Below are 42,932 nucleotides of genomic sequence, written 5' to 3'. Positions count from 1 at the left end.
CCGGAGTCCCTCCCGTCACGATCCGCGGCCGGACAGGGGCCGCAGGGTCGGGCGGGACTCGGCGTGGAGCCGCACCCGGCGGGACAGGTGCCGGTGCGGCTTCGACTCGGCCAAAGCTGCCAGAGCGCCCGCCCGCCGCCAAGGCCCCCCTGCTACGACCCGCCGTCGTAGTGGAGCCGGGCGTCCCGGGCCGGGAATACACCCCCCGGCGGTAACCCGGTGCGGTCGCGGCACCGTCCCCGCGGGCCCGCCGCACCGCCCCGCCGCACCGCCCGGCGGCCGGTCCGGCCGCCGCCCACAGGCACCCCCGCCACCCCGGACGGCCGGCGCGGTGAACACCTACGACGCGCCGTCGTAGCCGCCCCTGCCGTGTGAGCACCCTCACCGGCCCGAAGGCCCCAGTGCGGCAGTGCGTCGACGGCACACCACGGTGCGTTCCGTGACCACGGTCTCAAAACGCCCGGCAACCACCTCGCACGACCCCGCCGCCGCGTTCCAGCGGAGCCGCGTCGCCGTGCGCCCGTGGCCGTGTACGAAGGCGGGGCGCGGCGAACGCGGCCCGGGACGAGCGTGCATGGAGCGGGCGCCGATGTCAGAGCGCTGCTTCTCCCGGGCGCCGTGAGGCTCGTAGCTCGGCGTACACCGACCAGCCCTCCGCGCCCCCACCACCACGCCCACGCCGATTACCCGCCCGCGGGCGGCCAGCGCCACCAGCGAGGCGACCAGCACCGTGAGGAAGGCCGCCGGCGTGATCAGGTGGAACTTCCCCAGGACGATCAGCACCAGATAGGCCGCCCCCGCGACGGCGAGCAGCCGCCATGCGTAGTCGGAGAGGCATCGCAGCCCCGCCGACGCGACGGTGCCGCGGCTCTCCTCAAGGCCGGCCACTGCTCCCCGGAGTCCCTCGACGTGGTCCTGCGGCTGGTCGGTCACCGCATCTGCCCGGAGTGCCAGGGCTGGGGCCGGACCACGCACAACGACGACGACGGCGGGAGCACGGTGCGGCGTTGCCGGACCCGCGGCCGGTCCGGAACCATCCCCCGCCTGCCCAGCCAGTGACCCCGCCCGGAGCACAGGATCCCCGCCCGCACCCCCACCCGCTCCGGCCGCGCCCCTGCATCCGCTCACCGCGCAGGAGGCCACCCGTGGCAACCCGCCCGCCCGTGCTGACCCTTCCGCAGCCGTGCGCCTGTGTCACGCCACAGCGGCAGACTACGGCGACATCTCCGGGCAGTCGGTGTCCACCCAGGTGGCCGTCAGGTCGCGGCAGGTCACGGTGAGCGTGCCCGGACGGAACGCGATCTCGTGGGTGCATCCGTGTTCGTGCGGCAGGATCTCGTCCAGGACCACGGTTTCGAGGTTCGTCCACTCGGGACCGTCGGGAGCGTCGACGTCGAAGGCGGAGACACCCGTGTAACGGATGACCAGGTCTTCCTCGTGCTTCCAGCAGTTGTGCCGGAAGCGGAGTTCGATCTCGTTGCTCTCGTGGTTGCCCGGGCCGCCGAACCGGACGAGTTCGAGGTTCAGGTCTTTCACGCATCGTTTGCCGTGGAAGTCGTAGTGGTCCGTGTCGGCCGCGAACGAACGGGCCCCGACCGGCAGGGTCTCGACGAACGAGGGAAGCCGTTCCAGGTAGTTGATCGGGCTGATGACCCCTGTCAGCTCGCCCAGCCTCGCGTTGAGGTTGACGTACCGCATCTGCCGTTCCTTCGTCCCCCACTCACCTCGGCGGGCTGCGGTTATCGTCACACGGCATGACGTCGTGCCGCCGTTCGATTTCGCCGTGAGGCGGTCGAGATGACCGCTGCAGGATCCGTTCGTGCTCCCGCGGGCTGGGGGGAGCAGGGAGGTGTGCCCTGCGGCCGGCCGAGGACGGCGAGGTACCGCCAGGCTGTCCGCAGCGTTGACCGGTTTGCCTCCCCGGCCGCCGCCGGCATACCGCCTGGCACACCGCCAACGCGTACTACTCCTGTCTGACCCCCGCTCCGGCCCCGTCGGTGCAGCCCCGTCACCGGCGTACTCCACACCCGACTGAACGCCCGCCCCGGCTGAACAGACTCAGGACGGTGCCACCCAGGGTGCCTGGGCCCTGGGCGGTCGCTGGTTCTGCTGAGCGCCACCGGCAGGCAGGATGCTCTCGGCAGGCGCCGTGACTTCTTCCGAACCGCGGGTTGTCGGAGGTCTGGGCGATGATCGCGGGATGCTTGTGATGAGAAAAGGCGCAGTCGAGCTGGCCGTACGCCCGTCGCAGTCGGTGATCAGCGCGACGGTGGCCGACCTTCACCGGGGCGGCACCTTGATCCTGGAGCGCGTCGAGGAGGGGCCTGGCGACTGGTACGTCCAGGTCTGGATACGTGAGGACAACACGTTCCAGCTTGAACACCGGGACGGAGTGCCGGCCGAGCACTACCAGACGCGGACCGTCTCCCGTGACAGGGTGGTTGCCGCCATGCTCGGCTGGGCGAAGGGCGATCCCAGCTGGAGAGATCCCTTCATGTGGAACAACATCGGCTCGTGGTTCGAGAGCAACGGTGAGAGCGACGACTGACGCGCTCGGCCCTGCCGGCAGAAATGTTGGTGCGGACTGGTACCACTTCACGGGTGCCCCTGCGTCGGTCATGTCCGTTGGAGTGGTGGATCGACGGCCACTCGGTGATCCAGTTTCAGGTTGGGCAGTGAGCGCGGTCGGGATGGTCTCGTCGGGGGTTTCTCCCTCGATCACGTGGAGGCGGCAGCGGCCGAGGCTCTCGGCGCCGATGCAGCGGCGCTGTTCGGCCCGTTCGTCGCCCTGCTCGGCCAGGACGGCGCCGATCAGGCGGATGGCCGAGCTGCGGTCGGGGAAGATCCCGACGACGTCGGTGCGGCGACGGATCTCCTTGTTCAGCCGCTCCTGCGGGTTGTTCGACCAGATCGACTTCCGGACCGTTCCGGGGAAGGCGGCGAAGGCGAGCAGGTCCTCGCGGACCTTCCGGGTCAGCGGGTCGACCCGCACGAACGTGTAAGGGCCCTGGTCGAGGGGACGGTCACGGAACTCGGCGACCCGCTCGTCCAGGTGTTTGGCCATCTCGGACACCTGGGACTTCGAGAGCTGGGTGACGCCCAGGCTCTCGGCGAGCTTCTCCACCCGCCTGGTCGAGACGCCGAGCAGGTAACAGGTGGCGACGACGCTGACGAGGGCCTGCTCGGCCCGGCGGCGGCGCTCCAGCAGCCGGCTGTGGAAGTACGAGCCGGAGCGGACCCGCGGGATTGCCAGGTCGATCGTGCCAGCGCCGGGGGTACCCCCGGCCGAAGGCTGGGGGAGTGTCCCAGTCCCGATGACGGTATCCGTTGGGGGAGTTGACGCGGTCCTCGCCCGGGCGGCCGTACTCGCCGCCGCAGGCCCGGTCGACATCGGCGGACATCATCGCCTCCGCGAAGGTCTTCACCATCGCCCGCAACAGATCGGGACTCGCCGAGGCAGGGTTCTCCTCCAGCAGGGCGGCGAACGGCGCACTGTCAGGTGCGGTCATCGTGTCGGTCTCCTCTTCGTGACGTCAGACATCTCGAAGGATCAACCGGTGGCCGTCTCACGTTTCCAGACGACATCCGCTACCGGGACGAAACCCCTGGAACGGGTGGAACCCGTACACCACTTCCCTGGAGGCAACCACTGAGTATCCGGCGGCTGAACCTCAGACTGTCCGAGCGGTGGTGCGGATGCCCCGAGTGCCGACTCCCTCCGGACGACCCACAGATCCCTCGATGTGGGTGGCCGAGGAAATGCCATGCTCGCAGTCTCATCGGGCCACTACGCTGCCGGAATGATCCATCCGTCGCCCCGACCGCTGACCCTCGAAGCCGCCAAGGACCTCCAGGGTCTCCTCCGTGCCGAGATCGGGCCGGGTCTCAGCGAGCAGGAACTCGATGAGGTCGAGGGCCGGTTCGGCTTCCGCTTCTCGGCGGACCACCGGGTCTTCCTGTCCGCCGGACTCCCGCACGGATCGCCGAGCTGGCCGGACTGGCGCCATGGTGACCCCGAGGATCTGCGGGAGCGCCTCTCCTGGCCGGTCGAGGGTGTGCTGTTCGATGTCAAGCACAGCGGATTCTGGTACCCGGCCTGGGGCGCGAGGCCCGCCGAGACGTCGGACGCGCTACGGATCGCACGAACCGAACTGGCGACCGTCCCGCAGCTGGTCCCGGTCTACAGCCACCGCTACTTGCCCGGAACGGCAGGTGAGTGGGGTCATCCGGTGCTCTCGGTCCACCAGACCGACATCATCTATTACGGGGACGATCTCTCCGGCTACATCCAGCGTGAGTTCACCAGTCGGTCGAGTGGGCATTCCCGGGTTCGTGCGACGGTCGGCTTCTGGTCGTACATCGTCGAGGGCTGCCCCGAGACCGCGTTCGCCACGCCGCACGATCCCTACGCCACGACCCCGGCGGAGGCGATCGAGCACCTGCGGATGCTGGCGCTGGAGCGTCTGATCGGGCGCCAGGTCCACGACGACCAGTTGGTCCAGGCCGGGCTGGTGGCGCTGGTGCTCGATGTGGAGGCGCCGTCTCTACCACTGCTCGCCGGCCTGCCGCACGACGAATACGGGCAGGCCTGCGTGCTCTTCGAGCAGGTGCTCACCGAACTGGGTCTCGTCTCGGGTCTTCCCGCCGACGACACGGACCTTCCGTGGGAGTCCGCCCGCTGGGAGCTTGTCCGCTGGTGGCTCAGGCTGATCGTGAACGGAAGCATGGCACCCGCAGCCGGTGGTGGCGTGATCGCGTACGACGGTTGGGGTGTGCTGGCCCGGCCCAAGGCACTGAAGCCACTGGTCGGCCTGGTCAACGGCTGGGAGGCGAACGAGCGCAGCCCACGCAAGGAGATCGCCGACGCAATCGTCACGGAGGCCGAGCGGCTGATCGCCGGCCCATGGCCCCCGCGCACGGACTGATCCCCGATCCTGGACACGCGGTCATGTTCGAAAGGGACCGTTGCCCTCCTCCGGCACGAGCGGTTCGGGAAGGACCGGGGGCCGTTCCGCCGACGGATGCACCTCCCCTGCCCCACGCTCGCCGGAACGGGCGGTCAGCCTACCTGGCCCGGCGTCCGTGCAGTCACAGTCACAGCCTTGGGTCGGTCGTGCCCGGAGACGGTACCGACGGAGCCGGGCCGCACCTGGCACCCGGCTACGGCATCGTGGCGGCGACGCGCGGCGGTGCCGCACGGAGACCGCCAGGCCGACCGCGCACTGCACACGATCGTGCTGGTCCGCATGCGTCACGACCCGCGCACCCGCGACTACGTCGCACGACGCACCCGCGAAGGACTCAAGACGAAGGACATCTTCAGATGCCTCAAGCGCTTCGTCGCGCGAGAGGTCTACCACCACCTCACCAGCGCATTCAGTGGCACACCCGGGTCGTCTCCTACAGCTTGACGATCTATGGAAGCTTCGGAGTCAAGCTGAGACTCCCGCGGCCGGCCGGCCGGCCGGGCCGGGCCTGCCCTGGCCGGGTGATGGGCAAGTCGGGTGGGCGGTGATTCCTTGGTGAGCTGCTGACCTCGAAGGCGTACGAGGAGCCGGCCAAGCTGCTCATGGCGCTGCGCTCGCACGACGCGGCCGGCGGGGAAGGTGTCGCACGCGGAGAAGGAGCTGCGGAACGTGGCTGCGGCCGCGCAGTTCCCGGGCTTGGGAAAGACACCTGAACGTGCCGCGCAAGCACAAGGAGCCGTTGGTGCTGGACGACGGGAGCACGGTGGAGGTCGGCCTCGGGCTGTTCGTGGCCAACAGCCGCAGCAGACGCGCCGACATCCCCACCGACCGTGCCGCACAGCTCACCGAGCTCGGGATGCGCTGGAAGTAGCGGCACGGGGTGGAGCAGGCGAGGGGGTGCAGCGCGGAGTCGGCGCCGCGCCCCCTTCCGCACGGCGTGGGCCCCTGTCTGGAAGCGACTTTCGGCGCCCAGACGATTGATCATGTCCTGCATCGTTCGACGCACTGTCCGCAAGGACAGGCCCGGCTTGCGGCCGGCGGACCGGCCCGTGCGGCCATGGTCCAGCAGTGGAATGCCATCGGGGCGCTGTTGCGCCTGGATGCCCGGCCGGGCACCGAGCACGCCGCGCGCTTCACGGTGTCCGGGGGCCTGCGGGATCAGGGCTCCTGATGCTGTCCAGTCCTTTGCGGCTGTCTTGTGCGATCTTGTCGATGTTGTGTTCGCGGGCAATGGTGAGGGCTTGTTCCCAGCAGTTTCGAGCCTGGTCCAGGTTGCCGAAGTGGGCGTGGGCGCGTGCGGTGGTCTCCAGAGCGTCTGCGGCTGTGTCATGGTCTCCGATCCGTCTTGCGACCGCCAGCCCTTCGTCGAGTGCCGGGAATGCCTCCTCCGGGCGCTGGAGGGCCCTCAGGGTGTCACCCAGGTTGACGAGAGTGATCGCGATGTAGGCGAGCTGTCCTTGATCACGGAATCTGGCCAGCAGCTGCCGGTACATGGTTTCGGCTGCCGCCGCGTCCCCGGACTCCAGTCGCAGCCCGGCCATCGCGGAGAGGATCGGGGCATCGGCCTCGTCACCGTTCTCCTGCGACAGTTGGAGGGATCTTTCGAGAACGGCGAGGGCCTGTCCCGGTCGGCCCGCCTGCTGATGGGCCAACGCCAGATTGCCGAGGACTTTGGCGAGCATACGGGTGTCCCCGAGGGCTTCGAGCAGGCTCTCTGCGGCTTGGAGGTGTTCCAGGCACCCGTCGGTTCGGAAGGCCATTCCGTGGGCGGCACCCAGGTGGTTGTGCATCACGGCCTGGCCTCGCAGGTCCTGGTGCATGCGCGCGACATCGAGGGCCTCGGTCAGACATTCCACCCACTGTCCGTCCCACCAGCAGCTGTGGCCGTAGTCGAGCATCGCGCCGGCCGTCCGCCATGCAAGATCCGGCTGTGGGCACTTCGCGGCCTGTCGGATGACCGCCTTGAGGGTGGGCAGCTCGCGTGTGTACCAGGCGAGGGCCTCACCCGCATCGGCGAAGTCCGGCAGGGGGGTTCCGGTGTTCGGCTGGGGCAGGCGGGCATCCTTGAGGGCGGTGACGGCGCTGGCGTGGTGGGTGGCGGCGCAGTACCAGGTGAGCAGACGCAGGAGTGCGGCGTCGCGTTCGCCCTCGGGTTCTTCGGCGGCTGCCGTATGGGCTGCGAATTCGCCGAGCAGGTCGTGGAAGCGGTACTGGTCGTCGCCGCAGTCCTGCAGGAGATGTGCGTCGACCAGGACATCCAGGAGGTTGAGTGTCTGCTCCGGCGACACGTCGAGGAGAGCGGCGGTGGCCCCGGACGAGAGAGGATGCGCCGACCAGAGCCCCATGAGGCGGAACGCGCGGGCGGCTTCGCGTTCCAGCGGCTTGTCGCTGTTGCTGAGGGCTTGGTAGCTCATCAGGAAGACGTCGTGGACGGCCAGGTGGTCGGCGGTCAGCACCTGCAGGCGGCCGCCGGCCCGGGCGAGGCGCTCGGCGAGGGCGTTCGGCGTCATGGTGGCCCGGGTGGTCAGGCGTGCGCCGACGATTCGCAGGGCGAGGGGCAGTCCTGCGCAGGCATCGAGGATCTGTTTGGTCGCCGCAGGGTCGGAGGTCAGCCGCTCGGGACCGCAGACGGCGGCCAGGACCTGGTGCTGCTCGATCGCGTTCAGGGGCTTGAGAGCGATTCGGGCAGGGCCGGGGAGCCCTGCCAGGGTGTTCCTGGTGGTGACGACGACGGTGCAGGAGCCGTTGCCGGGCAGCAGGGGGATGATCTGCTCGGTGTCGCGGACGTTGTCGAGGATGATCAGGATGCGGCGGTCGGTGAGGGTGGTCCGGTAGAGGGCGGCCCGGTCGTCAGTGTCCTGGGGCAGGGCCTGGCCGCCGGCCCCGAGGTCGGTGAGGAAGCGGGCCAGCAGATCGTGTGCGCTTCGCGCGGCGCCCGTCCCGAAGCCCCGCAGGTCCGCGTAGAGCTGCCCGTCCGGGAAGGCGTCCCGGAGCTGGTGGGCGGCGCGGATGGCCAGGGTCGTCTTCCCGATACCGCCCATGCCGGAGATCACCACCACGCGCGGGGCCCGGTCCGTGACGGCCGGCCGCAGCAGCGCGACCAGCGTGTCCAGCTCCGTCGTGCGGGACGTGAAGTCGGCGATGTCCGCCGGGGTCTGCGCCGGAACGTTCCGGGACGGTGCCGTGGTGGTCACGGGGGGCGCGGTCGGTGGTGAGGTGTCGCCGGGTGGCTCGCTGGACACCTGGGCGGGGTCGGCGCCCTCACGCAGAAGTGCGGGGTCGGCGGTGAGGATCTGCTGGTGCAGTGCGTGCAGGGCAGGCCCGGGGTTGATGCCGAGCTCCTCGGCGAGGCGGGCGCGGAGCCGGTCGAACAGCTGGAGGGCTTCGGCCTGGCGGCCGCCCCGGTAGAGGGCGGTCATCAGCTGGGCGTGGAAGGCCTCGTGCAGGGGGTACTCGATGATCCATCGGCCGAGTTGGGTCGCCGCCTCGTAGTGGTGACCAAGGTGCAGCTGGGCGTCGAAATGCCACTCCAGTGTCTGGAGGCGGGTCTGCAGCAGGTGCTCCACCTCCGGCTCCAGGGCGCGAGGGAGCGGTAGACCGGCGAGGGGACGGCCGCGCCAGAGCGCCAACGCGGCGGCCGTTTCGGCGCTGACGGTGGGCCAGTTGTCCTGGATGTGGGCGATGCGCGCGCGGCGGACGTGGGTGGTGAAGACGTCACTGTCCAGTTCCCCGTCACCGACCTCCAGCAGGTACCCGTACGCCGTGGACCGGAGCCTGGAGCCGTCCGGTCCCAGCACCCGACGCAGGCGGGCCGCATGGTTGTGCAGCGCCGCGCTCGCGGTCCGGGGCGGGCTGTCATCCCACAGGACGGCGCTGAGCTGGTCGGTGGTCACCGCACGGTTGGGCCGTGTGAGGAGCACGGCCAGCAGCAGTCCGACCTTCGGGCCGGTGACGACCCGTCGGGTGTCGCCCGCCTCCACGGTCAGAGGTCCCAGCAGCCCGAACCGCATCCCATGCCCCCACCCCGGCCTGTCGGCCTGTCACCTACAGGTGATCCACCTGACAGTCGAATGTTAGCCAGCCGTTAGGCCGCAGGGAAAAGATCAGCACGTCAGCCCGGTCGAGGCGGCTGCGGCAGCGGGCCGCGCCCGTGGGTACCGGGCGTGGTGGCTCAAGGTCTACAGGTAGGGTGACGATGGGTAGGAAGCGCCTGTCCGCAGAGGTGCCGGCCAGGGCCACAGTTCCGGTCCTGATGCCGCGACACACGACGTTCCTGGGTTGATCTCCGGACACAGGGCCCAGGACTGTTCCAAAGTCACGGGTTGATGGCATTGATGCCGGTCAGCGCCCTGCGGCCGTCCAGCGCGATGACAGAGCCGTCAGCATTGCGGTCGTCGCAGAGGCGGGTTGACCATCAGGGCGGAGCTGCTTCATCCACCACCCCGGTCAGCGCCATCGCTGCCCGCCGGGGCTTCCCCCCGGTGCCTCCGCCTTCAACCGGGTGCTCCGCCAGGCCTGCCGGATGACTCCCCCCGAACTGCGCCACCAGGCCGGTGTTCCGACCGTGAGGTCTCTTCGTTCAGGGGATTGTGCGAGATGGTACTGATGATGTCCTCGGCCGGTATACCGGCAAAAGACAGATTCGAGTGGTTCACGGATATTGTCGCCAGCGCGCTGGCGCCCACGCAGATCAGCTGCGAGGAGCCCCGCGAGTTCAGGGCGGAAGCCTCGGCGGTGGACCTCGGCCCTGTGCAGCTTTCGGAATTCTCGTACGGGCCGCTGCGGTCACGACGCACGCCTGCGCTCATCAGGAAATCAGACCCGGAGCAGTACCAGTTGGCGCTCGTGACGGGAAGCCCCATGTGGATATCGCAGCGCCGTAACGATTCCGGACTGATCTCCGGCGACATGGTCCTCTGGGACACCTCCCATCCCTACGAGGCCGGTGCCCCTGACAGTGGCGATCCGGTCCGGGCCGTGATCCTGCAGATCCCCAAGAGTGTCATGCCGATCCGGGCCGAAAAGATCGACCGGCTACTTGCCCACCGGATACCCGGCGACACCGGTGTCGGAGCGATACTGGCACAGCTCATCTCTACCCTGAGATCCAACCTGACCGGCTGTTCCGAACACGAGCGCACCCGCCTGGGAAGAATAGCCGTCGACCTCACCTCCACATGCCTGGCCCGGAACCTGGACTCCTACGACGACCTCCCCGTCGAGTCGCGATCCGCATCCCTGATGGCCGAGATCAACGACTTCATCGACGCCAATCTGAGCGATACGGAGCTGACACCGAAAGCCATCGCGGACCACCACAACATTTCACTGAGCCGCCTGCACCTGCTGTTCCAGGGCGAAGAGGAAAGCGTCGCGGCCTCCATCCGCCGCCGCCGGCTCGAGCGCTGCCGCACCGACCTCACCAAGGCGGAGCTGCTCCACCACCCCGTCCACGCCATCGCTGCCCGCTGGGGCTTCCGCAGTGCCCCCGCCTTCAACCGGGTGTTCCGCAAGGCCTACCAGATGACCCCCACCGAACTGCGCCACCGGAAGCAATGAGCAATTTCAGAACGGCCACCGATCGGGTGACGGCTGGGCGGTCGTGGGTCGGGGAAGAACGGACAGGGCTCCCGGGCAGTTGAGTGAGACATCTGACGTCTCAAGTCTTGTGCCGGGTAGCCCTGGTGGTCACCTGTCCTGCCGCACCGGACCTGCCGAGGCCGATCCGCCGGCGCACCCGCCGGCGCGCGCCTGTCCGACGCGAATTGTCGTACAGGGCTTGGCAGTACCCGTCAGGGCGCGGAGCCCGCCGCCCCGGCCGGGCCGGAACCCCGGACCCAACGCGGAGGCCAGGTCATGTTCCGGGACACGGCGACGCCCGGGATCCCGAGCGTGGCCCGGGCGCACCGGTGGAACTCGTTGCGCGCCCGCCGGTAGGTGGCGAAGGCCGCGGCCCACTCGTCCGGATCTCCCGGCGCCCGGCCACTGCTCATCGAACTCAGGTGCCACACGGAGTGGTTGAGTGCCGTGACGGCCGTCATCGTGTCGGTGTCGGTGAGCAGCCGGACGGTCTCCACCATGGCGATCCGCCGGTCCTCCGCGTCGTCGAGCAGGGCCAGGTTCTGCGCGGTGGGCTCCAGCGGCGTGCCGTGCGGCGTCAAACCACGGTGGCCGGCCAACCGGTTGGCGATGGCCACGATGTTCTTGATGGAACCGGCGTAATCGGAGTACGCGGCCAGCCGCCGTTCGTCCCAGCGCACGTCGAGCTGCCGACGCCAACGAGCCCGCTCCGACAGGGCGGTGATCATGTACGAGGCACCCGCGCCGACCACCACTCCGACCAGCGCGACGATTTCGGCCGCCATGTCCCCAGCTCCCTCCGCTCCCCCGCGCGGCGGATCGACCGCACCCACCGAGGGTGCCACGACGGAGCTCGGCCGGACAGCTCCTGGGTTCTGTCCGGCGGATCATGTGATCGCCTCGCGCGGACCGTTGTGCCGGTCGTGGGACGGGGTGATCTTACGAACGACGAGCGGGTGCAACCGGCACCACATCTGCCGGAGGCCGGGCGCCGGGGCGGACGTGGGGCTGATCACCGGACGGTGATCAACGGGATCCTGTTCCGGGTCCGTACGGGCATCCCGTGGCGGGACCTGCCGGAGCGGTTCGGTAGATGATGGAAAACTCCACCCCGTGCCGGGCCCACCAGCACGCTGCCGGTGCACCGTGCAGAACGCCCCGGATCCCAGAGCGTAGATCAACGCCCCGGCAGCACCGCTCCGACGAAGGACTCGATCGGTCCCGGGGCGTCTGACCTCCAAGACCCGCTTTGCCGGGGAAGGCGGCCGCCGTCCGCTGGCCATGCTGATCACGCCCGGCCCGTCACCGGACCGTCCCGCTGTGTCAGTCGCGGATCTGGTGCTCCACCCGGTGCCGCAGGTAGTCGTCCGGATGCGACCGGGCGATGGCCACCGCCTCTCCCACCAGGTGCTGCAGTTCCGGAGGATAGGCGGACAGCCGGAGCGGCAGGACGGGGAGGATGCAGCGGCGGACCTCCAGGTGCTCGTTGCCCACGAACTCCTGCAGCGCCGCCTCGCGCCACTCGCGTACGGCCACGGAACCGTCGTCCACTTCCGCCCCGGCCCCGCCCGGCCCCGCCGGTCCACGGCGGGGGTGGTCGAGCGGCAGAGCCGTCCAGTACCAGGCCCTCGCTGCGCCCGCCCGCTCCGTGTCCGTGCCCGTCCGCAGGTGGTCGATCAGCCGAAAGCGCACCCGCCGGCGTCCGAACGCGTTCAGGGCTGCCTCGACGAACCACCGGTTGAAACTCGGGTTCGGGTCGTGCACGGCCGCGCGTATCAGCACCTCGAAGGACGCCTCGGGGAAGGCCGTTGCGTCCTGCTCGCAGGCCTCGCGCAGGGCCGCCCGGACGCGGTGGCCCCACCTGCGGTCGTCGGAGCCCGGCACACGTACGACATCAAGGCCCAGTACCCGGACCACATCCGTCAGGCACCGGTGGAAGGGGTCGCTGTCTGCCGTCTCCGGCACCGGCAGCGCCATGAAGACGGGCGTGCCACCCGTCTCCTTCCCGTCCATTCCGTTCTCGTCCACGGCCACTCGTTCCTTCCCCTGACTCCCCGGCCCGCCAGCGTAGTCCGGGAGAATGCGGACGGTCCGGCGCACCCACCGACTGCCGCCGGCCGCCGTGCGGCCCGCAGCTGCCGGGGCGGGCCCGAAAACGGGTTGTCCCTGCTGTCGGGAGTCGGCACGATGAACCCATCGCGCCACACAGACCCAGGAAGGAGCGCGACGTGAACGCCAACGCCTGTGTCCGGTCGTATCAGCGCTCCTCAAGTTCCCCCAGCAGCGGGACGTCCTCGTAGTGCGCTGACCGGCCTTGTTGCCGGGCCGCCCGGGGAACGTGTCCCCGCCCGGGCGGCCCTTCTGTTGTTGCCGTCCTCTCGTGCCGGATGGTGCAACGGCAGCACACCTGATTCTGGATCAGGTGATCGGGGTTCGAATCCTCGTCCGGCAGCGCAGTACGCCTGGAGAGTTGGCCGAGTGGTAAGGCAGCGGCTTGCTAAGCCGTCGTCGGGGTCGCACCCGCGCGCGTTCGATCCGCGCACTCTCCGCGTAGCACGGCACAGTCATGGAGGAGCCAGCCGACAGGCGGCGCCGGCCTCGGTCCTGAAAACCGTTGGGGTGCGATGAGCACCCGTGTGGGTTCGACCCCCACCTCCTCCGCCAAGGGCGAGCTGGGCATGGGAGAGCCCAGGGGCCTGTAAAGCCCCCGCTTCGGCTGTGGCGGTTCGACTCCGTCCTCGCCCACCACCATCAGCCCCGACGGGCCGGCCGCCGGGGTCTTCGCGGGGTTGTCCGTACAGGCCGGTGCCCTTGCGGGAGGCGCCCGCGCCCGCCGTGGGAGACGCCTCCCGGGCGATTTCCGGCCTCGGTCGGCCGCTTCGTCGGAGGGCCGCGTGGGGTGGTCGGCAAGATCACCGGCAGGCGGTGCCGGGGCCGTCGGGAGTGAGCGCGGGGATGCGCCGGTGAGTTGATGGACGAGGAAGCCGGAAGAGGAACGGGCACGGTGGGTGCTCGACCCGCTGGTGGGGGTGGGGCCGTTGCGATTCGGGATGAGCACGCATCAGGTGGCTGCCGCGCTGGACGGTGAGGCGCCGGCCGCCCACTACTGGTACCCGGAAGGCCTCCCCGCCCTGGCGGCCGTGACCGTTCACGGGCGCACCGGCCCCCAGGCCGACCTGGGCGGTGTCCGGCTGACCGGTAGGCCGGTCTCCGAGGTCGACACGGAGGTGATCCGGTACACCGAGGACCACGGCCTCGGCTGGATGGTCTCCGGCGACGGTGGTCCGGGGCCGGAGGAGTACAACATGTACGTGCGGGCTACCAGGGCGGGGGACACCGTCGTCAGCGGGGCCCGCTTCTCCGCACCGGACCGGGAGGACCGCGGCTGACGCCACAGGACGGCTCGATCTCCTCGACGTGAGCATCTTTCGGTCAACAACCGTGCTGACACTGCTGCTCGTTCGCCCGACGGATGCCGCGGGCCGGAGGACGTCGCCGTGGCTGGCGATGAGGCCGAACGCCCCGGGGCACGGGGCGCGGGGGCACGACCGCATCCCGGGACCGCCTGACCGTCCGTCCGCCGGTGGAGGAGGAGTTGGCCTGTTCACGACCCGGGACACTGTGCGATGCGGCATGATCCCAGCGTGAGCGAGTGGTGGATGAGGCGCAGGGACGGTCTGCTGGCACAACTGGCATCCCTGCTGACGTACTTCGGCGCGGACCCCGTGGACGACCCCGGCATCGGCGAACTCGCCCGCACCGCGGTCACCCTCGCGGGGGAGTACCGGGACAGCGACCGGGGCCCGACGATCCGCCGTGCCGGCGTCCTCCTCCAGGAAGCCGCCACCGAACTGCACACGGCCGACCGCTTCCGCGGCACCCTCCTGCCCCTGGTCAGCCGCCACCTGCGCCACGCCGCGGCCCTCCTGCGGCAGGCCCGCTCCTGCCTGGAAGCGGCAGCCGACCCGGCCGCCGGGGAGCGCCCGCACACCGGGGCGGTCCGGTAGAAGGCGTACGGGGTACCCGCGCCTGCGCCGTCCCACCGGCAACGTCCTCCCGCGTCGGCCGCCGGTGCCCAAGAACCTCGTTCGCCCTGCACCGGACCCGTTCCCAGCACTGCCGGACGCTCCACCGCCGGATCTTCTCCGCGGCCAGCCGGAGCGTGCTCTGCCCTGGAATCGGCACCGTAGGGCTTCCCGGCCGGCGCCGCCGGGCCCGGGCGGTGCCCCGTACCGTCCGCCTGGCGGGCCGTCAGGGTGTCAGGGTGTCAGGCGGTGGTGTCGCCTGTGATCCCTGCCAGTTCGTCGGCGGATTCGGGGGTGAGGCGGTAGAAGCCCTGGAGGCTGATCGAGTGTTCGAGGCGGCCGTCCGTCACGTGCTTGAGCTGGCGGGTGCGGCCCCGGCGGTTGCGCCAGGTGAGCTGGGCGAGGAGGTCGCCGGGGATGGGCTGGTCGAAGCGTACGGGTGTGGCCTCGACGTGTACGGCCTGCGCGCCGCAGCCGCCGGCGCCGAGCATCGACCAGTCGCCGTGCCCGGGGAAGGCGGGCTGGTCCCAGTTCGTGGGGGCGGTGCCGCAGCACGCGCCCCGCTCCAGGTCGGTGATCCGCATCCGGCTCACCACGTGGACGACGCCCCGGTCGACGTGCACCGCGTACACGTCGTCCCCGGCCCGGGCGCCGGACCAGGTGGGCAGGGAGGTGTGCACGCCGCTGAAGGCGACCGGCGGCCGCCGGTCGGTGCGGCCGGCGCGGCGCAGGGCGCGGCATACGTCATGGGTCCACAGGACGGTGAAGGCATCAGGCACACCGTGATCGTAGGAACGGGCACCGACAATCCCGGCGCGTAGCTGTCCGGGCCGCTCGGGGGCGTGGCCTGCTCGCGCTGGCAGCGGAGCAGGATCGGGTTCTTGGGCCGGTCCGGCGCCGGTGTTCGTGGTGTGGCTGCTGTGGTCGTTGCCGGTGGCCTGGTCCTGGGCTGTACCGCCTGTGCGGGGGCGGGCGGAGACCGGGCCGCGATCAGTGAGCAGGACCTGGTGGGTGACTGGGCGAACGCCCGGGGCGCCACCGTGCACCTGGCGGCGGACCGCACGCTCACGGCCGGGCACTTCGACCGTGGGCTGCACCATCATCTGCTGGCGGCGCCTCAAGAAGGCCACGACGCGATCGGGTCCGGATCTCTAGGGAAGATCTTCCGGCCCTGTACGAGGGGCAGTTGCGCTGATCCAGGTGCGTGCCTTCTCCATGGCATGGTCGAGGGGGGCGAGGAGGGCGGGTTCGGTGGGGACGATGCCGTCGTCGCCGAGGACCGAGGCGAGGCCGGTGCGGTGGAGGAGGGCGGCGAGGGGTGGTTGGACGCCGGCGAGGACGAGGCGTCCGCCGTGGGCGTGCAGGGTGGTGGCGTAGCGGCGCAGGAGTTTGAGCATGGCGGAGGAGGGGACGTCGGGGGCGGTGCGCATGACCAGGACGAGGACCGCGTTGCGGGCTCCTTCGACGCGGGGGAGGCGGGTCTCCAGGCGGGGCAGTTCGGCGAAGAGGTTGGTGCCCTCGTAGGCGAGGACGGTGACCTGGCCCGGGGGCAGTACGGGGGGCGGGGGCGCGCCGGTGGTGGCCCAGACGCCGTCGGGGCGGCGTTCCAGGGCGACCAGTTCGGCCTGGCGGGCGGCCTGGACGCAGTAGAGCAGCAGGGACAGCACCGCGCCGATGACGATGGCCTGCTGGAGCGGGAGTTGGGTGGTGGCGGCGAAGGTGATCGCCATGGCGGCGGTGGAGAGCTTCGAGGTGTGCCGGACCAGGGCGATGTCGGCGCGCTTGCCCCAGATGAGCTCGCCGCCGATGATCAGGATCAGGCCGCCGATGACCGGAATCGGGATGCGTTCGGCCAGCTTGCCGGCGACCAGGACGACCAGGGCCAGGAACACCCCGGAGATCACCCCGGCCCAGCGGGTCTTCGCGCCGGCGCTGGCGGCGACGCCGGTGCGGGAGAGCGAGCCGCCGGCGGGCAGGGCCTGGAAGAGGCCGCCGCCGAGGTTGGCCAGGCCCTGGGCGGCGAAGTCGCCGTTGACGCTGGAGCGGCTTCCGTCCGGGTTGGGCATGGACGGCGCCACCCCGGCGGCCTGGGCCAGGGCGACCAGGGCGACCGAGAGTGCGCCGCCGACCAGGTGGGGCATCGCGCCCCAGTCCGGCAAGGACAGGCCTGGCAGCGCGGCGGGGATGCGGGCGATGCCGCGCACCAGTTCCACGTCCGTGCCCAGGACCGCGACCGCGGCGCTGACCAGCACCATGGCCACCAGCAGCGCCACCGGCTCCAGTCGGCGCATGGTGCGGGCCAGGGCCCACACGGCGATGGTCGCGGTGGCGACCAGGGTGGGGGCGAGCTGCCAGTGGCCGACGCCGGCGAGCCAGTTCCCCAGCTGCAGCAGCTTGTTGTGGCCGGGCGGCTTGTAGCCGGTGGCGTCGCCGAGCACCCCGGTGACGATCTGCAGGGCGATGCCGGTGGAGAAGCCGGTCATCACCGCGTTGGAGACGAAGCTCAGCACCACGCCGAGGCGCAGCGCGCCCATGAGCAGCATGACCGTGCCCACCAGGACGGTGAGCGCGGCGACCGTGCCGTCCGTGTGCGGATCCAGGCCCGCGTCGGCGATGACGCTCTGCCCGGTCAGCGCGATGGCGCTGGTCAGGGTGGTCACCATGAGTACCGTCGGCGCGGTCAGCGACCCCAGGACCGGCGGCACCACCCCGGCGTACAGGCCTGCCACCGGGTTGAACCCGGCGATGGAGGCGTACGCCATGCCCTCGGGGATGCTGAACAGCCCGGTCACCGTCCCCGCCGTGACATCGGCGCCGGTGGGGCGGCCCCAGCGGATCTGCGCCGCTGCCGCGCGGAGACGTGCCGCCGGGCCTGCTGCCCTCGCCACCGTCAGGGGGTGACGATGGCGAAGGACTTGTCGGGCGTGGTGACGTAGGAGAGGAGGCGGCCGAGCACCGCGGGGTCACCCTCGTGCCGGATGCCGTCCAGGCCGCTGCCCGCGAGCAGTCCCAGGAGCTGCGGTTTGGTGAGCGTCAGCGTCAGGTCCACCGGGGCCTCGACGGTGGTGGCGCGGTGGGTCAGGGCGCCGTTGCGCAGGGTCAGGCGGTGGCGGTGCCCCTCGTCGGTCAGGTCGAGGTCGAGGGTCAGCGCGTCGTCCCACGCTTCGGGGCCGTCGATGCGCACCGCGAGGGAGTCGAGCAGCATGTCGGTGGTCAGTGCCATGGCCATGCCGCCGCTGGTGTCCAGTTCGATGGTGCCCGGGCCCTGGCGCAGTTCCACCGCTGCCATCAGGTAGAAGTTGCGCCACGGCCCGTTCTCGCAGCCGTGGCCCAACCGCTCGTAGACCCCGGCCAGTTCCTCCCTGGCCTCCCTGGCCTCCTGGTGCTGCGGGGCGGCGAAGACCAGGTGGTTCAGCAAGGTGGCCGCGAAGCGCAGGTCGTCCTCGGCGGCGTAGGCGCGGGCCTTGACCAGGGCCGCCTCGGGGCCGCCGGCCAGGTCCACGTAGCGCTTGGCCAGCTCCACCGGCGGGTGTTCCCACAGGTGGGCGGGGTTGCCGTCGAACCAGCCGAGGTAGCGCTGGTAGATGGCCTTGGTGTTGTGGCTGAGCGAGCCGTAGTAGCCGCGCGCGTGCCAGGCCTGCTCCAGCGCGGGCGGCAGCTGCATCTCCTCGGCCAGTTCGGGGCCGGTGAGCCCGGAGTTGAGCATCCGCAGTGTCTGGTCGTGCATGTAGGCGTACAGGTCGCGCTGCTGGGTGAGCATCTCGACCACGTTCTCGCGGCCCCAGGTGGGCCAGTGGTGCGAGGCGAAGGCCACGTCGTAGCTGTCGCCGAAGAAGTCGACGGCCTCGTCCAGGTAGCGCGACCAGATGCGGGAGTCGCGTACCACCGCCCCGCGCAGGGTCAGGATGTTGTGCATGTTGTGGGTGGCGTTCTCCGCCAGGCACAGTGCGCGCCGCTGCGGGAAGGAGAAGTTCATCTCCGCCGGGGCCTCCGTGCCGGGGGTGAGCTGGAAGACGATGCGCACACCGTCCACCGTCTCCTCCTGGCCGGTGCGGGTGACGTCCACGGTCGGCGGGATCAGCGAGACGGTGCCGGTGGAGGTGGTCATCCCCAGCCCGGCGCTGACCTGGCCCTGCGGCGACTTGGGCAGCCGGTCGCCGTACATGAACATGGCCCGGCGGGTCATCGCGTTGCCGGCATAGACGTTCTCGCTGACCGCGTGCTCCAGGAACCCGGCCGGTGCGATCACCGGCACGCCCCCCTCCTCGCCTTCGGCCAGCACACCGCGGGCCCCGCCGAAGTGGTCGCCGTGCGAGTGCGTGTAGACCAGACCGGTGACCGGCCGCTCGCCGCGGTGCTCGCGGTAGAGCGCCAGCGCGGCGGCAGCGCACTCGGTGGAGATCAGCGGATCGATGACGATCACCCCGCGCTCGCCCTCCACCAGCGTCATGTTCGACAGGTCCAGCCCCCGGACCTGGTAGATCCCCTCCGTCACCTCGTACAGGCCCTGCTTCGCACACAGCTGTGCCTGCCGCCACAGGCTCGGGTTGACGGTGTCAGGGCACTCGCCCTTGAGGTAGTCGTAGGCGTCGTTGTCCCACACCACCCGCCCGTCAGCGGCCCTGACCACCGCGGGTACCAGCGCCCCCAGGAACCCTCGGTCCGCGCTCTCGAAGTCGGTCGTGTCCTCGAACGAGGGCAGCAGACTCACGCGTCTCTCCGCTCAGCAGCAACCGGGTACGTCTTTCCTGGCAGTCTGTGGCACATACGCCGAAGGCGCATGACGAGGCACCCGCGGGCACCGGCATCCGCCCGGTCGCGGTGGTCCTGGCTCCGCCCGGGCTCACCGAGCGCCACGACAGCTCCACGACTGAGCTCACTGCTCATCCATGGGCCCGGAGGGGCCGTGACCGAATGCCGGGGCACGGCGCACCCCGGGTGATCACCTTCCGTGATTCCGGCTCCACCATCGGTTACCGTGTCGGCGGGCTCCTCGTTCACGCGCCGCAGGACCGACCGAGAGTGGGTGAAGCATGCGGACTGGCATTCCCCGCCGTCAGGAGCACGCCGGGACGCAGCCGAGAATCTGGCGCAACGCACTGTCACCGCAGGACTGCCGCGCCGTCGTCGAGGCCATGGCCGGCTCCACCGCCGTCACCGGCCCGGTGCTGCGCCGCAGCACGGACGTGGTCGACCTGAGCATGCGCAGTTGCTCGGAGCACCTGCTGGCGCCGGACCGGACCGGTCCCGTCATCGCCGCCATGCGGGAGGTCGCACGGAAGGCGCTCGCGGACGGACGATGGCCACGGCTCTCGCTGGACGGCCCGAAGTTCTGCAGCTACGCCCCGGGCGGTCTCTTCCGCGCCCACCGGGACAGCTCCGACGACCCGCTGGATCCGGCCGTCGTACGCCGTCGCAGGCTGTCGATCGTCTGCCTGCTGAACGACTCGACGCCGCGGGACGGCCTCCCGTCCTTCGACGGCGGGGCGCTGGTCGTCCACGTTCCACGTCCCGACGGCACCGTGGAGCCCGAGAACATCCGGCTGGAGGCCGGCTCCGCCGTGACCTTCCGCTCCGATCTGCTGCACGAGGTCCGCCCGGTGCGCACCGGCGTGCGGTACTCGGCGGTGGCGTGGCTCCACGACGTGGACGACAGCAGCAGCGAGGAGCAGCGATGAACAACCTCCACGGCGAGCCGAACGACCGCCTGGAACTGCGGATCACCACCGACCTCCTCGGCGAGTACCGGCCGGAGCTGGCCCTCTTCCTGAGGCAGCGCGGCCTCGGGCACCTGCTCGACGAGGTCCTCGTCCCGCTCACGGCGAGAGCCCGTACCAGGGCCGTCGTGGCTTTCGACGAGCGTCCCTGGCCACCGTCGGGCATCGGCGCGAGGACCCTGCGCGGCGTGGCGGTGGCGGTGGTCGGCGACAACGGGCAGGCGCTGCTCACCCCGTCGTTCCTCTCCGTGCGGGACACCACCAACGTGGGGCTGGCGGCGGCGATGACGAAGTTCCTGTTCGAGGACCTGACGGGCGCGGGCGTGGACTGGGTGTCCCTGTTCGTCAACGAGCGGTCCGCGGTCGTCTCCGGCGAGCTCGCCGACATCGGCTTCGTGCCCCGGCAGGCCCAGATCCTGACCGACGGGACCGAGTTCAAGGCCCACGCGGCGAGCCCGGCGGCGGCGCTGAAGGAACTCGGGCTGGACACCGTCCGCCTCGGTGACGTCCTGGCCCTCGATCTCGACCGGGCCCGGATCTCCCGGCTCACGGGGTTCCACCTCGCGCTCGCGGCGGGGATCGCACCGCACTGGGCCGGCGACACGCGGTGGGCCGAGGTGTTCCCCGGGTTCGACGAACTCCTCATGACGCTGCCGCCCGGCGGCATCACGGGCACTCCCGGACCCGCGATCGACCTCGGGGGCGAGCCCGCCGCGTGACCCCGGTCCTCGACGTCTTCATCCGGTCCTACCACCGCGACCGGCAGTGGCTGGACCTTGCACTGCGGTCCATCGCCCTGTTCGCGTCCGGCCACCGCCGGGTCGTCGTGGTCGTGCCGCGGTCGAGTCTCGGACGCATGGAGCCGTCGGCGATCGAGTCGGCGGGCGTCCGTCTGCACACGTGCCGCGACTACGCCGACGACTACCTCGGCCAGCAGATCACCAAGCTGAACGCGGACCGCTACACGGACGCGGACATGATCCTGCACCTCGACTCGGACCAGGTCTTCACGGCGCCGTGCGAGCTGACGGCCCGCCTGTTCGACCACGGCCGGCCGCGGATGGCCTTCGAACCGGACGGCACCAGGCCGGAGTCGGACGGCTGGCGGCGCTGTCCGACCGCCTTCTACGGCGAACCGGTCCGGCCGGACCTGACCGCACCCCCGCCCCTGGTGGTTCCCCGGCACGTCCACGCGGGGGTCCGCGCCCACTGCCGGGACGCGCACGGCCGGACGATCAGCAGCTACGCGCACGCCGCCGGGTTCGGCGGGTTCTGCGAATTCGCGCTGCTGCGCGGCTTCGCCCTGAGCCGGGAACCGGAGCGGTACTCCTGGGTGGACACCGCCCGGCACGGCCGCCTGTTGCCGGAGTGCCGGAACTTCTGGAGCCGCTCCGTGACGCCCGCCTCGGTGGCCGCCGGCCTGCCGCCGGAACTGACCGCCGCCGGCCCGCAGCCCGTGCCTCCGGCGGAGCGCTGACGCCGGCATGCGTTCCTCGGTCCCCGTCTCCGTCGTCGTCTCCGCCTACCAGGAGGGCGACCGCGTCGCCGAGACCGTCCGGTCGGTGGCGAGCGCGTCCGTGCGGCCGCGGCAGCTCGTCCTCGTCGACGACGGGAGCACGGACGGCAGCTGCGTACGGGACTGGCCGCCGTGGGTGCGGACCCTGCGCGGAGACCACACCGGTGTGGCCGGCGCCCGCAACCGCGGCGCACGGGCCGCGGACCAGCCGGTCCTCGTCTTCCTCGACGCCCACTGCGCCGTGGACGACGGCTGGCTGACCCCGCTCCTGGCCGCGCTGGACCACGCGCCCGACGCGCTGGTCGGGCCCGCGGTGCGGGACGCCTCCGACAGCCGGTTCGTGGGCTGCGGGGCCGAACTCGTCGACCCCCTGCTGGCCTACCGCTGGCACCCGGTGGCCGGACCCGGACCCGTCGAGGTCGGGCTCCTCCCGGGCGGCTGCCTGGCGGTCGCCCGCGACCGCTTCCTCGCCGCAGGGGGCTTCGGGGGCTTCGGAGCCTTCAGCGGGTTCGGGCTGGAGGACGTGGAACTGGCACTGCGCTGGTGGCGTGCAGGGCGCCCGTCGCTCGGCGTCCCCGGTTCCGTCATCACCCATCGCTTCCGGACGCTCCCGCCGTACCGGCCCGAGCAGCAGCCGTGGCTCGAGAACATCCTGCGCACCGGGCTCCTGCACCTGCCGGGTCCGCAGCTGCGGGCCTCCGTCCTGGCCTGCGCACGCTTCTCCACCTTTCCCGGAGCGATCGCCACCGTCCTGGCCGAGCCCTGGGTGGCGGCCCAGCAGCGGCTCCTCGCCACCGAGCTGCGGCCGACCGCCGACTTCCTCGACCGGTGGGCCCCCGGGGCCTTCCCCTGCTGAGGCCGTTCTGCCGACCCGGCTGACGAAGGCCGCGCCGCCACCGGCCTCGGCGATGCGTCCGTGGGGTCGCTGCCGCCCTCGCGCCGAGCGGCGCATCGGGGGCGGTCGGCATCCGCGCACTTCGGTTCGGCCGCGCCTCGCACCCGACGATCACCGCCGCTCGACGTGATGGACAGTCACCCCGGCCGCCGTGATCGACGCGTGGGCCGCGCTCTCCCCGCCGGCCCGGTGCGCGCGTGCCGAGCCGGCCGGTCCCGAACGCGGACCCGCACACACGCCGCGCCCGGCCTTCGTCTCCTGGCCTGGTGAAACCCGGGCGACAGGCCGATCCGGGCCTGTTTATGATCACCCGGCCGATGGTGTTGCCGGACAGTGGTGGCCGCACGGCGCAGCCTGAGGGAGCGGGACAAATCGCCGGCATGGCACAGTTCCTCCCCACCCGTACGACCGTCCTCGGCCACCCGGCCGTCGAGTACGTCGACCACACGACGGTCCTCCGCACCGGCGGGAACGGGAAGGTCACCACCGGCGGCGCACTCGTGCGCCATGTGATGGTCGCCCAGGACCCGGCAGCCCCGGGCGGCCCGAGTCTCGATGTTGCCGTCTTCCGTCAGGACGCCGGATCCCCGGACATGTCCGCGGTCCGGCGCCTGGCAGAGACCCTCTTCCCCACCCTCGCCGGCTGGAGCGCCGCGCGACAGCCGCCGGGTGCCCGGCCCTTCCCGCACTCCTGATCGGGGGATTCGGCCCCGGAAGAATGATGTCGATCATGGAGAGCGCGGGGAAGAAGCCGCGTCCTCGCCGCTCTGTCACTGTCCCGGCCCGCTCACCCCTCTGGCGCGCCGGGCCGCGCTGCGCCGCTCCCGCGGTCCCGGCCACTGCCCTGAAGTCCGTGTCCTGCCTCGTCCGGCTCCTCGTCGGGGCCTGGCGAGGTCCTGCTCCCGGACATCTCCTACGCGACGTCAGGTCGTGTCATGAGGGGCGATCGCACGTGCAACTCCAGGCTGGGGCCGGTCAGGGGCAGTGTGCTCCACGTCGCCGTCGCGGTCCTGGTGCCGGCGTCGACGACCAGCCTGACCCGGTGCGGGGTGGTGATGACGTAGAGGTCGGCGACGAACACGCTGCCCTGCCAGGCTCCGGCCGCGACGACCGGCCGGCCGAGCGGGGAGCTTTCCCGCCATGCGCCGTGGCCGACCTCGACGTCGAGGAGCGGCCCGAGCCGTACGAGCCACCCGCCGTCGGTGGGACCGACGACGACCGTCGTTCCGTCGGGCAGAGCCGAGGCCTCTGCGGAGGCGTCCAGTCTCGCGTCGACCGAACGCTCCGGATCGGCCGCACCCGGCACCGGCGGCAGTGACAGCCGCTGCAGCCGATCGGCGAGGATCCCGTCGTCCTGGGCGCTTCCCGCCCGGCCCACGCCGGGCAGCAGGCACTCCCACATGGCGTCGAGCACCTCCTGGGCGTCCCCCTGGGCGGTCACGGCGACCACGAGGTCGTGCGACGGGACCACCACGCACTGCTGTCCGAAGGAACCGTGACCGTGGTATCCGTGACGCGACCTCCAGAACTGGTAGCCGTACCCGCAGGAGAAGTCGGCGTCGTCCGATCCGTCGTCCTTGAACGGCAGGCAGTCGATGTGCCGTCCGGTCGCGAGTTCCACCCACTCGCGCGGGACGAGCTGCCGGTCGCCCCGGCGGCCTCCGCGCAGCAGCAGTTCACCGAAGGCGGCGACGGCCTCGGTCGTGAGGTGCAGTCCGTGGAACCCGAAGGCGGCACCGCTCTTCACCCGGTCCCATTCGGCGTGGTCGACGCCCATCGGCTTGAAGATGCGTTCGTCGAGGAACTCCGGGAGACCGCGGCCCGTGACCCGTTCCACCATGCGAGCCAGGATGTAGGTGGTCGAGTTGTCGTAGGTGTGCCGCGTTCCCTCGGCCGCGGCGAAGGGCAGGCGCAGGAAGCCCTTCACCAGGTCGTCGGGCTCCAGTTCCCAGGCCTCGGCGAGGCTGTCCGCGGGGTGCCCGGCCGTCATGGACAGCAGGTGGTGGACGGTGATGCGGCCGCCTTGCTCCGAGACGTCGGCCGGGACGTGGTCGGGCAGGACGTCCACCACCCGATCGCCCAGCGAGAGCAGCCCGTCGGCGATCGCCAGCCCCACGGCGATCGACGTGAACGACTTGGTCAACGAGTAGAGAAGGTGCGGACGGTCGGCGGAGTAGGGCGCCCACCAGCCTTCGGCCACGACGCGGCCCCGGTGCACGACCATGATGGAGTGACACTCGACGGACCGTGCTTCGAGACGGTCCAGCAGTGCGGTGATCGAACGGGACGAGATCCCCGAGGCGGCCGGTGCCGAACGTGGCAGCAGGGTGTGCTGAGAAGACATTCCGACTTCCTGACAGATTCACGTGCCCCGGCCCGGCCCGGTGCCGGTACCGGCAGGGGGCTACCGCGTCGGGAGTGCGGCCTTCGCCGGGGCGATGACGTCGCGGCCGAAGCGCTCCATCTCGCTGTGCTGGGGCGAGAACTGGAGCAGCATCAGGTCGACCCCCGCCTGCTCGTAGGCCTCGATCCGGGCGGTGATCTGGTCGGGGGTGCCGATCAGGTCCGCGCGCAGGCCGCGGTTGGAGACGCTGTACTCCTGCAGGGAGATCTCCGACTCCAGGTGCGAGCCCTCCACGAAGTCCCGGTAGGAGGCGTACGCCTCGGGGGAGGAGCGGACGTCCAGGATGCGGCGCAGCTCGTCCTGGGCCTCCTGCTCGGTGTCGCGGCAGATCACGTAGCCGGAGACGCCGAAGGTGAGCGGCGGGAGGCCGTGGGCCGCCCGGCGCCCGCGCATGTCGGCGATCTTCGCGGCGATGGTCTCGGGCGGGTCGCCGTGCATGACGTAGGCGTCGCCGCGGGAGGAGATCAGGTCCTTGGCGGTGGGGGACTCGCCGCCCATGTAGACGGTGGGCCGGCGGGTCGGCTTGGGCTCCATGACCGCGCCCCGGAGGTCGTAGAGGGCGCCGTGGTGGGTGACCGTCTCCTCGGTCAGCAGCCGGTGCAGCACCTCCAGCCACTCGGCGGTGCGGGCGTAGCGGGCGTCGTGCACGTCGAAGGGGACGCCGTACTGGGTGGCCTCGTCCTTCCACCAGGAGGAGACGACGTTCAGGCTCAGCCGGCCGGGGGCGATCGTGTCGAGGGTGGAGAGGGCCTTCGCGGTGAGCGCGGGCTGGTGGTAGTTGGGACGTACGGCGAGCATGAGTTCGAGGTGCGTGGTGACCGCGGCGATGGCGGGGGCGAGGGTCCACGCGTCGATGCTGGGGGCGCGGTGCCCCTTGATGTCGTTGAGGTTGAGCTCGGCGATGAGGGTGAGGTCGAAGCCGTGGTGCTCGCCGGCGACGGCGAGGTCGCGCAGGTAGGGCCAGTCGACGGACATGCCCTCGTCGGGGACGTTGCGCAGCCAGCCGCCGAAGATCGGCATCCAGTACCCGTAGCGCATCAGGAGCCTTCCTCCTCGGTGATCAGCCGCTTCAGGAGCCGGGCGACCTGCCGTGGCCCGGAGCGTGGCGCGGCGGCCTCCACCTCGGGGTTGTAGTTGGTGTTGGTGTTGACGTCGTAGGTGACCAGGCGTCCGTCGGCGGTCTCGATGAACTCGAAGCCGGCGACCTCGATCCGGTGCCGGCGGGCGAAGTCCAGGTACTGGCCGAGGACCGGGTGGTCGAAGTCCTTGCGCAGGGCGAACAGGCCGGCGGCGAGCGGGCCGCCGTCGACGGCGCAGGCGTCGGCCGGGCAGAGTTCGAAGCCGCCGCGGGCGGTGTCGGCGGTGAGCGCGTACACGACCTCGCCGTCCACGATCTCGACGCGGGTGATCTGCGGTTCGGCGGCCTTCAGGTACTCCTGGAGCAGGGTGATCCCGTCCACGGGCGGTTGGTGGCCGGGGTCGTCGAGGTGGTCGGCGAAGGCGTCGACGCTCTCGAAGAGGGCGACCCCGAGTCCCTTGCCGCCCTGGTTGTGCTTGGCGATGAAGGGCGCGGGCAGCGTGGCGGCGGCCGCCAGCAGGTCGTCGCGGCCGACGACGGCCAGGGTGCGGGGGACTTCGATGCCGGCCGCGCGCAGCGCGGTGAGCTGGTCGACCTTGCTCATCTCCAGCTCCAGCACCCGGCGGCCGTTGACGACCCTGCGGCCGTGCGCTTCGAGCCAGTTGAGTACGGACCGGGTGTGGTCCTTGGCCAGTGCGTGGCCGCGGGTGTGGGCGGAGGCGCTCATCCGGGACCAGAAGACGCCGGGCGGCGGCTCGGAGTCCAGGTCGAGCACGCCGGCCCCGAGCAGCCACGGCTCGTGGTCCACGCCCTCGGCCTCGAAGGCCGCTGCGAACGGCGGGTACCAGTCCGGGTTCTCGTGGATCACGTACGCCTTCATCCGGTGTGCCGCCCTCCGCCGAAGTGACCGTGACCCGAGGCTATCGCACGTGACTTCGTGCACCCCCGGCCGGGCCCTGCAGCACCCTCGACGACTGCCGGCCCGGCTGTGCCGTTCCCGCCCGGTTCGCGCGGGCACCCCCTTTCGGCGTCGCGCCCGCGCGCCCACCGGCCCGGCCGGGCCTGTCTGCTGTCGGGGGCCCTGTCCGGCGTGCCGGGTCCGGCCTCCCGTCATCGCAGTCCGCGGCGCATGCCGTGGAGGGCCGGGCGGTGTGCTGTCCGGCCGGCGCTTCGGCCGCGTCGTGGGCGCCCTCGTCGAGGCCGGCCGGGCGGCCGGAGGGCCGGGGTCCGGCTGTGGCGGCAGCCGGGCCATGGGGCAGGATGGCAGTTCGTTCGGAATGCGTACATCCGCTCCATCGCGGCTGCGCACAACACGACCTGACAGGCGACAAGGTGACGACACAGTACGCACGGCGGCCGGCGGCGGCCCGTTCCCTCGCCCTCCACGCTGCGGGGGCGAGGCGGTGACCCGGGACCTGGTCCTGCACGACTGGATGGTGGCCGGCATCGCGATGGCCTCCGGCTGTGCGGCCGGTCTGGTGCTGCGGGCTCTGATGAAGTGGCTGGGCAAGCACGCGAGCAGGACCAAGTGGAGCGGGGACGACATCATCGTCGACGCGCTGCGCGCCATCGTGCCCTGGGCGGCCGTGATCGCCGGGGCCGCGGTGGCCGCTTCGGCCCTGCCGCTCACCGCGCGGATCGGGGGGCTGGTCGACCAGTCGCTGACGGCCGTGCTCATCGTCGTCGCGACGCTCAGGGCGGCCCGGGTGGTGGCCGGGCTGGTGCAGTCGGTGGCCGCGTCCCGGACGGGCGTCGCGGCGTCCGCGACCATCTTCGTCAACATCACCCGCGTCGTGGTGCTGTCGATGGGTGTCCTCGTGGCCCTGGAGACCCTCGGGGTGTCCATCGCCCCGCTGGTCACGGCCCTCGGCGTGGGCGGTCTCGCTGTCGCGCTGGCGCTGCAGGACACCCTCGCCAACCTCTTCGCGGGTGTGCACATCCTCGCCTCGAAGACGGTCCAGCCGGGTGACTACATCCGGCTCACCAGCGGGGAGGAGGGGTACGTCGTCGACATCAACTGGCGCAACAGCGTGGTGCGCAACCTGTCGAACAACCTGGTGATCATCCCCAACGGCCGCCTGGCGCGGACGAACATGACGAACTACTCCCAGCCCGAGCAGAAGCTGTCGATCCTGGTCCAGGCCGGGGTCGGCTACGACAGCGACCTGGAGCACGTGGAGAGGGTCACCCTCGACGTCGTCGACAGCGTGATGGCCGACGTCAGCGGTGGCGTGCCCGACCACGAGGCCGCCGTCCGGTTCCACACCTTCGCGGACTCCAGGATCAACTTCACGGTGATCCTGGGCGTCGGCGAGTTCAGCGACCAGTACCGGATCAAGCACGAGTTCATCAAGCGCCTGCACCAACGGTACCGGACGGAGGGCATCTCGATCCCCGCGCCCACGCGCACGGTCTCGCTGCAGCCGGACGGGGCGGGCACACCCTCGCCCCTCCCGCCGATTCCGCACCAGTGGGAAGCGTCGTCCGAGGTGCTGGCGGACCGGTGACGGCAGTCGGCGCGGGGGCCGGCTGCTGCTCCGGCAGGCGGCGGTGCCGCAGGGCGGCCTGACGGCACGTCTGCCCGCCTCCCGGGCGTCGTCGGTGTCATCAGTCGCCGCCCTCGGCGTGCTGGGCCTGCGCCGCCGCCGCGGCGCGCAGTCCTGATGCATGCTCCGGGCGGGCGCCACGCCGGTGCTCGCCCGGCCCGGCCACCCGATCCGCCCCGGCCCGGACTCCACCTGCGGTGATCCCGCCTGTGGTGATTCGGCTCACGGTCCGGGGCACGGCGCCCGGCCCGCCTGTGACAGCCGCCGCGACGCTGCGAGCGACAAGTCCCATGGCGGGGAAGAGGGTTGAGAATGTGCCCCGAAAGCGCACAGATCCTGCCGTTCGTGCACGTTGTTGCTGGTCAGGGCGGTGACGGCCACCCCAGGCGCCGGTAGGTTGTGCCGGTGCGCACACCGGAGAGCCGTCGCGAGCGGACCTGCACGGGTCTGCTCGGCGCTTCGGCGTCCCTGCTGCTGGGCATGGTGGCGCACGTTATGGCCGGCGGGGACCTGCCCGGACCAGGTGTGCTGTGCGGCCTGTTCGCCGCCCTGCTGGCCGTCGGCGTGATGCTGCCCGGGACACGGGACCGCCGGTCGTTCCGGAGCACCGTCTCCGTGCTGGCCACGGCCCAGTTCGCGCTCCACCTGGCCCTCGACCGGCTGTCGATGCCGGCTCACCCCACCGCCCTGACGACCACTTCCGCGTCCGGTCATGGCGCCGCGACCGGGACGTACCTGTGTACGAGCGACGGCCTGTCCGTCGTGCCCGACACGATGCAGATGCCGCCGGACATGGACATGGGCTTCGGCCCCGGCGTGATGCCGGACCCTGCCGGCGGGGCTCTGGACGCGGCCGGCACGGCCGGACCGATGCCGCACGGCATGGGGTGGGCGATGACGGTCGCGCACGCGCTGGCGACGTTCGGCACCGCGGTGTTCCTGCTGCACGGCGATCGGGTCCTGCGGCGGCTCGCCGCCCTGGTGGTGCGCCGCCTGATCCTGCCGCTGCTGCGATGCCCTGTCCCGCAGCAGCCGAGCGCCCCGGTCCGCGGCGCACCGGCCGTCCGTCTGCACGCCGTGCTCCTGGCCCGGTGCGTGCCCGGAAGAGGACCGCCGACGGTGGCCCGGGCCTGACAGCGACACCCCTTCATGCGGGTGCGCCTCGGCCTGCCGTCCTCGCCCCGACCGGGTGAGGCGTCCCCATCGGCCCCTTGCCGCGCCCGCCGGCCATGTCCGCGTGCGCGGAATCCTCTGGAGCAGACATGTCCTCCACCACGGAACCCGTTTCCCCCGTCCTGCCGCCCGACCAGGTACCGCCCCACCCCGAACGGTCCTGGGCGGGCGTGCGGGCGCTGCTGGTGCGCCTGCACTTCTACGCCGGCGTGTTCGTCGCCCCGTTCCTGCTGGTCGTCGCCGTGACCGGCCTCGCCTACACCTTCACCCCGCAGCTCGACCGGCTCGTCTACGAGAACTGGCTGACCGTCGACCACCCCGGCGGCACCGTGCGCCCGCTGGCCGAGCAGATCGCCGCCGCCCGCCAGGCGTACCCGGACGGCACGCTCGCCGCGGTCGTCACCCCGCCCGGCCCGGAGGACACCACCCGCGTGGTGCTGTCGCTGCCCGAACTCGGCGAGAAGCAGCGCACCGTCTTCGTCGACCCCTACACCGCCCGGGTCAAGGGCGACCTGACCACCTGGTGGGGCTCCACACCGCTGACCACCTGGCTGGACGACCTGCACCGCAACCTCCACCTCGGCGAGGGCGGCCGCCTCTACTCGGAGGTCGCCGCGTCCTGGCTGTGGGTGATCGTCGGCGGCGGGCTCGTCCTGTGGCTCGGCCGCGCCCGCGGCCGCCGCGCCGCCACCGTCCGCGGTGTACTGCTGCCCGACCGCACCGCCCGCGGCGTGCGCCGCACCCGCTCCTGGCACGCCGCCACCGGCATCTGGCTGGCACTGGGCCTGCTGTTCCTCAGCGCCACCGGCATGACCTGGTCCCACTACGCCGGTGACCGCTTCGGCCGGCTCCTGGACGCCACCCGCGGCCACGCACCCGAGCTGAACACCGCACTGCCCAACGCCGAGCCGGGCGGAACGGCCGGCGGCGGGGAACACGCGGAACACGCCGAGCACCAGGCCGGCACCGCCACGGCCGACCCCGGCCCGGCCGACTTCCAGAAGGCGCTCTCCGTCGCCCGGGACGCCGGACTGAGCGGCATCGTCCAGATCACCCCGCCCGCGCACGCCGCCAGTGCCTGGACGGTGGCACAGAAGGACAACACCTGGCCCGTCCACTACGACCAGGTCGCCGTCGACACCTCCACCGGCACCGTCACCGCCCGCACCCGCTGGGCCGAATACCCCCTGCTGTCCAAGCTCAGCAAGCTCGGCGTCCAGGGCCACATGGGCGTCCTGTTCGGCCTCGTCAACCAGATCCTGCTCGCCGCGATCGCCGTCGGCCTGATCCTCATCACCCTCTGGGGCTACCGCATGTGGTGGCAGCGCCGCCCCACCCGGGCCGACCGCAGCTCCCGGTTCGGCACCCCGCCCGCCCGCGGCACCTGGCGCACCGTCCCCCTGCCGCTGCTCATCACGGGCATCCCGCTGGTGGTGGTGCTCGGCTGGGCGCTGCCCGTCCTCGGCGTCACCCTCGCCGCCTTCGTCCTCACGGACGTCGTGGCAGGCCTGGTGCGCCGAACCCGCGGCACCGCATGACCCCGGCGACATGGATCCGGCCCGCCCCACGCCGGTGGCGGCCGTCCCCGACCTGACGTCCCCGACCTGACGTCCCCGACCTGACGTCCCCGACCTGACGTCCCCGACCTGACGTCCTGGACCTGACGTCCTGGGGACGGCCGCCACAGCCGTCATCGAAATCCTGCGGGAACTGCAACTGCAGTTCCCGCAGGATTTCGATCCGTTCGTGGCCGTGCGACGGGTTCACGGCTTCCGCGGCCGGGGCGGTCCGGTGTGCGTGCCCGGCAGGCCTCGCCGCGGGAACCAGCCCTGCTGCAGCCTGCCGAGTCTCCCGTCATCGTGGTGGTGGATGGCCGTCAGCAGGGCGCGCTCACGCGAGCCCGCTGCCTTCATGGCCTCACGGCCGGGGTCGGGGTGGATCTCGCGCAGTTCGCCGATGAGTCGCTCACCGGCCGGGGTCAGGCGCGTCGGGGGTTCCCACTCGGCGGCGATGAACGTTGCCATGAAAGCGCACAGGACGACCGGCAGTCCGGACAGCCGTGCCACCACGATGCCGCCGGCCAGTGCACCCACCAACAGGCCCGCGGGGAGCCCCACCGCGCGGAGCCGGCCGTGCACCAGGCCGCTGTCCTGAGCACGGCGGCGCAGGTCGGTCACCATGGTGCGGGCCTCCTCGCGGTCCTTCACGGCCAGGGGCATCACCGGGGTGCGGAAGGTTTCGGCGAAGGCCGCGAAGTCGCGGTCCCAGGGGCGTCCCTGCGCACCGGTGTGGTGCAGGCGCCCCTTCTCGCCCCGGTGCACGTAGCCGTCCAGGGTCAGGGCCTCCACCGCGATCCTGAGCACCAGTGGCGGCCCGCCGCACATCAGGGCCAGCACCCCGACCGGCGGCCGGCCCGGCTCCCCGGCCGCGGGCGGCACCCGCTTCAGTACCGCCCACAGCGACCACGCCGCTGCCGACACCAGCACCCAGCCCACCGTCCACCACATGCGCAACCCCCCGGTCCGACACGTTCGTCCGAGCGGAGGCTGACAGCAAACACCGTGCAGAAGAAGTTTCCTGACGTTCCTTCAGTAAAATTCCGCCCGCGGGCGGCGTTCAGCAGGCATCGGGACGGCTGGCACCGCTGCCCCTGGCCGCCGTCCGGTGGGCGGAGAGCTGGTGTCCCCGGCTCCGCCGTTGTCAGGATTTGCCGCCGCCGGTACGGTCCTGGCCGGTCCCGTCAGCATCCTGTCCGGTACTGCTGTCCACGTCCTCGGCAGCCGGTGACTTTGCCTCGGATCTCCTGCGGCGGAGCTCGATGGCCACACACAGCACGGTGAACGGCACCGCCCATCCGACCGCCCCGAATCGGCCCAGCAGGATCCACACCACAATCCCGGTGGTGGCCGCCGCAACGACCGCAATCACGTTTCGCATGCGCACACCCCAACCGCCTGTTGTCCGGCTGCCGTTGCTCCCGCCCGCCCGCCATCGGGTGGCCCCGAGCGTCGACGCTTGCGGATACCGGTCGGGCGGCGACCGACATGCTTGTCGGCAGCCCTGTCCCGCGTCAAGCAGTCAAGATCGCCTGTCGGGCGACAACCGTTGACCCGTCATCGAAGTTCGGCCGCGGCTTCGGTGAGCCTCTGGAAGGACCGGAAGATGCCGGCGGGGTCGGCCTGGGCGGCATCGACGACGTCTGCGAAGTCGAGGTTGGCGATCGACAGGTTGGCGTGGATGTCGCCGATGCCGGAGGGGACGGTGCGGACCGCTCCGCCGTTCGCCTCGAACTCCTCGTCGCTCTCGCACTCCTCCCTGGTCAGCACGGCCACCGCCAGCAGGGCGTGGTCGTGGTCGTTCATGGTGACGCGGTCGGCCAGGTAGACGATGCTCAGGTCCTCGTTCCCGGAGAGTGCGGTGATCACGTCGTCGGCCGTCGCTCCTGCCCAGGCCGGATCATCGACGACGTGCAGGTAGGGCTCGACGTCGTCACTGTCGAACTGCCACGGCTTCGACAGCTCCGCCAGCACGGCCTGCCAGGCCGCCTCGTCGCCGAAGTCGGTTCTGATGATCAGCGCGGCGGACTCGTCGCGGTCGGCAACGGCGGGCAGCATCCTCGGGCTCCGGTCTCTACGGGGGCGTACGTACCACGCACACGATGCCAGCCCCCGCCGACAGCCGGTCGGACTCCGATGAGACCGGTCAACCGTCAGGCCACCATTCGGTCCCGGCCGGCCGTCGGCGCCCGCCCCGCCCGCCCCGGGGCGGTGGCCGCCGGCTCAGGGCCGTCCCGGCCGGCGCCGGGTCAGCCGGCTGCGCCGGTCCCGCGGTCGGGGTGGTGGCCGTGTTGTCGTGGTCCCTGGTGCGCCGGGTGCTGTGGCGTGTCACGTCAGGCCGGTGGTGCCTGCTTCTGTTCTCCGGGTGTGAAGGGGCCCGACGGTGGGGCCACGCACTTGTCGACGACGGTGTCCTTGGCGGCTGCCGAGCCTTCCAGGCAGAGTCGTCCGCCGTTGTCGCGCAGGTCGAGGAAGAACCGTGTGCTCGCGCCGGACTGCTTCAGGTCGTGGATGCGGTCGTCGGGGTAGCCGAGGTGGTTGAGGATCGTCCTGACCTTGCCGGGGGTGGGGTCCGTCAGATCTCCGAGTGCCTGGGCGATGCGCTCCTCGTGGAGGGAGGCGGCGCACCAGTCGCGGGCGTTCAGCTCCGCTTCCGGGCCGGCGGTGGGGGCGAGGGGCTCGACGTCCGGCGGTACGCCGACGCCGGGCGGCAGCGTGTGCGCGGGGCCGGCCGGCGGCCCCTGGGGCGGGGCGCTCGGGGGGCACGACTGCTCGACCATGCCCAGTACCTCGGTGAGGCCGGGCCCGGCCCCGACGGCGCCGGCGGGCGTGCCTGTCGGTCCGGCGGGGCCTGCCGTCCCGGTTCCGCACGCGGCGAGCGACAGGGTGGCAAGAGCGGTCATCGCGACCGTGGTCAGCGGGCGGAACGGGAAGCGGGCAACCGTGCCGGGCAGGGCGGGGCGTCGTGTCATGCGCCAAGTTTGTGATCAAGCTGCCCCTCCGCACGTGAGTACCCGTACTCACCTGCAGAGGGGCACTCGCTCAACTTCGCCGAGGCTGGTCGAACTCCGGTGAGAGGGGTCCAACCCGTATCGCCCGTACCGCTGTTCCGGCCGAGCCCGGCGTCGCCGTCGAGTCGGCGGTGTCCAGGCAGGCGGTGTCCGGGGGAGCCGTCTCCGGCCGCCGGGCCGCTGCGTTCCGGGCGGGGGAACTCCGCTGCCTCCGGCCCCCAGGACTCCTCGGGTGGCGGCCCGTCGATTCCCCGCTCATCACTACCGCTCAGGCCCCGGGCCGCGCCCCGCCCGGGGCGAGGGTTCAGCTGTTCCGTGGTGTCCGCTTCAGGGGTTTCGGTGTCGGGGCTTCCTTGGGGTAATCGGTGAAGGTGCCGGGTTCTGCCGGCAGAGGGCCGGTCAACCGGGCGGCGGCAAGCCCTGACTTCACGTCCCCTTGCCTTCACCCACCCGGGTCACCGGCGGTCGGGGCGGTGCGGGTGTGTGCGCTCTGCTCCCTGAGGTGGCTGTCCAGGGTGGTGTTCAGGTCGGTCATGAACGCCTCGAACTGTTCCAGGAGCTGGGGCGGGTAGTGCGCCATCGCGGTGTCGAGGCGGTGGGCGAGCGGGCCGAAGAACTCGTCCGCGCGTTCGTGGATGTGCCCGCCGCTGCGCAGGGTGACGATGCGCCGGTCGGAGTGTTCACGGGCGCGGGTGATGTGGCCTGCCGCTTCGAGACGGTTCAGCAGCGCGGTGGTGGCTCCCGTGGACAGGGAGATCCGCTCGCTCAGGCGGGCGGGCGACAGGGGGGCGCCGCGTTCCTCGGCGGCGGCGATCTCCAGCACCGCGGTCGCGTCGGTGGAGTGCAGCCCCAGCCACGCGGCGAAGCGCCGGCCGAGCTCCGCGTGGTGGCCGCCGTAGACCCTCAGCGATTCCGTCAACCGCTCCCGCTGCTCCGCGACACCGTCGTCCACGGCTTCCTCCATGCCGGCCCTCCGCCCTTCGTGCCTGCGCGGTCCGCGTGGCCCGCTTTTGACAACCTACCGTCCCCACTTTACCTTCGCCATGGAACTACTTCACCATGGAGGTATCTCGCGTGGGCAACCCTTCCACCACCCCTGACGAAACGACCGAGCCCTACCGATGGCGCTGGCTGATCCTGGTCGCGATGCTCGTCGCGGAGATCATGGACCTCCTCGACGCCTCGATCGTCAACGTCGCCGGACCGGACCTGGAGAGGTCACTGGGAGCCGGCCCGGTCGGCCTGCAGTGGGTGATCGGCGGATACACCCTCACCCTGGGCGCTGGCCTGGTCCTCGGAGGCCGGCTCGGCGACCGCTACGGCCGGCGCCGGATGTTCCTGATCGGCCTGACCGCCTTCACCGCCGGCTCGCTGCTCTGTGCCATCGCGCCGAACATCGAATCGCTGATCGCCTTCCGCCTGCTGCAGGGCACCGCAGGGGCGATGCTCCTGCCCCAGGGCCTGGGCCTGCTGCGGGAGAACTTCTCCGGCCCCGAGCTCACCAAGGTCTTCGCGATCTTCGGACCCGTCCTGGGCCTGGGCGGCATCATCGGCCCCGTCCTCGGCGGCTTCCTCGTCGAAGGCGACTTCTTCGGCCTCGGCTGGCGGCCGGTGTTCCTGGTCAACCTGCCCACCGGCATCGCCGCACTGATCGTCGCCGCGAGGTTCGTCCCCAAGAAGCCGGGCGACCGCACCGTACGCGTCGACACGACCGGCGCTGCCCTGGCCGTGGCGTCCTGCGCCCTGCTCGTACTGCCGCTGAACCAGGGCCAGGAGGACGGCTGGCCGCTGTGGACCTGGCTGTCGACGGCCGCCTCGGCGATCGGGTTCGCCCTGTTCGCCGTGCAGCAGCGCCGGACGGCAGCGGCGGGACGCGAACCGCTGGTGACACCGGGCCTGCTGCGCAAGCCCGCCTTCACCGTCGGACTCGGCGGCATCGCCCTGTTCTTCGGCGGCCTGATCGGCACCCAGCTCGTGCTGACCCTCTACCTCCAGATCGGCCGGCACTTCACCGCAGGCGAAGCAGGGCTCGGCAACCTGCCGCTCGCGCTGGGAACCGCGATCGGCGGTGCCGTCAGCGGCGCGTTCCTCGCGGACAGGATCGGCCGCAAGGTGCTGCAGATCGGCCCCGTCATCCAGCTGATCGGAGCCGTGGTGCTGTGGTTCGAACTCGACGGCCTCGACGCAGCCTCGTTCTCGATCCGGGACATCGTCCCCGGCGTGGCGGTGGCGGGCATCGGCGCCGGGATGGTGATCGCCGCCCTGTTCAGCTTCATCCTCGCCGCGGTCGACGACGACGAGATCGGATCCGCCTCCGGCGTCCTGTCGGCAGTCCAGGCGGTCGGCGGCTCCATCGGCGTCGCCGTCTTCGGGTCGGTGTTCTTCGCCCGGGCCAGGAGCGGCGACTTCACAGGCGGTTTTCACCGTGCTCTGATCGTCCAGGCGTGCCTGCTGGCGGCCTTCCTCGCGATCACCTTCCTGCTGCCCAGGAAGGGCCGCCCCGAAGAGGAACAGCACGGCATCCCCTCCGCGGCCCCCACCGAGGACACCGCCACCCGGCACCTCACCGCCTGAAGGCCGAGGACCCCGGCCGGCCGTGAGGGCAAGCGGTTCTCCTCCGTGATCCTGCCGCCCTGGTGCCGCAAATCCCCGAAGATCGCCGAGGCCCCCGCCACTGCTCTACCTGCACGGCCTGTCCTCGGGCGACTTCGTCCCGGCGATGGAAGAGTTCCTCGGCAGCCCGGCCGGGCCGTCCCCGGCCATCGTGACCCTCTCCTACGCGTTGCCGTCGGCCGATCCGGTGGAGGAGGGGGTGTGCACGCCGAGTGCCGCGTCGGCGGCGGCCAGGTGGCGGGCGACCGGGCCGAAGGAGACCAGACCGCTGCCGGCTCCGGCGTACTCGGCCCCGGCGGGGGCGAGTTCCTTCCGGGCCCGGCGCAGGACCGGCAGATGTCCCACGGACGCGGCGGCTCGTGCGAGTACGCACCACAGGGCCTCCTGGAGGAGGTCGTGCGGGGGGCGGGGAACATCCGTCAGTGCCTGGCGGGCCTGTTCGGTGGCGCCTGACGCGGCCAGCAGCAGGGGGTCGAGCCAGGGCCGGTAGGGGCCGGGGTCGAGGTGGGCGAAGTCGCCGGGATCGGGCAGGGCGTCACCCTGCATGGTCGGTCCCAGCGCGACGAGGACGGCGGCCCCCCGGGTGAGGCCGGGCATGGCGCAGTCGGCGGTCTCCGCCAGGACCTGTGCGTACAGGGGGCGGGCGGCCGGCCAGCCTTCGGTTTCGCTGCTGCGCAGGGCCCGGTACCAGGCGGTGAACACTGCGGCGAGCGGGCGTTCGTTGCGGTGCGCGAGCCGGTCGATCTCCTCGGCCTCGGCGTCCGCCTCGGTGAAGCTGCAGAGTCCGGCTAGCGCCTGGAGACGGACGATGCGGCCCAGGACTTCGTGCCCGGGGAGCTGGTGCTCGACGGCCAGACGGGTCAGTTCACCGCCGAGGGCGTTCCGGCGGGAAGCCGATCCGCAGTCGGCGAACGACTGCATGAAGGCTCCGTTGAGGGCGAAGGCGAGGAGCGCGGGGTCGCCCAGGCGTCGGGCGAGCCGGACGGCCTCCTCGGCGGCGCGTTCGGCGCGCAGCCGCCATGGCTCGGTGACGGGGGCGCCGGCCGCCCGGGGAAGCGGCGCGTCGGCGGTGGCGTCACCCCGGGACTCGACCGCCACGACGGACAGCAGCCGGGCGCGGAGCGCGGCCGGACCGTCGGGGCCGAGCCGGGCGGCGGCCCGGGCGGCGGCCCGGGACAGTCCGGCGGCGCCGTCGGGGTCGTCGGCGCGGGTCCATACCGCCGGGACGTCGTAGGAGCCGATGATCCTTGCGGCCAGGTCGGTGTCACCGGTCGTCTCGGCTGCCGCGACCAGATCCCGCCGGTGCCGCCGTGCCTCCTCCAGGCCGTCGGGGCCGGTCACTGCGAGAGTGCGCAGCAGGCCGGCGGTGGCGTGCAGCCGGGCCTTCGACCGCGCGGGCACCGAGCGGTCCCATGAGGCCGCCGCCCGGTCCCAGAGGCTGTCGGTCACCCCGGCCGGTTCGGCCGCGGAATCCGCCGTACCGCTGAGAATGTGCGCCTTGGTGCGCGCCAGTACGCTCCCGGGGCCGCGCCCGCTGCCTTTGCCGGTGAGGGCTTCGTGGGCCTGGTCCAGCGCTTCCAGGGCCTCCCCGCGCCGCCCGGCACGGTCGAGCGCGGTGGCCAGCAGGGCCCAGCCGTCCTCCCGTTCGGGGTGGGCGGCGACATGGGCCCGCAGATCGGCGACGGCGGTGCGGGCGGCACCGGTTGCCAGCAGGGCGTCGGCGCGCTGCTCGACCGTGTCCAGACGCAGGGCCTCCAGCCGGGCCCGTTCGGCCGCGGTCCACGCGGCGGCGGGGAAATCGGCCAGCGCCGGCCCCCGCCAGCAAGCGAGCGCCTCGTCCCACAGGGCCACGGCCGCGTGGGGCGCTGCCTCGGCGGCCCGCGCGATGGTGTCCTCGAACCGCCAGGCGTCCACCACCCCGCGTCCGGCGCGCAAGGCGTAGCCGGGGCCGTCGGTGACCAGCAGCCGGGACGGCTGCCGTGGAGGGCGGCCGGGTTCCAGGGCGCGGCGCAGCGCTGCCACGAAGGTGCGGACCGCGCCCACCGCACCCGCCGGAGGGTGGTCCACCCACAGGTCCGCCACAAGTCGGCCGACCGGTACCACCCGGCCTCGCGCGATCAGCAGCCGCCCGAGCACCTCGCGGTGGCGGGGCGCTCCGAGCGGAACCGGTGTGCCGTCCGCATCCCAGGCCGCCACCGGTCCCAGCAGCCCGAACCCCATGTCCACGCCCACGTCCTCCCACGGACGGCGCCGTTTCCGGCGGGTGCCGTGTGTCCACTCATCGATCGCTGATCCGGGGCCCGCAACCTGGGTGACGTTCCCGGGCGGTCCGGACCGCGGGTCCGGACCGCCCACTCTGCCACGAGCCACAGGAGTCGCTGTGACACCCCCGAGCATCCCCGGTTTCACCGAGCACCGCGTGCGAGTCGACGACGGCGTCACCCTGAACGCCGCCGTCGGCGGCGCGGGCAGCCCGGTCGTCCTGCTGCACGGCTTTCCGCAGACCCACCTGATGTGGCGGCACGTCGCCGCGGACCTCGCCGCCGATCACACCGTCATCTGTCCCGACCTGCGGGGTTACGGCGCCAGTGGGCGGCCCGCCGAGACCGGTCCCGAGGTCTATTCCAAGCGGACCATGGGCCGGGACGTCGTCCGCCTCGCCGCCGCACTCGGGCACGAGCGCTTCGTCCTGGCCGGCCACGACCGCGGCGCCCTCGTCGGCTTCCGCGCTGCCATGGATCACCCGGACACCGTCTCCCACGCCCTCTTCCTCGACGTCCTGCCCACCCTCGACATGTGGGACGCCCTGCACGGGGTCTCCGCCGCGGTCGGCTTCCACCTCTACCTGATGGCCCAGCCCCCGGGGCTGCCCGAGGAGATGATCCAGGGGGCCGCCGACACCTTCTTCTCCTACTTCCTCGATGCCTGGACCAAGGACCCGGAGGCGATCCCCGCCGACGTCCGGGCCCACTACCTCGCCGCGTCCGCGGCGGCCGTGCCCTCCATCGTCGCCGACTACCGCGCCTCGGCCGGCGTGGACGTGGACCACGACACCGCCGACAAGGAGGCGGGCAACCGGCTGGCCATGCCGGTGACCGTCCTCCAGCAGGACTGGGGTGCCGCGCTCGGCTACCACGCCCGGAGCCTGTGGAGCGCCTGGGCCGACGACCTGGAGCACCGCACGGTGACCTGCGGCCACTTCATGGCCGAGGAGGACCCCGAGCTGATCGCCGGCGAGATCCGGGCGCTCGCCGACCGCTGAGCGATACCCGCCGATGCGGCCCTCCCTCTCGTCGCCGGAGCCCGGACGGCGTGCGTGCGGGCGGGCGGGCGGGAGGGAGGGGCGCACAGCCTCAGGTCGCGGCGTACCTGGCCGCCATCATCAGGACGGCCTCGTCGACGACACGCTCGACGGCCGCACCGTCCGGGGCCCAGTGCGGCAGGAGCATCCGGGGCCAGAAGACGTAGTTGGAGACCATGCCGAGGAACTGGGTCGCGGCCAGTTCGGGATCCTCCAGCCGGATCGTGCCTGCGTCGCGCTCGGCCTCCAGATAGCGGCGCACCGAGTCGAAGTAGGGCATCTTGCCGCGGTTGAACTGCGACTCGGCGAGTTCCGGGAAGCGTGGCAGCTCGGCGATGACGATCCGGAACAGGTCGGCCATGTCGGGACGGGTGAGCAGGGCGACGTAGCGTCGGCCGATCAGGGTCAGGCCGGCGCGGAGGTCGCCCGGCGGCGGGGCGTCCTCGTCCCCGTCCCCCGCCTGCCAGGACGCGGTGACGATCGCGTCGAAAAGCGCCGCCTTGGTCGGGAACTGCTTGAACAGGGTCGCCTTCGACACCCCGGCCGCCTCGGCGATCTTGGCCAGCGGCGTCCGGTCGTACCCGGAGTCCAGGAACAGACGGGTGGCCGCGCGCAGGATCGCCGTCCGTTTCTCCTCGGCGACGCGCTGGTGGTAGGCCGACGGTTCGGTGGTCATGGGCACCATCCTAGGCGAGGTGAGTCACTTGACTCACCATCGTTCCGCCTCGTACGGTCGAAAGCGAGACGAGTCACTCGACTCGCCATTGAGAACGGACTCGCCATGGAACGCTTCAACCACCACACCGTGCTCGTCACCGGCGCAACCGGCGGCCAGGGAACCAGCCACATCCGCGCCTACCACGCGGAAGGCGCCAACGTCGTGATCGCCGGCATCGCGGAGGACCGAGCCGCCGCCCTCGCCGCCGAACTCGGCGACCGGGCCCTCGCCGTCCACCTCGACGTCACCGACGAGGACTCCTGGAACGCCGCCATCACCGCGACCGAGGCCCGCTTCGGCCCGCTCTCCGTCCTGGTCAACAACGCCGGCGTCCAGAACCCCGCCGCCCCCGTCGAATCCACCGACCAGCGCGTGTGGGACCGCATCCTCGGCATCAACCTCACCGGCACGTTCCTCGGCATCAAGGCGGCGACCCCCTCGCTGCGCCGCAACGGCGGCGGTGTCATCGTCAACATCGCCTCCACCTCCGGCGTCGGCGGCACCGCGATGTACGCCCCCTACGTGGCGAGCAAGTGGGCCGTCCGCGGCCTGACCAGGACCGCCGCCCTCGACCTGGGCCGCGACCGCATCCGCGTCAACGCCATCCACCCCGGCGTCATCGCCACCCCGTTCATCACCGAGCCCGCCTCCGGCAGCGACACCCCGATCTCCGACTTCTACTCGGCCGAGCCGTTCGCGATCCCCCGCCTGGGCGAGCCCGCGGACATCACCCGGGCCCTGCTGTTCCTCACCTCGGACGATGCCTCCTTCGCCACCGGCTCGGAGTTCGTCATCGACGGCGGCCTCCTGCTCGGCCCCGCCCTCAAGTACGAAGCCGCCTGACCGCGGCCCGCTCTCCGGCGACCGGGGAAAGGGGCCACCGACGGGCGGCGCGGACGGCGTGGCCCCACTGTTCCGGGGTGGATCGACGGCTCAGCCGAGGAAGGGAAAAGTCGGCATCGTCCAGCACGCGGCCTCCTGCGGCTCCCCCGGCTCCAGTGGGGCGGGGGAGCCCATCCCGATCACGTAGAGCCAGCTCAGAACGGCAGCCGCGGCAGCCATGGCCGGCAGCAGGTACCAGCGACCCTTCGGCAGATCATGGACCACCGCGCCGAGCACGAGCAGCGTGACGATCATGATGGCCCACGCTGCCATGAAGGCCATGAACCCGTCGGGGTCGGGCTCATGGTCCTGTGTCAGGCACCAGTGCCACGTCGCTCGGACGCGGGCCGAGGCAAAAAGAAGGCCGCCCGTTGCGAAGACCAACGCCGCCAGCACCCGTATCAACGCCCACGCACAGCCAACGGCCCTGTTCCGGTCCTTCACCGACTCCATGTCGCCCCCAAGATGATCACTGCTGTCTCCGAATCCGGGACGCGCCTGGCCGTGGTCCGGTTCCGAAGGGCCGGCGGTGGAAGAACCGGGGAGTTCATTTCGCCGCTGCCGACCCGCCCCAGCCTGGCGGGCACCTTCGGGCCTCACCCGATCGAGTGGTGGGGCCGAGTGGGCTCGGAACTTCTGACAGATACCTCGCCGGGGCGCTCGTCCGGAGCAGAGGCGGGCCGACCCGGCGGGCCGGGACAGTGGCTCTGACGCATCCGGTCCAGCGTCCTCGGATGGCATGTCCGCGGCCGAAAAATCCCAGGTCAGGGCACTTTTCACCACAGCATCAACGGCTTAGCATTCCCAGCACGGCGGCCCCACCACAGCACCACCGGGCCGCCGAGCAGAGCAGCCACGCCCCGGCCCCCGGCGCTGTGCTGTCCTCCCACCGGCCGGCCCCGCGGAACACCCCCCCTGCTTCCCCGGGACCGGCCGGGCTGCGCCCTGCC

36 protein-coding genes, 4 tRNA genes and 3 pseudogenes are annotated in these 42,932 nt (G+C 71.7%); 23 read left to right on the top strand and 20 right to left on the bottom strand.

Annotation, left to right across the window (positions count from 1 at the left end):
- Window positions 1–381: 381 nt before the first annotated feature.
- Both SNE206_RS27230 and SNE206_RS27225 read right to left on the bottom strand, forming a co-directional pair.
- The gene (locus tag SNE206_RS27230; protein WP_407916141.1) at window positions 382–933 is read right to left on the bottom strand and encodes a hypothetical protein; all 552 of its coding nucleotides are present in this window, start codon (window positions 931–933) and stop codon (window positions 382–384) included.
- A gap of 279 nt (window positions 934–1,212) precedes the next feature.
- Window positions 1,213–1,698 carry a hypothetical protein gene (locus SNE206_RS27225; protein WP_407916140.1) on the bottom strand — a complete coding sequence of 162 codons (486 nt, stop codon included), beginning with the start codon at window positions 1,696–1,698 and terminating at the stop codon, window positions 1,213–1,215.
- A gap of 511 nt (window positions 1,699–2,209) precedes the next feature.
- Between SNE206_RS27225 and SNE206_RS27220 the strand changes: the two genes are divergently transcribed.
- Complete coding sequence (locus tag SNE206_RS27220; protein WP_407916144.1) at window positions 2,210–2,548, top strand: hypothetical protein; 339 nt, start codon at window positions 2,210–2,212, stop codon at window positions 2,546–2,548.
- Window positions 2,549–2,659: 111 nt separating this feature from the next.
- Here SNE206_RS27220 and SNE206_RS27215 read toward each other — a convergent pair.
- Window positions 2,660–3,509 (bottom strand): annotated as a pseudogene (locus SNE206_RS27215) (transposase); the annotation flags it as partial.
- A gap of 291 nt (window positions 3,510–3,800) precedes the next feature.
- On the opposite strand from SNE206_RS27215, the gene SNE206_RS27210 reads away from it, so the two are divergent.
- Window positions 3,801–4,925 (top strand): hypothetical protein, encoded by a 1,125-nt coding sequence (locus tag SNE206_RS27210; protein WP_407916139.1) that lies wholly within the window; start codon window positions 3,801–3,803, stop codon window positions 4,923–4,925.
- A gap of 757 nt (window positions 4,926–5,682) precedes the next feature.
- Complete coding sequence (locus tag SNE206_RS27205) at window positions 5,683–5,838, top strand: hypothetical protein (protein WP_407916138.1); 156 nt, start codon at window positions 5,683–5,685, stop codon at window positions 5,836–5,838.
- 262 nt (window positions 5,839–6,100) lie between these two features.
- Here SNE206_RS27205 and SNE206_RS27200 read toward each other — a convergent pair whose 3' ends face one another.
- On the bottom strand, window positions 6,101–8,977 hold the full coding sequence (locus SNE206_RS27200; RefSeq protein ID WP_407916137.1) for an AfsR/SARP family transcriptional regulator: 2,877 nt from the start codon (window positions 8,975–8,977) through the stop codon (window positions 6,101–6,103).
- Between the two features lie 586 nt (window positions 8,978–9,563).
- Between SNE206_RS27200 and SNE206_RS27195 the strand changes: the two genes are divergently transcribed.
- Entirely contained in the window at window positions 9,564–10,526 is a 963-nt protein-coding gene (locus SNE206_RS27195) for a helix-turn-helix domain-containing protein (protein ID WP_407916136.1), read from the top strand.
- A 233-nt stretch (window positions 10,527–10,759) separates the two neighbouring features.
- On the opposite strand, the gene SNE206_RS27190 is transcribed toward SNE206_RS27195, so the two are convergent.
- The gene (locus tag SNE206_RS27190) at window positions 10,760–11,332 is read right to left on the bottom strand and encodes a hypothetical protein (RefSeq protein WP_407916135.1); all 573 of its coding nucleotides are present in this window, start codon (window positions 11,330–11,332) and stop codon (window positions 10,760–10,762) included.
- 138 nt (window positions 11,333–11,470) lie between these two features.
- On the opposite strand from SNE206_RS27190, the pseudogene SNE206_RS27185 reads away from it, so the two are divergent.
- Window positions 11,471–11,903: pseudogene (locus tag SNE206_RS27185) on the top strand (transposase); the annotation flags it as partial.
- Here SNE206_RS27185 and SNE206_RS27180 read toward each other — a convergent pair.
- Window positions 11,871–12,575 (bottom strand): hypothetical protein, encoded by a 705-nt coding sequence (locus SNE206_RS27180; protein WP_407916134.1) that lies wholly within the window; start codon window positions 12,573–12,575, stop codon window positions 11,871–11,873. The pseudogene SNE206_RS27185 and the gene SNE206_RS27180 overlap by 33 nt on opposite strands.
- A 353-nt stretch (window positions 12,576–12,928) precedes the next feature.
- Between SNE206_RS27180 and SNE206_RS27175 the strand changes: the two genes are divergently transcribed.
- The 6 genes from SNE206_RS27175 (at window position 12,929) to SNE206_RS27150 (ending at window position 14,554) form a co-directional block, all read left to right on the top strand.
- Window positions 12,929–12,999 (top strand) — tRNA-Gln (locus SNE206_RS27175).
- A 12-nt stretch (window positions 13,000–13,011) separates the two neighbouring features.
- Window positions 13,012–13,096: transfer RNA gene (locus SNE206_RS27170), tRNA-Ser, on the top strand.
- 19 nt (window positions 13,097–13,115) lie between these two features.
- Window positions 13,116–13,211: transfer RNA gene (locus SNE206_RS27165), tRNA-Ser, on the top strand.
- A 1-nt stretch (window position 13,212) separates the two neighbouring features.
- Window positions 13,213–13,295: transfer RNA gene (locus SNE206_RS27160), tRNA-Tyr, on the top strand.
- A 302-nt stretch (window positions 13,296–13,597) separates the two neighbouring features.
- Window positions 13,598–13,936 (top strand): hypothetical protein, encoded by a 339-nt coding sequence (locus SNE206_RS27155; RefSeq protein ID WP_407916133.1) that lies wholly within the window; start codon window positions 13,598–13,600, stop codon window positions 13,934–13,936.
- A 255-nt stretch (window positions 13,937–14,191) separates the two neighbouring features.
- Window positions 14,192–14,554 (top strand): hypothetical protein, encoded by a 363-nt coding sequence (locus tag SNE206_RS27150; RefSeq protein WP_407916132.1) that lies wholly within the window; start codon window positions 14,192–14,194, stop codon window positions 14,552–14,554.
- A gap of 260 nt (window positions 14,555–14,814) precedes the next feature.
- Here the strand turns inward: SNE206_RS27150 and SNE206_RS27145 are convergent, their stop codons facing one another.
- The 3 genes from SNE206_RS27145 to SNE206_RS27135 all read right to left on the bottom strand — a co-directional run bounded on the left by SNE206_RS27145 (window position 14,815) and on the right by SNE206_RS27135 (window position 19,283).
- A complete protein-coding gene (locus tag SNE206_RS27145) occupies window positions 14,815–15,351 on the bottom strand; it encodes a hypothetical protein (RefSeq protein ID WP_407916131.1) in 537 nt (178 codons plus the stop codon).
- A 372-nt stretch (window positions 15,352–15,723) separates the two neighbouring features.
- Window positions 15,724–17,460: a SulP family inorganic anion transporter gene (locus tag SNE206_RS27140; RefSeq protein WP_407916130.1), complete on the bottom strand. Its 1,737-nt coding sequence runs from the start codon at window positions 17,458–17,460 to the stop codon at window positions 15,724–15,726.
- 2 nt (window positions 17,461–17,462) lie between these two features.
- The gene (locus SNE206_RS27135; protein ID WP_407916129.1) at window positions 17,463–19,283 is read right to left on the bottom strand and encodes an alkyl/aryl-sulfatase; all 1,821 of its coding nucleotides are present in this window, start codon (window positions 19,281–19,283) and stop codon (window positions 17,463–17,465) included.
- A gap of 322 nt (window positions 19,284–19,605) precedes the next feature.
- Here SNE206_RS27135 and SNE206_RS27130 point away from each other — a divergent pair, with 322 nt between their 5' ends.
- The 5 genes from SNE206_RS27130 (at window position 19,606) to SNE206_RS27110 (ending at window position 23,395) form a co-directional block, all read left to right on the top strand.
- Window positions 19,606–20,250 carry a 2OG-Fe(II) oxygenase gene (locus SNE206_RS27130; RefSeq protein WP_407916128.1) on the top strand — a complete coding sequence of 215 codons (645 nt, stop codon included), beginning with the start codon at window positions 19,606–19,608 and terminating at the stop codon, window positions 20,248–20,250.
- Complete coding sequence (locus tag SNE206_RS27125) at window positions 20,247–21,008, top strand: hypothetical protein (protein ID WP_407916127.1); 762 nt, start codon at window positions 20,247–20,249, stop codon at window positions 21,006–21,008. Before SNE206_RS27130 ends, SNE206_RS27125 begins: the two co-directional genes overlap by 4 nt.
- Window positions 21,005–21,766 (top strand): hypothetical protein, encoded by a 762-nt coding sequence (locus SNE206_RS27120; protein WP_407916126.1) that lies wholly within the window; start codon window positions 21,005–21,007, stop codon window positions 21,764–21,766. The genes SNE206_RS27125 and SNE206_RS27120 overlap by 4 nt, the downstream gene beginning before the upstream one ends.
- Before the next feature lie 7 nt (window positions 21,767–21,773).
- Window positions 21,774–22,661 carry a glycosyltransferase gene (locus SNE206_RS27115; protein WP_407916125.1) on the top strand — a complete coding sequence of 296 codons (888 nt, stop codon included), beginning with the start codon at window positions 21,774–21,776 and terminating at the stop codon, window positions 22,659–22,661.
- 419 nt (window positions 22,662–23,080) lie between these two features.
- Window positions 23,081–23,395 carry a hypothetical protein gene (locus SNE206_RS27110; RefSeq protein WP_407916124.1) on the top strand — a complete coding sequence of 105 codons (315 nt, stop codon included), beginning with the start codon at window positions 23,081–23,083 and terminating at the stop codon, window positions 23,393–23,395.
- Window positions 23,396–23,613: 218 nt separating this feature from the next.
- On the opposite strand, the gene SNE206_RS27105 is transcribed toward SNE206_RS27110, so the two are convergent.
- The 3 genes from SNE206_RS27105 to SNE206_RS27095 are packed head-to-tail and all read right to left on the bottom strand — an operon-like array spanning window position 23,614 to window position 27,062.
- Window positions 23,614–25,044, bottom strand: coding sequence for a serine hydrolase domain-containing protein (locus tag SNE206_RS27105; protein WP_407916123.1), 1,431 nt, complete (start codon window positions 25,042–25,044; stop codon window positions 23,614–23,616).
- A 60-nt stretch (window positions 25,045–25,104) separates the two neighbouring features.
- The gene (locus SNE206_RS27100; RefSeq protein ID WP_407916122.1) at window positions 25,105–26,142 is read right to left on the bottom strand and encodes an LLM class flavin-dependent oxidoreductase; all 1,038 of its coding nucleotides are present in this window, start codon (window positions 26,140–26,142) and stop codon (window positions 25,105–25,107) included.
- Window positions 26,142–27,062, bottom strand: a complete 921-nt coding sequence (locus SNE206_RS27095) for a RimK family alpha-L-glutamate ligase (RefSeq protein ID WP_407916121.1) — start codon at window positions 27,060–27,062, stop codon at window positions 26,142–26,144. The genes SNE206_RS27100 and SNE206_RS27095 overlap by 1 nt, the downstream gene beginning before the upstream one ends.
- A gap of 523 nt (window positions 27,063–27,585) precedes the next feature.
- Between SNE206_RS27095 and SNE206_RS27090 the strand changes: the two genes are divergently transcribed.
- The 3 genes from SNE206_RS27090 to SNE206_RS27080 all read left to right on the top strand — a co-directional run bounded on the left by SNE206_RS27090 (window position 27,586) and on the right by SNE206_RS27080 (window position 31,439).
- On the top strand, window positions 27,586–28,689 hold the full coding sequence (locus tag SNE206_RS27090) for a mechanosensitive ion channel family protein (protein ID WP_407916120.1): 1,104 nt from the start codon (window positions 27,586–27,588) through the stop codon (window positions 28,687–28,689).
- 444 nt (window positions 28,690–29,133) lie between these two features.
- On the top strand, window positions 29,134–29,862 hold the full coding sequence (locus SNE206_RS27085) for a hypothetical protein (RefSeq protein ID WP_407916119.1): 729 nt from the start codon (window positions 29,134–29,136) through the stop codon (window positions 29,860–29,862).
- Between the two features lie 128 nt (window positions 29,863–29,990).
- Window positions 29,991–31,439 (top strand): PepSY-associated TM helix domain-containing protein, encoded by a 1,449-nt coding sequence (locus SNE206_RS27080; RefSeq protein ID WP_407916118.1) that lies wholly within the window; start codon window positions 29,991–29,993, stop codon window positions 31,437–31,439.
- A gap of 225 nt (window positions 31,440–31,664) precedes the next feature.
- Here SNE206_RS27080 and SNE206_RS27075 read toward each other — a convergent pair whose 3' ends face one another.
- The 5 genes from SNE206_RS27075 to SNE206_RS27055 form a co-directional block, all read right to left on the bottom strand.
- The gene (locus SNE206_RS27075) at window positions 31,665–32,408 is read right to left on the bottom strand and encodes a hypothetical protein (protein WP_407916117.1); all 744 of its coding nucleotides are present in this window, start codon (window positions 32,406–32,408) and stop codon (window positions 31,665–31,667) included.
- 193 nt (window positions 32,409–32,601) lie between these two features.
- Complete coding sequence (locus SNE206_RS27070) at window positions 32,602–32,838, bottom strand: hypothetical protein (RefSeq protein ID WP_407916116.1); 237 nt, start codon at window positions 32,836–32,838, stop codon at window positions 32,602–32,604.
- 176 nt (window positions 32,839–33,014) lie between these two features.
- The gene (locus tag SNE206_RS27065; protein ID WP_407916115.1) at window positions 33,015–33,515 is read right to left on the bottom strand and encodes a DUF6924 domain-containing protein; all 501 of its coding nucleotides are present in this window, start codon (window positions 33,513–33,515) and stop codon (window positions 33,015–33,017) included.
- Window positions 33,516–33,790: 275 nt separating this feature from the next.
- Window positions 33,791–34,429 (bottom strand): hypothetical protein, encoded by a 639-nt coding sequence (locus SNE206_RS27060; protein WP_407916114.1) that lies wholly within the window; start codon window positions 34,427–34,429, stop codon window positions 33,791–33,793.
- A gap of 481 nt (window positions 34,430–34,910) precedes the next feature.
- On the bottom strand, window positions 34,911–35,432 hold the full coding sequence (locus tag SNE206_RS27055) for a MarR family winged helix-turn-helix transcriptional regulator (RefSeq protein ID WP_407916113.1): 522 nt from the start codon (window positions 35,430–35,432) through the stop codon (window positions 34,911–34,913).
- A 95-nt stretch (window positions 35,433–35,527) separates the two neighbouring features.
- Between SNE206_RS27055 and SNE206_RS27050 the strand changes: the two genes are divergently transcribed.
- Window positions 35,528–37,042 (top strand): MFS transporter, encoded by a 1,515-nt coding sequence (locus SNE206_RS27050; protein ID WP_407916112.1) that lies wholly within the window; start codon window positions 35,528–35,530, stop codon window positions 37,040–37,042.
- Between the two features lie 24 nt (window positions 37,043–37,066).
- A pseudogene (locus tag SNE206_RS27045) lies at window positions 37,067–37,238 on the top strand (IS256 family transposase); the annotation flags it as partial.
- Between the two features lie 5 nt (window positions 37,239–37,243).
- Here the strand turns inward: SNE206_RS27045 and SNE206_RS27040 are convergent.
- Window positions 37,244–39,301, bottom strand: a complete 2,058-nt coding sequence (locus tag SNE206_RS27040) for a BTAD domain-containing putative transcriptional regulator (RefSeq protein ID WP_407916143.1) — start codon at window positions 39,299–39,301, stop codon at window positions 37,244–37,246.
- 160 nt (window positions 39,302–39,461) lie between these two features.
- On the opposite strand from SNE206_RS27040, the gene SNE206_RS27035 reads away from it, so the two are divergent.
- Complete coding sequence (locus tag SNE206_RS27035; protein WP_407916111.1) at window positions 39,462–40,343, top strand: alpha/beta fold hydrolase; 882 nt, start codon at window positions 39,462–39,464, stop codon at window positions 40,341–40,343.
- Between the two features lie 91 nt (window positions 40,344–40,434).
- Here the strand turns inward: SNE206_RS27035 and SNE206_RS27030 are convergent, their stop codons facing one another.
- Window positions 40,435–41,058, bottom strand: a complete 624-nt coding sequence (locus SNE206_RS27030) for a TetR/AcrR family transcriptional regulator (RefSeq protein WP_407916110.1) — start codon at window positions 41,056–41,058, stop codon at window positions 40,435–40,437.
- 105 nt (window positions 41,059–41,163) lie between these two features.
- Here SNE206_RS27030 and SNE206_RS27025 point away from each other — a divergent pair, with 105 nt between their 5' ends.
- Window positions 41,164–41,943, top strand: coding sequence for an SDR family NAD(P)-dependent oxidoreductase (locus tag SNE206_RS27025; RefSeq protein WP_407916109.1), 780 nt, complete (start codon window positions 41,164–41,166; stop codon window positions 41,941–41,943).
- A gap of 90 nt (window positions 41,944–42,033) precedes the next feature.
- On the opposite strand, the gene SNE206_RS27020 is transcribed toward SNE206_RS27025, so the two are convergent.
- The gene (locus tag SNE206_RS27020) at window positions 42,034–42,435 is read right to left on the bottom strand and encodes a hypothetical protein (RefSeq protein WP_407916108.1); all 402 of its coding nucleotides are present in this window, start codon (window positions 42,433–42,435) and stop codon (window positions 42,034–42,036) included.
- Window positions 42,436–42,932 lie beyond the last annotated feature (497 nt).

This window comes from Kitasatospora sp. NE20-6 (assembly GCF_045862635.1).
The sequence above is the reverse complement of the archived record's forward strand: the minus strand, read 5'-3'. Positions and strand labels throughout refer to the sequence as shown.

What these genes read in the sequence shown, in the direction of transcription:
- SNE206_RS27225 (WP_407916140.1), bottom strand. Translation starts at nt 1,698, where the DNA reads ATGCGGTACGTCAACCTCAACGCGAGGCTGGGCGAGCTGACAGGGGTC.
- SNE206_RS27220 (WP_407916144.1), top strand. Translation starts at nt 2,210, where the DNA reads ATGAGAAAAGGCGCAGTCGAGCTGGCCGTACGCCCGTCGCAGTCGGTG.
- SNE206_RS27210 (WP_407916139.1), top strand. Translation starts at nt 3,801, where the DNA reads ATGATCCATCCGTCGCCCCGACCGCTGACCCTCGAAGCCGCCAAGGAC.
- SNE206_RS27200 (WP_407916137.1), bottom strand. Translation starts at nt 8,977, where the DNA reads ATGCGGTTCGGGCTGCTGGGACCTCTGACCGTGGAGGCGGGCGACACC.
- SNE206_RS27195 (WP_407916136.1), top strand. Translation starts at nt 9,564, where the DNA reads ATGGTACTGATGATGTCCTCGGCCGGTATACCGGCAAAAGACAGATTC.
- SNE206_RS27190 (WP_407916135.1), bottom strand. Translation starts at nt 11,332, where the DNA reads ATGGCGGCCGAAATCGTCGCGCTGGTCGGAGTGGTGGTCGGCGCGGGT.
- SNE206_RS27155 (WP_407916133.1), top strand. Translation starts at nt 13,598, where the DNA reads ATGAGCACGCATCAGGTGGCTGCCGCGCTGGACGGTGAGGCGCCGGCC.
- SNE206_RS27130 (WP_407916128.1), top strand. Translation starts at nt 19,606, where the DNA reads ATGCGGACTGGCATTCCCCGCCGTCAGGAGCACGCCGGGACGCAGCCG.
- SNE206_RS27125 (WP_407916127.1), top strand. Translation starts at nt 20,247, where the DNA reads ATGAACAACCTCCACGGCGAGCCGAACGACCGCCTGGAACTGCGGATC.
- SNE206_RS27115 (WP_407916125.1), top strand. Translation starts at nt 21,774, where the DNA reads ATGCGTTCCTCGGTCCCCGTCTCCGTCGTCGTCTCCGCCTACCAGGAG.
- SNE206_RS27110 (WP_407916124.1), top strand. Translation starts at nt 23,081, where the DNA reads ATGGCACAGTTCCTCCCCACCCGTACGACCGTCCTCGGCCACCCGGCC.
- SNE206_RS27105 (WP_407916123.1), bottom strand. Translation starts at nt 25,044, where the DNA reads ATGTCTTCTCAGCACACCCTGCTGCCACGTTCGGCACCGGCCGCCTCG.
- SNE206_RS27100 (WP_407916122.1), bottom strand. Translation starts at nt 26,142, where the DNA reads ATGCGCTACGGGTACTGGATGCCGATCTTCGGCGGCTGGCTGCGCAAC.
- SNE206_RS27095 (WP_407916121.1), bottom strand. Translation starts at nt 27,062, where the DNA reads ATGAAGGCGTACGTGATCCACGAGAACCCGGACTGGTACCCGCCGTTC.
- SNE206_RS27080 (WP_407916118.1), top strand. Translation starts at nt 29,991, where the DNA reads ATGTCCTCCACCACGGAACCCGTTTCCCCCGTCCTGCCGCCCGACCAG.
- SNE206_RS27075 (WP_407916117.1), bottom strand. Translation starts at nt 32,408, where the DNA reads ATGTGGTGGACGGTGGGCTGGGTGCTGGTGTCGGCAGCGGCGTGGTCG.
- SNE206_RS27070 (WP_407916116.1), bottom strand. Translation starts at nt 32,838, where the DNA reads ATGCGAAACGTGATTGCGGTCGTTGCGGCGGCCACCACCGGGATTGTG.
- SNE206_RS27065 (WP_407916115.1), bottom strand. Translation starts at nt 33,515, where the DNA reads ATGCTGCCCGCCGTTGCCGACCGCGACGAGTCCGCCGCGCTGATCATC.
- SNE206_RS27060 (WP_407916114.1), bottom strand. Translation starts at nt 34,429, where the DNA reads ATGACACGACGCCCCGCCCTGCCCGGCACGGTTGCCCGCTTCCCGTTC.
- SNE206_RS27055 (WP_407916113.1), bottom strand. Translation starts at nt 35,432, where the DNA reads ATGGAGGAAGCCGTGGACGACGGTGTCGCGGAGCAGCGGGAGCGGTTG.
- SNE206_RS27050 (WP_407916112.1), top strand. Translation starts at nt 35,528, where the DNA reads ATGGAGGTATCTCGCGTGGGCAACCCTTCCACCACCCCTGACGAAACG.
- SNE206_RS27040 (WP_407916143.1), bottom strand. Translation starts at nt 39,301, where the DNA reads ATGGGGTTCGGGCTGCTGGGACCGGTGGCGGCCTGGGATGCGGACGGC.
- SNE206_RS27030 (WP_407916110.1), bottom strand. Translation starts at nt 41,058, where the DNA reads ATGACCACCGAACCGTCGGCCTACCACCAGCGCGTCGCCGAGGAGAAA.
- SNE206_RS27025 (WP_407916109.1), top strand. Translation starts at nt 41,164, where the DNA reads ATGGAACGCTTCAACCACCACACCGTGCTCGTCACCGGCGCAACCGGC.
- SNE206_RS27020 (WP_407916108.1), bottom strand. Translation starts at nt 42,435, where the DNA reads ATGGAGTCGGTGAAGGACCGGAACAGGGCCGTTGGCTGTGCGTGGGCG.